Source organism: Mesorhizobium sp. CNPSo 4670, assembly GCF_057784235.1.
On the sequence record NZ_JBWJFQ010000010.1, the window covers coordinates 111495 to 166063 of the forward strand.

The 54569-nt window shown below is 63.2% G+C and carries 59 protein-coding genes and 1 pseudogene (1 of these 60 only partly in view); 31 read left to right on the forward strand and 29 right to left on the reverse strand.

Going from position 1 to position 54569, the window contains the following annotated elements; genetic code table 11:
• Positions 1–169: 169 nt before the first annotated feature.
• A complete protein-coding gene (locus AC0ZT5_RS18160) occupies positions 170–625 on the forward strand; it encodes a DUF2214 family protein (RefSeq protein ID WP_488497545.1) in 456 nt (151 codons plus the stop codon).
• Here the strand turns inward: AC0ZT5_RS18160 and nth are convergent.
• Entirely contained in the window at positions 622–1425 is an 804-nt protein-coding gene (gene nth / locus AC0ZT5_RS18165; protein WP_488497643.1) for an endonuclease III, read from the reverse strand. The two genes, AC0ZT5_RS18160 and nth, sit on opposite strands and share 4 nt — an antisense overlap.
• 22 nt (positions 1426–1447) lie before the next feature.
• On the opposite strand from nth, the gene AC0ZT5_RS18170 reads away from it, so the two are divergent.
• Complete coding sequence (locus AC0ZT5_RS18170; protein ID WP_488497546.1) at positions 1448–1942, forward strand: DUF2244 domain-containing protein; 495 nt, start codon at positions 1448–1450, stop codon at positions 1940–1942.
• Positions 1943–1944: 2 nt separating this feature from the next.
• On the opposite strand, the gene AC0ZT5_RS18175 is transcribed toward AC0ZT5_RS18170, so the two are convergent.
• On the reverse strand, positions 1945–2760 hold the full coding sequence (locus AC0ZT5_RS18175) for a class I SAM-dependent methyltransferase (protein ID WP_477285688.1): 816 nt from the start codon (positions 2758–2760) through the stop codon (positions 1945–1947).
• Positions 2761–2976: 216 nt separating this feature from the next.
• Here AC0ZT5_RS18175 and AC0ZT5_RS18180 point away from each other — a divergent pair, with 216 nt between their 5' ends.
• The 10 genes from AC0ZT5_RS18180 (at position 2977) to AC0ZT5_RS18225 (ending at position 9893) form a co-directional block, all read left to right on the forward strand.
• Entirely contained in the window at positions 2977–3855 is an 879-nt protein-coding gene (locus AC0ZT5_RS18180) for a methylated-DNA--[protein]-cysteine S-methyltransferase (RefSeq protein WP_457151911.1), read from the forward strand.
• A 219-nt stretch (positions 3856–4074) separates the two neighbouring features.
• Complete coding sequence (locus AC0ZT5_RS18185; protein ID WP_488497547.1) at positions 4075–4545, forward strand: hypothetical protein; 471 nt, start codon at positions 4075–4077, stop codon at positions 4543–4545.
• A gap of 20 nt (positions 4546–4565) precedes the next feature.
• The gene (locus AC0ZT5_RS18190) at positions 4566–4958 is read left to right on the forward strand and encodes a hypothetical protein (protein ID WP_488497548.1); all 393 of its coding nucleotides are present in this window, start codon (positions 4566–4568) and stop codon (positions 4956–4958) included.
• Positions 4925–5443 (forward strand): hypothetical protein, encoded by a 519-nt coding sequence (locus tag AC0ZT5_RS18195; protein ID WP_488497549.1) that lies wholly within the window; start codon positions 4925–4927, stop codon positions 5441–5443. The genes AC0ZT5_RS18190 and AC0ZT5_RS18195 overlap by 34 nt, the downstream gene beginning before the upstream one ends.
• Positions 5418–5900 carry a hypothetical protein gene (locus tag AC0ZT5_RS18200; RefSeq protein WP_488497550.1) on the forward strand — a complete coding sequence of 161 codons (483 nt, stop codon included), beginning with the start codon at positions 5418–5420 and terminating at the stop codon, positions 5898–5900. Before AC0ZT5_RS18195 ends, AC0ZT5_RS18200 begins: the two co-directional genes overlap by 26 nt.
• Positions 5901–6044: 144 nt before the next feature.
• Complete coding sequence (locus AC0ZT5_RS18205) at positions 6045–6950, forward strand: ribokinase (protein WP_488497551.1); 906 nt, start codon at positions 6045–6047, stop codon at positions 6948–6950.
• A gap of 1 nt (position 6951) precedes the next feature.
• Positions 6952–8400 (forward strand): amidase, encoded by a 1449-nt coding sequence (locus tag AC0ZT5_RS18210; RefSeq protein ID WP_488497552.1) that lies wholly within the window; start codon positions 6952–6954, stop codon positions 8398–8400.
• A 108-nt stretch (positions 8401–8508) separates the two neighbouring features.
• A complete protein-coding gene (locus tag AC0ZT5_RS18215) occupies positions 8509–9123 on the forward strand; it encodes a LysE family translocator (RefSeq protein WP_477285676.1) in 615 nt (204 codons plus the stop codon).
• Between the two features lie 123 nt (positions 9124–9246).
• Positions 9247–9519, forward strand: coding sequence for a hypothetical protein (locus AC0ZT5_RS18220; RefSeq protein ID WP_488497553.1), 273 nt, complete (start codon positions 9247–9249; stop codon positions 9517–9519).
• 95 nt (positions 9520–9614) lie between these two features.
• On the forward strand, positions 9615–9893 hold the full coding sequence (locus AC0ZT5_RS18225) for a hypothetical protein (protein ID WP_488497554.1): 279 nt from the start codon (positions 9615–9617) through the stop codon (positions 9891–9893).
• A gap of 68 nt (positions 9894–9961) precedes the next feature.
• Here AC0ZT5_RS18225 and AC0ZT5_RS18230 read toward each other — a convergent pair whose 3' ends face one another.
• Positions 9962–10903, reverse strand: coding sequence for a nucleoside hydrolase (locus AC0ZT5_RS18230; RefSeq protein WP_488497555.1), 942 nt, complete (start codon positions 10901–10903; stop codon positions 9962–9964).
• Positions 10904–11207: 304 nt separating this feature from the next.
• Here AC0ZT5_RS18230 and AC0ZT5_RS18235 point away from each other — a divergent pair, with 304 nt between their 5' ends.
• On the forward strand, positions 11208–11633 hold the full coding sequence (locus AC0ZT5_RS18235; protein WP_023760739.1) for an Hsp20 family protein: 426 nt from the start codon (positions 11208–11210) through the stop codon (positions 11631–11633).
• Between the two features lie 65 nt (positions 11634–11698).
• The gene (locus tag AC0ZT5_RS18240) at positions 11699–11956 is read left to right on the forward strand and encodes a BQ00720 family protein (RefSeq protein ID WP_488497556.1); all 258 of its coding nucleotides are present in this window, start codon (positions 11699–11701) and stop codon (positions 11954–11956) included.
• Positions 11957–12029: 73 nt separating this feature from the next.
• On the opposite strand, the gene ptsN is transcribed toward AC0ZT5_RS18240, so the two are convergent.
• From ptsN to lptC, 6 genes are all read right to left on the reverse strand, one after another.
• Positions 12030–12494, reverse strand: coding sequence for a PTS IIA-like nitrogen regulatory protein PtsN (ptsN, locus tag AC0ZT5_RS18245; protein WP_013529589.1), 465 nt, complete (start codon positions 12492–12494; stop codon positions 12030–12032).
• A 59-nt stretch (positions 12495–12553) separates the two neighbouring features.
• Entirely contained in the window at positions 12554–13138 is a 585-nt protein-coding gene (hpf, locus tag AC0ZT5_RS18250) for a ribosome hibernation-promoting factor, HPF/YfiA family (RefSeq protein WP_095084708.1), read from the reverse strand.
• Between the two features lie 266 nt (positions 13139–13404).
• Entirely contained in the window at positions 13405–14937 is a 1533-nt protein-coding gene (rpoN, locus tag AC0ZT5_RS18255) for an RNA polymerase factor sigma-54 (protein ID WP_488497557.1), read from the reverse strand.
• Between the two features lie 200 nt (positions 14938–15137).
• On the reverse strand, positions 15138–15956 hold the full coding sequence (lptB, locus tag AC0ZT5_RS18260; RefSeq protein WP_477227909.1) for an LPS export ABC transporter ATP-binding protein: 819 nt from the start codon (positions 15954–15956) through the stop codon (positions 15138–15140).
• Positions 15956–16537, reverse strand: coding sequence for an LptA/OstA family protein (locus tag AC0ZT5_RS18265; protein ID WP_095084711.1), 582 nt, complete (start codon positions 16535–16537; stop codon positions 15956–15958). Before AC0ZT5_RS18265 ends, lptB begins: the two co-directional genes overlap by 1 nt.
• Positions 16524–17237, reverse strand: coding sequence for an LPS export ABC transporter periplasmic protein LptC (gene lptC / locus AC0ZT5_RS18270; RefSeq protein WP_477285666.1), 714 nt, complete (start codon positions 17235–17237; stop codon positions 16524–16526). The genes AC0ZT5_RS18265 and lptC overlap by 14 nt, the downstream gene beginning before the upstream one ends.
• A gap of 415 nt (positions 17238–17652) precedes the next feature.
• Between lptC and sppA the strand changes: the two genes are divergently transcribed.
• From sppA to lhpI, 4 genes are all read left to right on the forward strand, one after another.
• On the forward strand, positions 17653–18609 hold the full coding sequence (sppA, locus tag AC0ZT5_RS18275; RefSeq protein ID WP_488497558.1) for a signal peptide peptidase SppA: 957 nt from the start codon (positions 17653–17655) through the stop codon (positions 18607–18609).
• Between the two features lie 81 nt (positions 18610–18690).
• A complete protein-coding gene (locus tag AC0ZT5_RS18280; protein WP_006200394.1) occupies positions 18691–18975 on the forward strand; it encodes an integration host factor subunit beta in 285 nt (94 codons plus the stop codon).
• A gap of 42 nt (positions 18976–19017) precedes the next feature.
• On the forward strand, positions 19018–19386 hold the full coding sequence (locus tag AC0ZT5_RS18285) for a DUF1049 domain-containing protein (protein WP_488497559.1): 369 nt from the start codon (positions 19018–19020) through the stop codon (positions 19384–19386).
• A gap of 37 nt (positions 19387–19423) precedes the next feature.
• Positions 19424–20389, forward strand: coding sequence for a bifunctional Delta(1)-pyrroline-2-carboxylate/Delta(1)-piperideine-2-carboxylate reductase (gene lhpI, locus AC0ZT5_RS18290; RefSeq protein WP_488497560.1), 966 nt, complete (start codon positions 19424–19426; stop codon positions 20387–20389).
• On the opposite strand, the gene AC0ZT5_RS18295 is transcribed toward lhpI, so the two are convergent.
• The 3 genes and pseudogenes from AC0ZT5_RS18295 to AC0ZT5_RS18305 form a co-directional block, all read right to left on the reverse strand.
• Entirely contained in the window at positions 20386–20823 is a 438-nt protein-coding gene (locus AC0ZT5_RS18295; protein WP_488497561.1) for an EVE domain-containing protein, read from the reverse strand. The two genes, lhpI and AC0ZT5_RS18295, sit on opposite strands and share 4 nt — an antisense overlap.
• Complete coding sequence (locus AC0ZT5_RS18300; RefSeq protein WP_488497562.1) at positions 20820–21215, reverse strand: VOC family protein; 396 nt, start codon at positions 21213–21215, stop codon at positions 20820–20822. Before AC0ZT5_RS18300 ends, AC0ZT5_RS18295 begins: the two co-directional genes overlap by 4 nt.
• A 74-nt stretch (positions 21216–21289) precedes the next feature.
• Positions 21290–21975, reverse strand: a pseudogene (locus AC0ZT5_RS18305) (helix-turn-helix transcriptional regulator).
• 136 nt (positions 21976–22111) lie between these two features.
• On the opposite strand from AC0ZT5_RS18305, the gene AC0ZT5_RS18310 reads away from it, so the two are divergent.
• The 6 genes from AC0ZT5_RS18310 (at position 22112) to olsB (ending at position 29127) form a co-directional block, all read left to right on the forward strand.
• Entirely contained in the window at positions 22112–23203 is a 1092-nt protein-coding gene (locus tag AC0ZT5_RS18310; RefSeq protein ID WP_488497563.1) for an RsmD family RNA methyltransferase, read from the forward strand.
• A 1-nt stretch (position 23204) separates the two neighbouring features.
• The gene (locus AC0ZT5_RS18315; protein WP_477285649.1) at positions 23205–24062 is read left to right on the forward strand and encodes a TrmH family RNA methyltransferase; all 858 of its coding nucleotides are present in this window, start codon (positions 23205–23207) and stop codon (positions 24060–24062) included.
• A 13-nt stretch (positions 24063–24075) separates the two neighbouring features.
• Entirely contained in the window at positions 24076–24573 is a 498-nt protein-coding gene (gene lspA, locus AC0ZT5_RS18320) for a signal peptidase II (RefSeq protein ID WP_488497564.1), read from the forward strand.
• A gap of 57 nt (positions 24574–24630) precedes the next feature.
• Entirely contained in the window at positions 24631–25620 is a 990-nt protein-coding gene (gene acuI / locus AC0ZT5_RS18325; RefSeq protein ID WP_488497565.1) for an acrylyl-CoA reductase (NADPH), read from the forward strand.
• A gap of 143 nt (positions 25621–25763) precedes the next feature.
• On the forward strand, positions 25764–28046 hold the full coding sequence (locus AC0ZT5_RS18330; RefSeq protein ID WP_488497566.1) for a response regulator: 2283 nt from the start codon (positions 25764–25766) through the stop codon (positions 28044–28046).
• A 205-nt stretch (positions 28047–28251) separates the two neighbouring features.
• Positions 28252–29127, forward strand: coding sequence for a l-ornithine N(alpha)-acyltransferase (olsB, locus tag AC0ZT5_RS18335; RefSeq protein WP_457151051.1), 876 nt, complete (start codon positions 28252–28254; stop codon positions 29125–29127).
• An 85-nt stretch (positions 29128–29212) separates the two neighbouring features.
• On the opposite strand, the gene AC0ZT5_RS18340 is transcribed toward olsB, so the two are convergent.
• A complete protein-coding gene (locus AC0ZT5_RS18340; RefSeq protein WP_477285641.1) occupies positions 29213–29845 on the reverse strand; it encodes a trimeric intracellular cation channel family protein in 633 nt (210 codons plus the stop codon).
• Between the two features lie 108 nt (positions 29846–29953).
• Positions 29954–30586: a nucleotide exchange factor GrpE gene (gene grpE, locus AC0ZT5_RS18345; RefSeq protein WP_184876939.1), complete on the reverse strand. Its 633-nt coding sequence runs from the start codon at positions 30584–30586 to the stop codon at positions 29954–29956.
• Positions 30587–30826: 240 nt separating this feature from the next.
• Between grpE and AC0ZT5_RS18350 the strand changes: the two genes are divergently transcribed.
• The 3 genes from AC0ZT5_RS18350 (at position 30827) to AC0ZT5_RS18360 (ending at position 32689) form a co-directional block, all read left to right on the forward strand.
• Positions 30827–31027, forward strand: coding sequence for a hypothetical protein (locus AC0ZT5_RS18350; RefSeq protein WP_477285637.1), 201 nt, complete (start codon positions 30827–30829; stop codon positions 31025–31027).
• Between the two features lie 98 nt (positions 31028–31125).
• Complete coding sequence (locus AC0ZT5_RS18355; protein WP_488497567.1) at positions 31126–31509, forward strand: hypothetical protein; 384 nt, start codon at positions 31126–31128, stop codon at positions 31507–31509.
• A 157-nt stretch (positions 31510–31666) separates the two neighbouring features.
• On the forward strand, positions 31667–32689 hold the full coding sequence (locus tag AC0ZT5_RS18360; protein WP_488497568.1) for a fatty acid desaturase: 1023 nt from the start codon (positions 31667–31669) through the stop codon (positions 32687–32689).
• A gap of 108 nt (positions 32690–32797) precedes the next feature.
• Here AC0ZT5_RS18360 and AC0ZT5_RS18365 read toward each other — a convergent pair whose 3' ends face one another.
• From AC0ZT5_RS18365 to cysG, 7 genes are all read right to left on the reverse strand, one after another.
• Positions 32798–33418, reverse strand: a complete 621-nt coding sequence (locus AC0ZT5_RS18365) for a DJ-1/PfpI family protein (protein ID WP_184876947.1) — start codon at positions 33416–33418, stop codon at positions 32798–32800.
• 192 nt (positions 33419–33610) lie between these two features.
• Positions 33611–35218 (reverse strand): GMC family oxidoreductase, encoded by a 1608-nt coding sequence (locus AC0ZT5_RS18370; protein ID WP_488497569.1) that lies wholly within the window; start codon positions 35216–35218, stop codon positions 33611–33613.
• A gap of 96 nt (positions 35219–35314) precedes the next feature.
• Entirely contained in the window at positions 35315–35848 is a 534-nt protein-coding gene (locus tag AC0ZT5_RS18375; RefSeq protein WP_488497570.1) for a DUF934 domain-containing protein, read from the reverse strand.
• 168 nt (positions 35849–36016) lie between these two features.
• On the reverse strand, positions 36017–36781 hold the full coding sequence (locus tag AC0ZT5_RS18380; RefSeq protein WP_488497571.1) for a phosphoadenylyl-sulfate reductase: 765 nt from the start codon (positions 36779–36781) through the stop codon (positions 36017–36019).
• On the reverse strand, positions 36756–38426 hold the full coding sequence (locus AC0ZT5_RS18385; protein WP_477306853.1) for a nitrite/sulfite reductase: 1671 nt from the start codon (positions 38424–38426) through the stop codon (positions 36756–36758). The genes AC0ZT5_RS18380 and AC0ZT5_RS18385 overlap by 26 nt, the downstream gene beginning before the upstream one ends.
• 42 nt (positions 38427–38468) lie before the next feature.
• Positions 38469–38762, reverse strand: a complete 294-nt coding sequence (locus tag AC0ZT5_RS18390; protein WP_488497572.1) for a DUF2849 domain-containing protein — start codon at positions 38760–38762, stop codon at positions 38469–38471.
• Positions 38759–40210 carry a siroheme synthase CysG gene (cysG, locus tag AC0ZT5_RS18395; RefSeq protein WP_488497573.1) on the reverse strand — a complete coding sequence of 484 codons (1452 nt, stop codon included), beginning with the start codon at positions 40208–40210 and terminating at the stop codon, positions 38759–38761. Before cysG ends, AC0ZT5_RS18390 begins: the two co-directional genes overlap by 4 nt.
• A 485-nt stretch (positions 40211–40695) precedes the next feature.
• Here cysG and AC0ZT5_RS18400 point away from each other — a divergent pair, with 485 nt between their 5' ends.
• A complete protein-coding gene (locus AC0ZT5_RS18400; protein WP_488497574.1) occupies positions 40696–42537 on the forward strand; it encodes a cation:proton antiporter domain-containing protein in 1842 nt (613 codons plus the stop codon).
• Between the two features lie 37 nt (positions 42538–42574).
• Here the strand turns inward: AC0ZT5_RS18400 and AC0ZT5_RS18405 are convergent, their stop codons facing one another.
• Positions 42575–43384: an AraC family transcriptional regulator gene (locus AC0ZT5_RS18405; RefSeq protein ID WP_488497575.1), complete on the reverse strand. Its 810-nt coding sequence runs from the start codon at positions 43382–43384 to the stop codon at positions 42575–42577.
• A gap of 160 nt (positions 43385–43544) precedes the next feature.
• Between AC0ZT5_RS18405 and AC0ZT5_RS18410 the strand changes: the two genes are divergently transcribed.
• Positions 43545–44465 (forward strand): zinc-binding dehydrogenase, encoded by a 921-nt coding sequence (locus AC0ZT5_RS18410; RefSeq protein WP_488497576.1) that lies wholly within the window; start codon positions 43545–43547, stop codon positions 44463–44465.
• Positions 44466–44489: 24 nt separating this feature from the next.
• Here AC0ZT5_RS18410 and AC0ZT5_RS18415 read toward each other — a convergent pair whose 3' ends face one another.
• From AC0ZT5_RS18415 to AC0ZT5_RS18445, 7 genes are all read right to left on the reverse strand, one after another.
• Positions 44490–45242: an SDR family NAD(P)-dependent oxidoreductase gene (locus AC0ZT5_RS18415; protein ID WP_095199543.1), complete on the reverse strand. Its 753-nt coding sequence runs from the start codon at positions 45240–45242 to the stop codon at positions 44490–44492.
• A gap of 63 nt (positions 45243–45305) precedes the next feature.
• Positions 45306–47573 (reverse strand): transglycosylase domain-containing protein, encoded by a 2268-nt coding sequence (locus AC0ZT5_RS18420; protein ID WP_488497577.1) that lies wholly within the window; start codon positions 47571–47573, stop codon positions 45306–45308.
• Between the two features lie 191 nt (positions 47574–47764).
• Positions 47765–47911, reverse strand: coding sequence for a hypothetical protein (locus AC0ZT5_RS18425; protein WP_013529552.1), 147 nt, complete (start codon positions 47909–47911; stop codon positions 47765–47767).
• Positions 47912–47936: 25 nt separating this feature from the next.
• Complete coding sequence (locus tag AC0ZT5_RS18430; protein ID WP_457153965.1) at positions 47937–48191, reverse strand: GlsB/YeaQ/YmgE family stress response membrane protein; 255 nt, start codon at positions 48189–48191, stop codon at positions 47937–47939.
• Between the two features lie 110 nt (positions 48192–48301).
• The gene (locus tag AC0ZT5_RS18435; RefSeq protein WP_477285609.1) at positions 48302–48505 is read right to left on the reverse strand and encodes a hypothetical protein; all 204 of its coding nucleotides are present in this window, start codon (positions 48503–48505) and stop codon (positions 48302–48304) included.
• 72 nt (positions 48506–48577) lie between these two features.
• Positions 48578–49198, reverse strand: a complete 621-nt coding sequence (locus AC0ZT5_RS18440; protein WP_095084743.1) for a ribonuclease D — start codon at positions 49196–49198, stop codon at positions 48578–48580.
• Positions 49199–49323: 125 nt separating this feature from the next.
• Positions 49324–50709, reverse strand: coding sequence for a M20/M25/M40 family metallo-hydrolase (locus AC0ZT5_RS18445; protein ID WP_478353421.1), 1386 nt, complete (start codon positions 50707–50709; stop codon positions 49324–49326).
• Between the two features lie 422 nt (positions 50710–51131).
• On the opposite strand from AC0ZT5_RS18445, the gene polA reads away from it, so the two are divergent.
• On the forward strand, positions 51132–54089 hold the full coding sequence (gene polA / locus AC0ZT5_RS18450; protein ID WP_488497578.1) for a DNA polymerase I: 2958 nt from the start codon (positions 51132–51134) through the stop codon (positions 54087–54089).
• A gap of 10 nt (positions 54090–54099) precedes the next feature.
• Positions 54100–54569 carry the 5' portion of a LysE family translocator gene (locus tag AC0ZT5_RS18455; RefSeq protein ID WP_488497644.1) on the forward strand. Its footprint extends 151 nt past the window's final position, so 470 of the gene's 621 nt are visible here — the first part of the coding sequence; the start codon lies at positions 54100–54102; its stop codon lies off the right edge, out of view.

The window sequence follows — 54569 nt, forward strand, 5'->3', positions numbered from 1 at the left end:
CGCCAAGCCGCGCCACAAATACGACGGGCACCCATGCGGGCAAACATGGTCTCAAGCTCCGCTATGGGAATTCGGCGCGACGATGCTATTTTCGCGACAGGCTGATTCAGCAACTGCAAGCGCAATCCTTTCAGGCACGGGCTTGTGCCGTCAAACCCAGGGAAAAAGCATGGACACCACCGATCTCGTGCTTGCCATCGTCCACCATCTGCTGGTGTTTTCCCTGGCAGGGATCATCGGCGCCGAATTCGTGCTGATCCGCGGCGACCTGGCCGCCGCCACGCTCAACCGGCTCGCCGGCATCGACCGTCATTATGGGATCATCGCCGCGGTGATCATCATCGTCGGCATCGGCCGCGTCTTCTATGGCCTCAAGGGTTGGGAATTCTACGTCTACAACTGGGTGTTCTGGGCCAAGATGGCGGCGTTTGGTATCGTCGGCCTGCTGTCGATCATCCCAACTGTCCGCTTCATCTCCTGGAACAGGCAGGCAAGCGCCAATCCCTCGTTCCTGGTGCCGGCAGCCGAACTTGCATCCGTCAAGACCTATATCCGCGCCGAGGCATTCATCTTCCTGCTGATCCCGGTCTTCGCCGCGGCGATGGCACGCGGCTACGGCTACTAATCGCCGGCGGCAACCGTTTCTAGTGGAGCTATCGGCACCAGCGGTGCCGGCACATCGGTCGTCTTCTCCTGCGCCTTGCAGATGTCGGCGATGACGCAGGCCGGGCAATCCGGCTTGCGCGCCTTGCAGACATAGCGGCCATGCAGGATCAGCCAATGATGCGCGTGGCGCATGTATTCGTCCGGGATGATCTTCAACAGTCCCTGCTCGACCTGTTCCGGCGTCTTGCCGGGCGCTAGCCCGAGCCGGTTGCCGATGCGGAAGATGTGGGTGTCGACCGCCATCGTGTGCTGGCCGAAGGCCATGTTGAGCACGACATTGGCGGTCTTGCGCCCGACCCCCGGCAGCTTCACCAGTTGATCCCGGTCGTCAGGCACATCGCCGCCATAGTCGCGGATCAGCGCCTGCGACAGCGCCATCACGTTCTTGGCCTTGTTGCGCCACAGCCCGATGGTTCTGATATAGTCGCCAACCTTGGCTTCACCCAGCGCCAGCATCCTTTGCGGTGTATCGGCGGCCTTGAACAGCGCCCGCGTCGCCTTGTTGACGCCGGCATCGGTCGCCTGCGCCGAGAGCACGACCGCCACCAGCAATGTGAAGGCGTTGACATGTTCGAGCTCGCCCTTCGGCTCAGGCCGCTGGACGGCAAAACGCCGGAAGATCTCGTGCACTTCGGCCGCGCTGTAGCGCGACGAACGCCGCGCCGGCCGCGGACGCGGCTTGGCGTTCGACCCGTCGCGCCGGCCGGGCAGCAGCTCATTTTTGGGCATGGATGATTCTTTGGACTTGGGGCTCGCCATTTCCTTCCTATAATATCCCGCCATGAGCGACACAAACGCCTCATTTCAGGCCGACGAGCCATTCTTTCAGGCGCTGCTGACGCCGCACCGGTCCCTGGGCAAAACCGGCTTTGCCTTGCTGATGGGCGCGCTGCTGTTCGGCTGGCTGGTGACAGGCGCGTTTTTCCTGTCGCGTGGCGCCTGGCCGGTGTTCGGCTTCCTCGGCCTCGACGTGGTCGCCGTCTACATCGCTTTCCGCGCCAACTATCGTGCCGCGCGTGCCCGCGAGGAGGTGTCGGTCTCGCGCACCAGGCTCGACATCCGCAAGACCGCGCCATCCGGAAAATCGGAAGCGCATCGCTTCAACCCGTTCTGGGCGCGGTTTTCGGTCGCCCGTCACGCCGAGATCGGCATCACCAGGATGACGGTGGAAGCACAGGGGCAGAACGTGCCGATCGGCGGGTTCCTCAATCCCGACGACCGCGAGACCTTCGCCACCGCCTTTTCGCGGGCGCTGGCGACCGCCAAGGCAAGCTGATCCTAGAACCGGTAGCGCAACAGCCTGCCGACCTTGCGCAGGGCTGGAATGTGTCTCCAAAGACGGACGAACAGCTTCGCGACCCAGCCCATGCGGGCGGCATGTTCAGGCTTGTAGGCCGAGATGTCATCGACGAAGCGCAGCTTGGGGACGGCCAGTTCCAGGTCGTGCGGATCGTCGATCGCCCAATACACCTGGGCACCCGTCGCCTTGATGGCCGGATTGAGGCGAAGCAGCTTCAGGCCAAAACGGCTGTAGGCGTCGAACATCAGTTCGCCACTGGCAAGATGCGAGACCAGCCGCGCAAACAGGCGTGGTCCCTCGTTGGCTGGGAGATAGGGCGTCAGGCCTTCCGCCACCACGATGGCCGGGCGATTGCGCGGCACCGAGGCCAGCCAATCCGGTTCGGTCACCGACGAGGCGATCAGATGGCAATGGGCCCGGGATGGGTACAGCTTGCGTCTGAGCTCGATGACTTCAGGGTAGTCGACATCAAACCAGTCCACCCCCTGTGGCGGATCGACACGAAATATGCGCGTATCGAGCCCGCATCCCAGATGCAACACGATGGAGTCGGGATTTCTCGCGAGAAAGTCCTGAACATGGACATCCAGCGTCTTTGCCCTGATCGCCAGGCCGACGCCGAGATTGGTGTCCACCTTGAGCCTGGAGAAATCGTAGTCGATCTTGCGCACCGCCTCGTCGGCGAAATGATCCCCGAGCAGCGTATCCGGCAACCTGCTCTCCAGAGCCTTGCCGTAGAGCGTCAACAGCAACGTCCCCTTTTCCCCGGTCAGATGTATCTTCTCGCCAGCCATGTGCGATTCCTAGTCAGAGCATGATCCCGAAAAGTGGAATCCGGTTTTCGAGAAAGATCATGCTCATACAAACAGACAGAGCCCCATCCCGACCTCATCGGGATGGAACAGGCTCTCGAAAGCCCGAGTCTATCTGGGTACTCGCCGCAAGAAGGCAAGTTTCGGGTGGCGATCGACGCCCCAAGGGGCGATATTCCTGCCCAAGGAGACAGTTCCATGAGCACACAGACAGCCGTTCTCAAAAAGGACATCACGCCCGAAGGCAGCGACTACGAAATCGTGCGCCGCGCCATCGAGAAGATCAGCCTCGACTATCGCGACCAGCCATCGCTGGAAGAACTGGCTGAGGAAGTCGGCGAGACGCCGACCGGCCTGCAGAAACTCTTCACCCGCTGGGCCGGCCTGTCGCCAAAAGCCTTCCTGCAGGCGGTGACACTGGACCATGCCCGCAAACTGCTGGATTCCGGCATGCCGCTGCTTGAAACATCGTTCGAACTCGGCATGTCCGGCCCCGGCCGGCTGCACGACCTCTTCGTCACCCATGAAGCGATGTCGCCGGGCGACTACAAGACGCGCGGCGCAGGCCTCACCATCCGCTACGGTTACCACCCCTCGCCGTTCGGCACTGCCCTGATCATGGCTACCGACCGTGGGCTTGCCGGCCTCGCCTTCAGCGATCCGGGCGAGGAACGCGCCGCCTTCGCCGACATGTCCAGCCGCTGGCCGAACGCCATCTATGTCGAGGACATGGCCGCGACGGGGCCCTATGCCGCGCGCATCTTCGACCCGACACTGTGGCGCCCCGATCAGCCGCTGCATGTCGTCATGATCGGCACCGACTTCCAGGTTCGAGTCTGGGAGGCGCTGCTCAACATCCCGATGGGCAAGGCCCGCACCTATTCCTCGATCGCCGCCAGCATCGGCGCGCCGAGCGCCAGCCGTGCCGTTGGTGCCGCCAACGGCGCCAACCCGCTCTCTTTCGTGGTTCCCTGCCACCGCGCCATAGGCAAGTCCGGCGACCTCACCGGCTATCACTGGGGTCTGACCCGCAAGCGAGCCATTCTGGGTTGGGAAGCAGGGCAAGTTTCGTCGTGAATGTCGATTTTCCAAGCGCCTCTCGCAGAATATATAAATGCCCGTCTTATCAAGTATAAGTGCGATTATTTCATCGGATTTTCTTGATTGCAACCAAAGGCAACCTCTGGTTTAGCGATTGTTATTTTAAGCAATTGTTCAAGTTAACTCTAAATTAACTACGATAAAGTGATGATGACCCATATTAATTCGGGCTATCCGACTTAATGGGAGGTCTCGATGATATCGTTTCGCGCCGTCTTCGGCGCAGCTTTGCTGGTCGCCTGTATTGACCAGTCCGCATTTGCCACAACGCAAAATGTCATTTTCAATGGCACGATCACCGCAACCTGCACGCTTGTGGTCGCCACCAACGGCACGATGACGGTGAGCCCCGATCTCCAGTCGCTAAGCTCGCACAACAGCGGCGGCTTGGCCGGAACGGTCACGTTGACCACCACGGGAGGCGTGTCGCTCAGCGTAGACCCGGTCACCATCACCACGGTGCCCGCTGCCGACACCACGTCGACCACCTGGACACCGACCTACTCCGCCGCCGGTACGCACTCTATCGCCGAGACCGGCTCGGCCACCAGCCTCGGCACACCCGGCGCCGACCTCGTTTCGGTCAACCTCGCCGGCACGAAGGGCGGCAGCAACCGCTTCGCCTCCGGAAACTATCAGGCAACGGTGACTGTGCGCTGCGAATAAGCTCTCGGAAGGAGGGGCCTTTGACACATGCTCGAACCTTGGCGACGGCGCTGGCCGTCGGCCTGATGCCCATTGCCGCCACGGCCCAGTCGATGTCGCCGATGCGAGGCGAGGTCAACAGCTTTACCGACGTCTTCGCGGTCCGCGTATTCCCGGCCAATCCCTACGACCAGAAGATCAGGGTCGAAATCCACGTCTACGATCAGGATTTTCAGCCGGTGGCCGCCAGGATCTCTCCGAGTGCGTTCCAACTGGCTTCCCAGGCTTCCCGTCCTGTCCTTGTGGTCGTGCCCTTCGGCGGCGCTGCCGAGCGCAAAGTGCGTATCTGTACCGAAAGCATCCCCTTTCCCAATCAACAGACGCAGATAAAGGCACAGATATGCGGCAAGTTTTTTGGGCACCGCAAATCCTGACAGTCGCGCTTGCAGCGATGTCGGCGGGGATTTCGCCGGTTCTGGCCGAGGATGTCTACAATCTCAACCAGAATGAGAGCGGCTTCAACCTGCCCGGCGTAACCTTGCCTCAGGGGCAGGACGAGGTCCACGCTTCCGACGGCACCACCTGCCGTTCCGCGGTTTCGGGTACTGGCGCCTATGTCGACCTCGGCGTCATCAGAGGCAACAACCAGTCGAACAATGACGTCGCCACCTATGGCCGCGTGGTGATCCCGATCGGCCGCTCGCCGAAGCGCATCGATTGCAGCCGCCTCTACGAGCTTGAGGTCGAGCGCCTGCAACTCGAGCTGAAACTCCTCAAAATGGGCATCGGTGCCGACGGCCAGACGGCGAGCGTGGCTGCCAGCGCTCCCGCTCCCGTGGTCGCATCACCGGGATGGGCCAACGAAGGCTGGAGCATCAGGACCGGAAATGGCGATGGCAAGAAAAAGAAGAAGAAATAACCGCGCGCTGCTCGCGACAGCGGCACTAGCCGGCCTCTGCCTTCCGGTGCAAGCGGCGATCATCGGCACCTGCACCATCATGGTCGGGGCGTCGGGAACGATGACCGCAAATCCTGCCATCAGCATACTCGGCTCCAAACAGGCAGGCGGGTCGAGTGCGACCGCCACCATCACCGCCAGCTCGCTGCTTTGCACCTTGCTCAACCTGCTCGACTGTTATTCCGTTTCCGCACCGGCGCCCGCATCATTCTCCTCTGCGCCGAGCGGCGGCGGTACCAACGTCACCTTCAGCACCGTCTACCGCCTCGACGGCACCGGCGTCGACACCTCCGGAAGCGTGCCACAGCGCGTCATCAACGGCACCCACCCCATGCAGGTCGACCTCACCGCCACCAAGTCGAGCGGTATCTTCCCCGCCGGCAACTACCAGGGCACGGTCACCGTGCGCTGTGAATAGGCACAAATCGAGCTGGACCATTTGCGTGGTCTGGCAAGCCGCGGCCTTGCAGGTTAGCTTCCCGATCGATAGGAGCGACCTGCGTTCGCCCGGACGCACAAAAGACGCTCCAATATTTGAGTTCGTGCTGGCAGGAGGCCTTGCTTGATTATCGTTATCGGCTCGATCAACCTCGACCTGATCGCCAATGTCGAACGCTTGCCGAGCCCTGGCGAAACAGTGGCCGGCTCAAGCTTTGCCACGGCGCCCGGCGGCAAAGGCGCCAACCAGGCGCTGGCTGCGGCACGCGCCGGCGCCCCGGTGCGCATGGTCGGCGCCGTCGGCAAGGACAGCTTCGCCGCCGAGGCGCTGGCATTGCTGCGCGACGGCAAGGTCGATCTGTCAGGCGTCGCCGAGACTTTTGCATCGACGGGCACAGCCCTGATCATGGTCGGCGACGACGGCGAGAACGTCATCGCCGTGGTGCCGGGCGCCAACGCGTCCGTATTGCCCGGCGACCTCTCCAAAGCCTTCTTCAAAAAGGGCGATGTCGTACTCCTGCAGCATGAGATCCCGCTGGCGACCGTCGAGGCCGCGCTCGACCAGGCAAGGGCGGCCGGCGCCATCACCGTGCTCAACACCGCGCCTTTCCAGGGCGAAGCAGCGGCCTTTCTTGCCAAGTCCGATTATGCAGTCGCCAACGAAACCGAATTCGACCTCTATGGCGAGGCGCTGTCGCTTAATGGTCGCGACCGGGCGGCGCGCATGCGAGACTATGCCGGGAAGACCGGCCGCACCATCGTCGTCACGCTCGGCGGCGACGGCGTGATGGCGGCGACGCCAAGCGATTTCCTGACCGTTCCGGCAATGAAGATCACCCCTGTCGACACGGTCGGCGCCGGCGACACGTTCTGCGGTTATTTCGCCGCTGGCCTGTTGTCCGGCCTGGCGCTCGAACAGGCGCTGGCGCGTGCCGGGGCGGCGGGCTCGTTGGCCTGCCTGAAGCCGGGTGCCCAGCCGGCGATCCCGCTGGCCAAGGATGTCGACCAGGCGTTGCAGGAAACGCGTTGAGATGCTGCGCCCTCAGACGAAACATGCCGTGGCGCCGGCCGGCGACATCTGTCGCCTGACCGCGGTCGCACTGGCCGACGCGATCCGCCAAAAGAAACTTTCCGTCCGCGAGGTGGTGACGGCATTCCTCGACCGGATCGAGGCGGTTAACCCGCTGGTCAACGCCATCGTCTCCTTGCGCGACCGCGGCGAGATCCTGCGCGAGGCCGACTCTGCCGATGCCCGACGGGCAGATGTCGAAACCGGCTCGTTGTTCGGCCTGCCGATCGCCATCAAGGACCTCGCCTCGACCACGGGCCTCAGGACCTCGCTCGGCTCGCCGATCTTCGCCGATTTCGTGCCGCAGGAGGATGATTTCTTCGTCGAGCGTATCCGAAACGCCGGCGCCATCATCATCGGCAAGACCAACGTTCCGGAATTCGGGCTTGGCTCCAACACCTACAACAATGTGTTCGGGCCAACCCTGAACGCCTTCGATCCGGCGCTGACCGCCGGCGGCTCGAGCGGCGGCGCGGCGGTGGCGCTGGCGCTCGACATGCTGCCTATCGCCGATGGCAGCGACTTCGGCGGCTCGCTGCGCAACCCGGCGGCCTGGAACAATGTTTTTGGCTTCCGCCCGTCGCAAGGGCTCGTTCCCGGCGGACCCGACGTCGAGGTCTTTCATGCGCAGTTGGGTGTCGATGGGCCGATGGGCCGCAACGTCCGCGACATGGCGCTGCTGCTCGACGTGCAGGCGGGTTATCATCCACACGCGCCATTGTCCTATGAGAAACCTGGCTCGTTCCTCGATGGGCTTGCGACAGGGACGACTGGCGGCCGCATCGCCTGGTTCGGCGACCTCGGCGGTCATCTGCCGGTCGAAGCCGGTATTCTCGATCTCTGCGAGACAGCGCTCGGCCGGTTGGCGGATGCAACCTTCCCCTGGCAGCCTCTGCAGCCGGATTTCGATTTCGAAGCGCTATGGCAGGCTTTTGTCACACTGCGCCAAGCCAGCAGCGGCTGTGCGCTCAAACCCCACTATGACGATCCCTCGAAGCGCGGCATGCTGAAGCCGGAAGCCGTCTGGGAGGTAGAGAACGCGATGCGGCTGACGGCTCCGCAGATCCGCGCGGCCTCGGTCATCCGCACATCCTGGCATCGCACGCTGCTGTCGATCTTCGACCGCTATGATCTGATCGCGCTACCGACCGCGCAGGTCTTCCCCTTCGATGTCGGCACGCCGTGGCCGCGCGAGGTCACCGGACGGGCGATGGACAGCTACCACCGCTGGATGCAGGTTTCCGCATTCGCCACCCTGGGCGGCTGCCCGGCGGTCAACGTGCCGGTCGGCTTCGACGACAAGGGCCGGCCGATGGGCATGCAGTTGATCGGCCGCCCGCGCGATGACCTCGCCGTGCTCAAGGCGGCGGCTGCCTATGAGGCGACGCTGCCCTGGCAGGCTGGCGCCTGAACCGGCGCATTGACGCAGCGCTTCGCGCACCGGCTTGCACCGGCTGCGCTGCCATGCATTGATTGTCGTCAGCCCGCGCCGCCCTGGCGGCATCCTTGAGGAAAAAACATGTCGCTGGAACTCTACGCTGCCTATGTCCTCGCTTGCATCGTCATCATCCTGGTGCCCGGCCCAACGGTCACGCTGATCATCGCCAACAGCATCCGCCATGGCTCCCGCGCCGGACTCGCAAATGTCGCCGGCACGCAGGCCGGGCTCGCCGTGATGATCGCCATCGTCGGCATCGGCCTCAACACGCTGATCTCAGGAATGGGTCATTGGTTCGAATGGGTGCGGCTGATCGGCGCCGCCTATCTGATCTGGATGGGCGTGCAGATGTTCCGTTCGCGGGGCACGCTGAACGCCGATGGAACGGCGAGGAAACCGCGCGGCGGCTTCTTCCTGCAGGGCCTGCTGGTGGCGCTCAGCAACCCCAAGACGCTGGTTTTCTTCGGCGCCTTCTTTCCGCAGTTTATCGCGCCCCAGGGCAACTACTCGCTGCAGATCGTCGTCATGGGCCTCACCGCCATGATCTTCGCCGCCATCTCGGATTCGACCTATGCACTGGCCGCCGGCCGTGCCGGGCGCCTGCTGTCGGCCAGCCGCATCAAGCTGATGTCCAGGATCAGCGGCAGCTTCCTGGTCGGCGGAGGCCTGTGGCTGGCGTTTTCACGGTCGAAGTAACCGCAGACCTACGGCTGATGAGGGCTGATTGAAAATCAGCCTTCTCGCAACCACATGAATCCGTGCCGGGGATTCATATCTATGTCTTGGACTTATGCTGATTTGAAAAGGAACGCGCCTAGCGTGATCCTGGTTGGCTCTCTGTTCGCGGTGATGGCTACCTCGGCTCTGAACAAATGGACCAATGACGCAAGCCCGATCCATTCGGTTGATGCAGTCGACGCAACGAACAAAAGCGCGCAGTGGGGCAAGGGTCGCAGCATCTACGTGCTATCCCTTGAGAGCGGTTCGTTAGTTCTCGTCGACGACGATCGCCCGCACTTGATCGGCTCACGTGTCGGCATCGAGCGCGTGACACGCGACAATGGCTTCGTTTTCTACCGGTTTGCGGATTGAACCATGGCCAAAGCGCGGTATGGCCCAGCCTTCATGACCCTTCGCGAAAATCTTCGGGGCATAGTCATCACCGGCCTAGTTGTGGGCGATGCGCTGTGGCAATCGGCGCCTTGATTGCGAGGCAAAGCAGCCCGATCGTCAACGTGGAGCGCGTAACAGGCACGGTGGTCAACGTCCTTAATGCACCTCCGAACCCTGAGGGTTATGTCGGTGGCAGACCCAGCTATCTCTACGGAATCCGCCTTGACGAAAATAATCTCCTGGTGTTCGCGTACGGCGACGCAACATCACCGCGAGCCGTCGGTTCCGAGGTTTCGGTCGAACGGCAGCATCGCCGGAATGACACCGAAACATATCGCCTGCTTCGCGAGTAATCGCCTGATGCACGCCGCCCAAAAGCGCAAGTGCTTTTGGGCGGATGATATGCATCTGGAACAGGGAGCTAAAGCCGCCCCAGCCTCTCCACCAGAAGCGCAAAGAAGCTATCATGGTCGATGTCGCGCATCACCATGGCGTTCTTCGGCCGCTTGGTAACGCCCCACCAGTCGATGACGGTCATGCCCATGGTCAGTTCCGAGGTGGTTTCAACGCTGACATTGCAGGTGCGGCCCTTGAACAGCTCCGGCTTCAACAGATAGGCGATGACGCAGGGGTCGTGCAGCGGCCCACCGTCGGTGCCGTATTTCTCCTCGTCGAAGCGCTCGAAGAATTCCAGCATGTCGGCGGTCGCAGTGCCGACCTTGGTGTCGAGTTCGCGGAAGGCCTGCGTGCGCTTGGCGGTGGTCAGCGCCTTGTGGGTGACGTCGAGCGGCATCATCACGATCGGAATGCCGGATTTGAGCACGACGTCGGCTGCTTGCGGATCGACATAGATGTTGAACTCGGCGGACGGCGTGACATTGCCGCCTTCAAAGAAGCCGCCGCCCATCAGCACGATTTCCTTGATGCGCGGTGCAATCCGCGGTTCGCGGATCAGCGCCAGCGCAATGTTGGTGAGCGGGCCGAGCGCGCAAAGCGTGATGGTGCCACTCTCTTCCTTCATCAGCGTCTCGACGATAAAATCGACGGCATACTGGTCCTGCAGTTTCATCGTCGGTTCGGGCAATTGCGGGCCGTTGAGACCGGTCTTGCCATGCACTTCCTCGGCGGTGACCAGTTCGCGCATCAACGGCCGGATGGCGCCGGCATAGACCTTGATGTCCGGCCGGCCGGCCAACTCGCAGATCTTGCGGGCATTCTTTTCGGTAAGCTTCAGCGGCACGTTGCCGGCAACGGCTGATATGCCAACGATCTCCAACTCGGAGCTGCCGAGCGCCAGCAATATGGCGACGGCATCATCCTGGCCGGGATCCGTGTCGATGATGATCTTGCGTAATTGAGGCATTTCAATTCCTTGTTTGGCGAAGCCATGGACTTGGGATGAATCCGGGATGACGCCGAAGCGGCTGCGAACTGCCAAGTCGAACCGCTCGACCGGGGAAGACAATCCCGACCTGCGCGCTTCTCCTTGCATCTGCTGGCCGTTTCAAGCGCCATGTCGATCATTCCTGTGAGTCCACGACCTGGTCTTTTTGGGCGGGTCTTTTGATGGCTTGAACTTGGTCGCGGGGCGGACCATATCAAGACCACCGGGAAAAATGCCATCTGGGTTTTTCCACTTTATGTCGCTCTACAGAGGACAGTGTAACATGAGCCGAATGACGCCCTTTTCCAGCCCGCTTCTCCTTGGTTTCGACGCCATGGAAAAGACCCTGGAACGCCTGGCGAAGTCCGGTGACAGCTACCCTCCCTACAACATCGAACGCCTCAGCGGCGCCGACGGCAAGACCGAAAGGTTGCGCATCACATTGGCGGTCGCCGGTTTCGCCGAAAGCGATCTCGATGTCACCACGGAGGAAAACCAGCTGGTCGTGCGCGGCCGTCAGACCGACGACACCGAGCGCGAGTTTCTTCATCGCGGCATCGCCGCGCGCCAGTTCCAGCGCTGTTTCGTGCTGGCCGACGGCATGCGGGTGATCGCGGCGGAACTGAAGAACGGCCTTTTGTCGATCGATCTCGATCGGCCTGAGTCGGAACGGCTGGTACGGAAAATAAACATATCGGTGAAAGACTGATCTTTACCGATGGCTCTCATGCGGGATGGCCTTGAGCGGCGTCCTCGCGCCAAGGAGGCTTTGAAATGACCAGAACTGATGAAAATGTCACCATGACCAGCGGCGAATTCGCCCATCTCGGCGAGGGCTCAGTCGCCTATCTGCGCAAGGTCTCGAGCGACGAGTTGCTCGGCCGTTTCCCGAACCTCGGTGAAATCGCGCCCGGCATGGAACTGTGGGCGCTGTTTGCCGCCAATGGCCAGCCGATCCTGCTTTCGGATGCGCGTGACCGCGCGCTGGCTGGCGCCATGGAAAACGACCTGACCACGGTCGCCATTCACTAAACCCGGCGCGCCGGGCTCAAATGGACAGGGCCGCCCATGGCGGCCCTTGACTGGCTGTTCCAATCAGAAAATGTCAGGCCGCGTGCGAGGCCTGCGTATCCGACAAAAGCGCGTGGATTGCCGCGGCGTCGCGCGTCCCTCTGATCTTGGCCACCGTGTCGGCGTCGCGCAGCACCCGCGCGATGCGCGACAAGGCCTTGAGATGGTCGGCGCCGGCCCCTTCCGGCGCCAATAGCAGAAACACCAGATCGACCGGCTGATCGTCCAGCGATTCGAAATCGACCGGCGTCTCCAGCCGGGCGAAAACCCCGGCGATGCGCTTCACGCCGGCGAGCTTGCCATGCGGAATGGCGATACCGTTGCCAACGCCCGTCGAGCCAAGCCGTTCACGCTGCAGGATGGTGTCGAACACTTCCCGCTCCGGAATGCCCGAAATCGCGGCTGCCCGTTCGGAAAGCAATTGCAACAGCTGCTTTTTGGAGTTCGCCTTCAACGCCGGCAGTATCGCCGGAACGTTGATAAGATCGCTCAGATCCATGCTTGAAAATCCCTTGTTCGCCTGCCGTCACCAGTCCTCACCCCTCGTGCGGCCGGCTCTTATCCTTGTGCGACCTTGGTCGTGGACGGGTCGATCCAGCCGATGTTTCCATCGGGCCGGCGATAGACGATGTTGAGATGGTCGTTTCCGGCGTTGCGGAAGACGAAGACCGGGCTGTCCTTGGTGTCGAGCTCGATGACTGCCGACGCCACCGACATGGTCTTCAGCGTCATGGTTGATTCGGCGACGATGGCCGGCGCGAAATTATCCGGAATATCCTCGTCGTCATCGGCCAGCGGCGCCATCACCGTGTAGGCAATGTCGGTCGGATCGCCATTGGCGGCGCCTGAATTGTGCGATTTCAGCCGGCGCTTGTAGCGCCTCAGCCGCGTTTCCAGGCGATCGGCGGCGGCCTCGAAGGCAACCGTCGGATCCTGGGCATCGCCGGTGGCCTGCAGCGAAGCGCCGGAATCCAGCCGGATCATGCAATCCGCCGAATAGCGCGAACCTGATTTGATGACTGTGACGTGTCCGGCAAAGCCGCGATCGAAATATTTGCCGATCGCTTCGCCGACACGATCGTTGATGCGTGTACGAAACGCATCGCCGATATCCATGTGTTTTCCCGATATGCGCAGATTCATCTGAAAACTGACCTTCCTTGCTCAGGCTTCAAACTCGCCCGAGTTTATACTCGTGGTCCGTGCGCACAAGCTTTGCGGCGTCACTCGCGCCGATTTTAAATCCGAACTTTCCGGTTGATCACAAGCCGCCCTTTTGATCGTCCCGAGGCCAACGTCGTGACGGACCATCCACACGCGGGCATCTAGCCCCACTCATGCGGGCGGGCTTCTAGCCACTTCGCCGCGGCTTGTCAATGAAGTGCTGGCCTGTGAAAAATCGAACCGTGTCAGCGCCCGGCGCTGGCCAGCGCTCGTTTCTCGCGCCGACGCTGCACCGAGGAGGGAATATTCATGCCCTCCCGGTACTTGGCGACAGTGCGCCGGGCGATATCGACGCCACTCTCGCGCAACATGTCGACGATCGCATCGTCGGAAAGCACGTCGACGGGTTTTTCCTCATCGATCAGCTGCTTGATGCGATCACGCACCGATTCCGAGGAATGCGCATCGCCGCCACCCGACGCGGCGATCGAAGCGGTGAAGAAGTACCGCAGCTCGAACACGCCGCGCGGCGTCAGCATGTATTTGTTCGCGGTGACCCGGCTGACGGTCGATTCGTGCATGCCGATGGCATCGGCCACCGTGCGCAGGTTGAGCGGCTTCAGCTGGCGCACGCCATGGACGAGGAAGGCGTCCTGCTGGCGAACGATTTCCGAGGCGACCTTGAGGATGGTCTTTGCCCGCTGGTCGAGGCTGCGGGTCAGCCAGTTGGCGTTTTGCAGGCATTCGGCGAGGAAGTCCTTTTCCGCCTGGTTCTTCGCCTGCGGCGAAACCTGGGCGAAATAGATATGGTCGACCAGCACGCGCGGCAGCGTTTCGGCATTGAGTTCGACCGTCCAGCTGCCGTCATTGGCGGCGCGCACCTCGACATCGGCGACGATCGCGTCACTGGCGCCGCCCGAAAACGCCATGCCGGGCCGGGGATCGAGCGCACGGATCTCGGCCAGCATGTCGAGCAGATCCTCCTCGTCGACGCCGCAGATCCGTTTCAGCGCATGGAAATCACGCCGTGCCAGCAGTTCAAGATTGGCGACCAGCGCCTTCATCGCCGGATCGAGCCGGTCCCGCACGGCAAGCTGCAGCGACAGGCATTCGGCAAGGTCGCGGGCAAACAGGCCGGCCGGCTCGAAAGTCTGGCACACCGCCAGCACCTTTCTCACCGCGGCGGCGTCCGTGCCGAGACGCGCGGCGATCTCGGCCAGGTCGGCGCGCAGATAGCCGGTCTCGTCGAGCCCGTCGGCCAGGTCGGCGGCGATCAGCCGTGCCGCCGGATCGGCGAAGGCGAGCGCCACCTGTTCGCCGACATGGTCGCGCAGCGTGATCGCCGCGGCCGCCATGTCGCCCGCATCAATGCCCTCGGATGAGGAACTCGCACCATTGCCGGAAGCCGATTTCCATTGCGCCGTCAGGTCGGGACCGAGCCGCTCGCTCGTCCCCGGATCGTCGGGAAACAGGTTTTCCAGTGACGTGTCGAGCTTGTCGGAGATCGCCTCGGCGCTCCACTGCGTCTCGTTTTCGAACCAGTCGCCATCGGCGGCAGCGGCGGCTTGTGGTTCCGCCTCGATCTTTTGAGACTGGTCGCTGGCGGCATCGTCCTGCGGCTCGGCGCGCTCCAGCAGCGGATTGCGCTCGATTTCGTCATCGATGAAATGCTCGAGCTCGGTATGGGTAAATTGCAGCAGCCGAATCGACTGCATCAGCTGCGGCGTCATCACCAGCGACTGCGATTGTCGTAGCTGTAGTTTCGCCGCCAACGCCATTGTCTGGTTTCAAACGCCTCGTCTACGCATCCGGGCTTCCGGACAGGAATTTTTGCAGCCGGTCATAGAAACTGGCCCAGCTTTTGCTTGTCAAGGCAATAGCTAGCAAAACTCACTTACCGGAGCGTTATCTGGCGGCAAAATCGGAGAAAAAGGGCGGTGAGGGGACCAAAAATCGTGTCAGGAAACAAATTTCACGCTCAGAGCGTAAATCCCTCGCCGAGATAGAGCCGGCGGACATCCGGGTTTGCCACCACTTCGTCGGCCCGGCCATGGGTCAGCACCTGGCCGGCGTGGATGATGTACGCGCGGTCGATCAGGCCAAGCGTTTCGCGCACATTATGATCGGTGATGAGGACGCCGATGCCCCGCGCCGTCAGGTGACGCACCAGTTGCTGGATATCGGCGACGGCGATCGGATCGATGCCGGCAAAAGGCTCGTCGAGCAGCATGTAGGCCGGGCGCGTTGCCAGCGCACGCGCGATTTCCAGGCGCCGCCGCTCGCCGCCGGAAAGCGACATGGATGGCGCCTTGCGCAGATGGCTGATGTGGAATTCCTCGAGCAATTCGTCGAGATTGCGTTCGCGCTCCTTGCGGCTCTTTTCGACCACTTCGAGCACGGCGCGGATGTTCTGCTCGACACTCAGGCCGCGAAAGATCGATGCCTCCTGCGGCAGATAGCCGATGCCGAGGCGCGCACGACGGTACATCGGCATCGAGGTGACGTCGAAGCCGTCGATCTCGATCGTGCCCTCGTCCACCGGAACCAGGCCGGTGACCATGTAGAAGCAGGTCGTCTTGCCGGCACCGTTGGGGCCGAGCAGCCCAACGGCCTCGCCAGCGCGCACGCCGATGGTGACGCCGCTGACGACCTTGCGGCCCTTGTAGCTCTTGGTCAGACCCTTGGCGATCAGGGTTCCCTTGAACTTTCCCGTATCGACGGTCGCCGTGGCCGGCGCCGAAAGCTTGCCAGCGGCCCGTCCCGGAAGACGCGCCGTCAGCGACGACAGGCTGGCCATCAGGGGTTCGCCGCTCCCGATTTCGGCGGCGGTGTGATCGACATCTGGACGCGTTGCCCAGCGCATGGATCAACCTGGGCCAGCCCGGTTTTCATCTGCACGACGAGCTTGCAGCCGACCAGGACATTGTCGTTTTGCGACAGGACGACCTTTTTGCCCGAAAGCACCAGAACCTGGCTCTTCATGTCGAAGCTGCCTTGATCGCCGGTGGCGATCTGCGCGTCCGACTTGATGTAAACCTTGTCGGAGATCTCCAGGTGGTCGATGTTGGCCGAGCCGGTCATCGCCGCGCCCGCGGCTTCCGTGCCCTTGGCCGCGGCATTGGGGTCCTTCACATAATAGACCGTCATCTTGCCGGCCTTCATCAGCGTCGGCCCCTGGACGACGCTGACATTGCCCGTGAAGATGGCGACATTTTCGGCTTGGCGGACTTCCAGCTTGTCGCTTTCGATCTGGATCGGCTTGTCGCCGGACAGTTTCAGACCTGATTGGCTGGTGGACTGCGCCAATGACGGCACCAGCCCGAGCAGCAGCAACGCCGAAGTTGCAGCCGCGAGCCGCGTCGAACTACTGAGCCGCATTGATTTCTCCGCTGTTTCCCTCTGCCGTCTTCAAGGCGGCGGAATCGATGTTGACGCGCACTTTGTTCTCGAAAACCAGGACCTTGCCATTGTCCTGGACCGACATCGAATCCGCCGTGATCCGTGACCCCTCACGGCTGACATCGACGGGATCTCCCGTCTTCATAGTGCCTTTGCCCATGTCGAGGAAGACCGATTTGAACTTGGCCTGCATGCCGTCCGTTGTGGTGATGGCGACGTCGCTGGTCAGGTTCATCGTATTGCCGTTGCGATCGTAGGTGCCGTGCGAGGCCTTGATCGCCGCGATATTGTCAGGTCCGACCGGGATCTTGGCGTCGATGCCTTCCAGTTCGATGATGCCTTGCGTGCTGACATCCTGGATAGCGCGCAGCGCCGTCATCGAATAGGGCTGCTTCTGCTTGGTGAACCCGTTTAGCTTGGGATTGGCCATCACCAGCTTGCCGTTGGAAAAAGCGGTGCCTTCCGCCTGGACCGCGACGGAAACCGGTGCGGCCAGATAGGAATAAACCGGGAAAGCGACGGCGATCAGTACCGCGGCCAGCGGCACGGCAAACTTGAGAACGCGCACGCGGCGCGAATGACGCTGGGCGCGGTCGAAAGCATCGCCACGCATCCGGACGTCCGCCGGGGGAGCCAACTCCGTCTCGGCGTTGGTCGATTCAATTGGTCGCGCTAACATTCAACGCTTTCTTCTAAACCCCTTGCCCACCCGCGAGCACCGCCTATAGGTGGGACGCCGCCGCCTTCAAGCAAGCACAAGCCCATGAAAACTGCAAAAATGTGACAGCCGCGTTTGTACAGATGAAAATGAGATCCGCACAACTGCCCGTTCTTCATAGCAGAAACAGACACGCGGCGTAAAATTTATCAGCTGCCGATCTTCGCCGCCAGACCTCGCGACGATTGCACAAATACGTGAAGAGACCTGTGCCTGGAGAGGGGCGGAGCCCGCCCTGACCTGCCCTATGGCGCATCCGGCATGGCCAACTCGACTGTCCGCGCGGATTGTCTTGTTGCGCCGGAAAAGAGAATTGCTTCCAGATGGGAAGATGATGGTCTAAAAGCGTCTCCTCCCGCCGACTGAAAGGCTGACCATGGCACTGAGAGCCGACGACCTGATCGACCGCCGCCGCTTGCGGCGCAAGCTGACATTCTGGCGGGTTGCCGCCATCGGCATCGTAGCACTTGGGGTGATTGCACTTTCAACCTGGTTTTATGGCGAGGATTTCACCGGCTCGGCGGTCGACCATATCGCCAAGGTCAGGATCGAGGGCACCATCACCGAGGACGAGGAGCTGATCAAGCGGCTGGAAACCATCCGCCAGTCGTCGAAGGTGAAAGGCGTGATCCTGTCGATCGATTCGCCTGGCGGCACCACGGTCGGCGGTGAATCGATCTATGAAGAGGTGCGCAAGCTGGCCGCTGACAAGCCGGTGGTCGCGGAAGTCGGCACGCTTGCCGCATCTGCGGGCTACATGATCGCCAGTGCCGCCGATCATATCGTCGCACGCAAGACCTCGATCGTCGGCTCGATCGGCGTGCTGATCCAGTATCCTGATGTCAGCGGCCTGATGGACAAGCTCGGCGTCAAGCTTGAGGAAGTGAAATCCTCGCCGCTGAAAGCTTCCCCATCTCCCTTCAAGCCGACCAATGACGACGAGCGCGCCATGGTCCGCAAACTCATCCTCGACAGCTACGACTGGTTCGTCGGCATCGTCGCCGAGCGCCGCAAGATGACCCGCGAGCAAGCGCTGGCGCTCGCCGATGGCTCGATCTTCACCGGCCGCCAGGGCGTCACCAACGGGCTGATCGACGCTGTCGGCGGCGAGACCGAAGCGGTCGACTGGCTGGCGACCAAGGGCGTCGATGCCAAACTGAAGGTCGTCGAGTGGAAGGATACGGAACGGCGCGGCGGCTTCCTGTTCTCGAAAGCGATGGCGCAAACCATCGGCAGCGCGCTCGGGCTGCCCGCCTACAGCGGCGATGTCATTCATGAACTCGGCGCCGACCGCTTGTTTCTTGACGGTCTCGTTTCCGTCTGGCACCCTTGAGATGCCGTTTGGGGCAAGTGAAAAAGCAAATAAAATCATCCTCATAATTTTGACCGTACTGCTTTCACGGGGACCCGTCTGATGATCAAGTCCGAACTTGTGCAGATTATTGCCACGCGCAATCCGCATCTTTTCCTGCGCGACGTCGAAAACATCGTCGGCGCGATCTTCGATGAGATCACCGACGCTCTCGCCGAAGGCAATCGCGTCGAGCTGCGCGGCTTCGGTGCTTTTTCGGTGAAAAACCGTCCCGCCCGCACCGGCCGCAATCCACGCACCGGCGAGTCCGTCGAGGTCGAGGAGAAATGGGTGCCGTTCTTCAAGACCGGCAAGGAGCTGCGCGAAAGGCTGAACGGCGGCAAGTAGGCGCGGCGTCAGCGCCAGCCAGCCTTTCCGACGGCAAACATCATGTTCAATCGCTTCATGCTCATCGTGGTCTTCGTGCCCCTGGCGATCATCCTGATCGCGCTCGCCGTCGCCAATCGCGAACTGGTCGCCTTCACGCTGGACCCGTTCAACCCCGGCAATCCAAAGCTGACGCTGACCTTGCCACTGTTCATCTTCCTGTTCCTGGCGCTCGCCATCGGCATGGTCGTTGGCAGCCTGGCAACCTGGGTCAAGCAGGGCCGCTACCGCAAACTGGCGCGCCAGCGTGGCGTCGAAGCCGAGAACCTGCGCCAGGCGGTCAGCCGCGCGCCGGCGGCGGCGCAAGGCCCGGCCCAAGGGTCGGCCCAAGGTTCGGCCCAAGGTTCGGCGTTGCCGAAACCGACCACTTGAACCGCCGGTCGACGGTTTTCTCTCCACGGAGTTTTCCATGCTGACCATTTCGGCCGCCGAGGTCGATCATGCGCTGACCTTTCCCGGCCTGGTCGAGACGCTGCGGGAGGCCTTTCGCGAGGGTGCCGTACAGCCGGTAAGGCATCACCATACCGTCGAACGGCCCGTCGGCGCCGCCTCGACGCTGCTTTTGATGCCGGCCTGGACCGACTTCAACGCCGCTGGCACGTCGGCCAGTGGTCACATCGGCGTCAAGATCGTTACCGTCTCGCCTGACAACAACGCTATCGGAAAGCCCGCGGTGATGGGCCTCTATCTGCTGCTCAATGGCGCCACCGGCGAACCCGAAGCCTTGATCGACGGCCAGAGATTGACGCAGTGGCGCACCGCCTGCGCCTCGGCGCTGGCTGCTTCCTATCTCGCCCGCGAGGACGCCTCGCGGCTGCTCGTGGTCGGCGCCGGCGCGCTGTCGCCCTTCCTCGCCAAGGCGCATAGCGCCGTGCGGCCGATCAAGACCATCCGCATCTGGAACCGTACCCCTGCCAATGCCGAGAAGGTCGCCGCCGATCTGCGCGCCGAAGGCTTCACGGCCAGCGCGGCAAGCGATCTCGATGCCGAACTTGGGCAGGCCGACATCGTCTCCTCGGCGACGATCACCACGACACCGCTGATCAAGGGCGCGTTGTTGCAGCCGGGAACCCATGTCGACCTGGTCGGCGGCTTTACCCCGACGATGCGCGAAAGCGACGATGACGCGATCGCGACCGCCCGCGTCTATGTCGACACCCGCGCCGGCGCCACCAAGGAGGCCGGCGACATCGTCCAGCCACTGGCCTCCGGCGTGCTGAAGCCGGACGCCATCGTCGCCGATCTGCACGAATTGGCGCGCGGCGAGAAGAAGGGTCGCGAGAGCGCCAGCGAGATCACGCTGTTCAAGTCGGTGGGCGCGGCACTCGAGGACCTTGCCGCCGGCATTGCCGTCTACAAGGCGCTCGTGGCTTAGTTCACCGCCGCAGCCATTTTGGCGCCCATCGCCTCGGCGATCAGCGAAAAGTCATGCGCACTGATTTCGAAAAGGCCGAAGCGCAGCTGGTAGCCCCAGTTGGACTTGCCGGCGGTGAAGTCCAGCCTGTCGAGCAACGGCTTGATCGATGCTTCCTCGGCCTTTGCCCAGGCGACATCGCGGCGGAACGGCGTGAAGCCGCCGCCCATATCGCCCTGATAGGGCTCGCCTTCCCGCACCGTGCCAATTGCCGTGAACGCTTGCAGGCCGTCTTTCTCGCCGAGAATTGTGGTTGGCGAATAATAGGCGATACCGTCACCAGGCTTGACGCGGCGCAGGGGTGCTGCCTTGCCGTGATTGACCTGCATGAAGCCGCCCTGGCGCCCGCGCCGGACATGTTCGGCCGACGCCACCGCGATCCAATGCGCACTCATTTCCGTCCCCCATCGGTCTGTTCCTCATCGGACAGCCAGTAGACGCGCAGGCGATGATTGTCGGGATCGAGCGCGACGAAGGTGCGGCCGAAATCCATGTCGGTCGGCGTCTGCAGGATCTTCAGCCCGCGCCCGGCCCAGTCGGCGTGGGCGGCATCGACCGCGTCCGGCGTATCCAGCGCAAAGACGATTTCGGCGCCGCCGCCTGCCGTCGCTGCGGCAGGCTCCACCGTATGGCGCGACCAGAGGCCGAGCTTGAAGCCCGCGTCGAGTACGAACAGCACGAAGGTCGGCGAACTTTCGACCGGCTCGCGACCGAGCAGCGCGCTATAGAAGGTGCCGCTCTGCTGCGGCTGGTCGACATAGAGGATGACGAAATTCGGGGCGATCATGTCTGCTCTCCAAGGTTCAGTGTTTCAACTTGGCGACCATAGAATGAGCTACTGTCAGATTCTGGCAGCAGTCGTCACGAACTGCGGGGTTTGTCGAGCGTTGCCCGCCATTCCCTCAGAAGTGCCTGGCGACGGCGCGGATAGCGCGTATCGGTGGCGTTGAGTCCGGATATTCGATCGGCGCGAAAATGCCGGAAATCCTGGCGCATCTCGCACCACGCCACCACGACCCGCACCTTGTCGAAGAACCCCAGCGCAAACGGCCAGACCACCCGTTCGGAGGCCGCGCCGCCGGCGTCGCGGTACAAAAAGCCGAGCTTGCGCTCGTTGCGGATCGCCTGCCCAGGCCGAGGTCGATGCCCTCAATGACTGCTGCGGGAGGCCCGACCAGCAGCGTGCTCGCGTCGAGATCCTCGCGCAGATCGTCCGGCAGCACGGCGGCGATCTTGGCCAGCGCGTTGGCGGCAGCGGCCGACAGACGCTGGTCCGGCTGCTTGGCGACCCAGCGCGAGCCGAGCACGATGGCTTCGATCTCCTCGTCGCTGAACATCAGCGGCGGCAGCATGAAGCCGGGCTTGAGCACATAGCCCAGTCCTGCCTCACCCTCGATCGGCGCGCCCTGGCCCTGCAGCGTGGCGATGTCGCGGTAGAGCGTGCGGATCGAAATCCCGAGCTCATCGGCCAGCGCCTGCCCGCTCACCGGCCGCCGATGCCGGCGCAGCGTCTGGATCAGGTCAAGCAGGCGTTCAGAGCGGGACATATCGAAGACTTGCCTGTTTCTTTGACATTGGTCCATCGTCGGCCGACACAAACCAGAGAGGCTTGCGCGGCGGACTTGGTTGCGAAGCAGGTTGGCCTATGCCAAAAGCGGCCACGCCGCTCGGAGTTGCTCCCGCTTGAAGTCTTTTCGCGACAAACGCCGCGACAACCGTCCGCATCAATCCGCGAAGGGTGCGGGGGACCAGTCACGTCCGCCTGCCGGCCGCGCTCCCGCCAGGCCGGAACCGCAGCCGCGCGAGCGGCTTGAGGCGAAGGCCGAAGACCGCTCCCAGCCGAAATCGACGCCGCGCATCCTCGCCCGGCGCGATGGCGTCCTGCCCACCGAGCATCTTCCGGTGATCCTCGAAGTGGCGCCGAATGCCGATTATGCGCTGCTCGACAGCGGCGCCGGGCAGAAGCTCGAGCAATACGGCCGCTACCGCATCGTGCGGCCCGAGGGCCAGGCGATCTGGCAGAAGGCCTTGCCGGCAAAGGACTGGGAGCGCGCCGACGCCGTTTTCACCGGCGATACCGACGAGGAAGGCATCGGCCGCTGGCGCTTCCCGAAGACGCCGCTCGGCGAAACCTGGCCGATGAAGCATGACGGCATCGACTATCTCGGCCGTTTCACCTCGTTTCGCCACGTCGGCGTCTTTCCCGAACAAGCCTCGCACTGGGACCACATGGCCGGGCTGATCGCGGCGGCCAAGCGGCCGGTCAAGGTGCTGAACCTGTTCGGTTATACCGGGCTTGCCTCGCTGGTTGCGGCCCGCGCCGGCGCCGAGGTCACCCATGTCGATGCCTCGAAGAAGGCGATCGGCTGGGCCCGCGAGAACCAGGAAATGGCCGGACTCGGCAGCAAGCCGATCCGCTGGATCGTCGACGACGCGGTGAAATTCGCCGAACGTGAGGAACGTCGAGGCAGCCGTTACGACATAATCCTGTTCGACCCGCCGGCCTATGGTCGCGGCCCCAAGGGCGAGGTCTGGCAGTTGTTCGAGGACCTGCCTGATTTGACCGACCTTTGCCGCGCGATCCTGACACCCAAACCACTCGCCGTGGTGCTGACCGCCTATTCTATCCGCGCCTCCTTCTTCGCCATCCATGCCTTGATGCGCGACACCTTTGCCGGCATGGGCGGCACGGTCGAATCCGGAGAGCTCATCATCCGTGAAAAGTCCGCCGGCCGAGCGCTTTCGACCTCATTGTTTTCGCGTTGGGTGGCCTGATATGAACGAGCGGCATGCAGGCGCACCCGGGCTGGTGAAGGAAGTCACCAGCCTCGCCAACCCGCTGGTCAAGGACATCAAGGCGCTCGCCCAGAAGAAATTCCGCGACCAGCAGAATGCCTTCATGGCCGAGGGGTTGAAGTTGGTCATCGACGCGCTCGATCTCGGCTGGCAGATCAGGACACTGGTTTTCGCCAAGGCCGGGCGCGGCAACGCCGCGGTGGAGAAGGTCGCTGCGCGCACCGTTGCCGCCGGTGGCACGGTGCTCGAAGTGTCCGAAAAGGTGCTCGTCGCCATCACCCGCCGCGACAATCCGCAAATGGTGGTTGGCGTCTTCTCGCAAAGATTCCTGGCCTTGAAGGATATCCGCGCCGACAATGGCGATGTCTGGGTGGCGCTCGACCGGGTGCGCGATCCCGGCAATCTCGGCACCGTCATCCGCACCATCGATGCTGTCGGCGCCAAGGGCGTCATCCTGGTCGGTGACACCACAGATCCCTTTTCCGTGGAAACGGTGCGCGCCACCATGGGTTCGATCTTTGCCGTGCCGGTGGCCAAGGCGACGACCGAGGCCTTCCTTGCCTGGCGAGGCGGATTTTCAGGCCTTGTCGCCGGCACCCACCTGAAAGGCGCCGTCGACTACCGCTCGGTCGACTTTTCGCGCGGCCCGGTATTGCTGATGATGGGCAACGAGCAGCAGGGGCTGCCCGAAAGCCTGGCGGCGAGTTGCGACAGGCTGCTTAGAATTCCGCAGGCTGGCCGCGCCGATTCGCTCAATCTTGCCGTTGCCACCGGCATAATGCTGTTCGAGATCCGGCGCGGCGCGCTGAAGCTCGAACCAATCGTGGACCAGCAATGAAGGTTGCCCGCCCGTGAGATCATGGTCCCCCTACGCGCTGCTCGTCGTCGCGGCCATAGCGTTCGACCAGTGGATAAAACATCTGGTCGAGACCGGCCTGCCGTTTCAGGAAAAACTCGATCTCGTGCCGTTCCTGGCGCTGTTTCGCACCTACAACACCGGCATCGCCTTCTCGATGTTCTCGACCTTCGGCGACACCGGGCTGATTGTCATCTCGCTGGCGGTCGTTGCCTTCGTGCTGTTCCTGGCGACGCGGATCGCGCCGTCCCAGATCCTTGCCCGCACCGGCTTTGCTCTGATCGTCGGCGGCGCCCTCGGCAATCTCATCGACCGCGCCATATACGGCCATGTCATCGATTATATCCTGTTCCATACGCCGGTCTGGTCCTTCGCCGTCTTCAACCTGGCCGATGCCTTCATCTCGGTGGGCGCGGCCCTGGTCGTCTTCGACGAACTGTTCGGCTGGCGGCGCGAGCCCAGACCTTCGAATGCCAAGTCTTCCAAAGATTGACCCCGTGCGGCCGTCGCCGCACAGTCCATGTCGCCAAACAAGATCGCGGAGAAAGAGATGCCCGAAACCTTCAAAGCCATCCTCGTTTCGCGTGACGCCGAGAAGAAGCAGTCGGTAGCCGTGACCGATCTCACCGAGGCCGACCTGATGGAAGGCGATGTCACCATCGCGGTCGAGGCGACGACGGTGAACTACAAGGACGGCCTTGCAATCACCGGCAAGGCGCCGGTGATCCGCCGCTGGCCGCTGGTGCCGGGCATCGATTTCGCCGGCACCGTCATCTCGTCTTCCCATCCTGACTGGCGCGCCGGCGACAAGGTCATCCTGAACGGCTGGGGCGTCGGCGAAACCCACTTCGGCGCCTATGCCGGCCGCGCCCGCGTCAAGGGCGACTGGCTGGTTCCGCTGCCGCAAGGGATGAGCCCGCATGACGCGATGGCGGTAGGAACCGCCGGCTATACCGCCATGCTCTGCGTCATGGCGCTGGAACGGCACGGCATCCTGCCCGATCGCGGCCCGGTGGTGGTGACGGGGGCGGCCGGCGGCGTCGGCTCGGTCGCGGTCTCGATCCTGTCCAGCCTCGGCTACCATGTCGTTGCGTCCACCGGCCGCAACGCCGAAAGTCCCTATTTGATCAACCTTGGCGCCGCCGAAGTGATATCGCGTGACGAGCTTGCCCAACCGGCCAAGCCGCTGGCCAAGGAGCGTTGGGCCGGCGGTGTCGACGCGGTCGGCAGCCACACGCTGGCCAACGTGCTGTCGATGACCTCGTATGGCGGTGCGGTCGCCGCCTGCGGCCTGGCCGGCGGCATGGACCTGCCGACGAGCGTCGCCCCCTTCATCCTGCGCGGCGTCTCGCTGCTCGGCATCGATTCGGTGATGGCGCCGAAGGCGGTCCGTCTCGAAGCATGGCGGCGCATCGGCACCGACCTCGATCTGCAGAAGCTCGCCAGCCTGTCGACGACCATCGGTTTCGACGGCATCATCGACGCCGCGCATGACATCGTCGACGGCAAGATCCGCGGTCGTGTCGTCGTGGATATGTGAACCGCTCGACTACCCTGAGATGGCGGACGGAATTGCCAACTCGGATGGCAAATCCGCAACCGTCGCGGCGAAAAGCGCTCATCCGCTAAAATTCGAACGATCCGCCGCAATTTTCCATAATCTCTATCTGGCAAGGGTTTCGCATGATCGCGGAATCCGGCAGCCAACAGGTGGACACGGGCGAAGACGTCGATGCGGCGCCGACGTCGACGCGGCGCTTTGTTGCCGCGCCGCCGCTGGTGCCCGAGCCGGAACCCGCCAGGCGCGAGGGCCTTGCGTTGCTGGCCTTCGCCGCCATCGTCGTGCTGGCAGGCCTGGCGCATCTGACCGGAGCACCGATCTTTATCAGCGTCGCATTGCTGGCAGTCGGCCTTGCCGGCCTTGCCCTGCATCTGCGCGCCAGGCGGAGCGAACACCGCACCGCGGTCCTGCTCGACGAGACCACCGCCCGCAGCCGCGCCGAGATCGAGACGCTGGCCGACCGCATGTGGGAGATGCAGGAGAGCGAGGAGCGGTTTCGCGGGCTGATCGACGCACTTGGCGACCTCGTCATTCATCGCGACCGCGATGGCTACATCGTCTATGCCAACAAGATCTTCGCCGACCTCGTCGAAAGCGATCAACGCGACCTCGCCGGCAAGACCCTGGCGGAACTCGGCATCGATGTCGGCATCGTTCCCGATGCTGCCTTTTCCGATCATGAATGCCTGAGTTCCACCGATGTCTCCATCCGCACGCCGAGCGGTCCGCGCTGGTTTTCGTGGATCGAACTGTCGGTGCGCGACAAGGACAGCGGCGCCGTTTCGCATCGCGCCATCGCGCGCGACATCACCGCCCGCAAACGCGCCGAATCCTCGCTGATCACCGCTCGCGAGCGGGCCGAATACGCCAGCCAGGCCAAATCGCGCTTCCTCGCCACGGTCAGCCATGAAATTCGCACGCCGATGAACGGCATCATGGGCATGGCCAGGTTGCTGGCCGACACCAGCCTGTCGCCGGAACAGCAGACCTATGTCGGCGCCGTCTCGACGTCGGCCAGCGCATTGCTTGCCCTGATCGAGGATCTGCTCGATTACTCCAAGATCGAGGCGGGGCGCTTCGACCCGGAGCCGCAGCCGATGTCGGTGCGCGAAATCGCCGACAACATCGTCGAATTGCTCGCTGCCCGCGCCTTCGCCAAGGATATCGGGCTGGGCTGCCATGTCGAACCCGACGTGCCCCAATTGATCACCGCCGATCCGGGCAAGGTCAGGCAGGTGCTGCTCAACCTCATCGGCAATGCCATCAAGTTCACCGACAGCGGCGGTGTATTGGTGAGCATCGCACGCGCGCGCACCGAAACCACCGACCGCATCTGCTTCACGATCGCCGACACCGGTCCGGGTCTGCATGAAGACGACCTGGAACGCATTTTCGAGGAGTTCGAGCAGGCCGACGGCACGTCGACGCGCACGCATGGCGGGGCCGGCCTCGGCCTTGCCATCTCCAAACGCCTGGTGGCCGCCATGAGCGGCACGATTTCAGTATCGAGCCGGTTCGGTCAGGGATCCGAGTTCGTCTTCGAAATCCCGGCAATATCGGCCACGGAAGCGCCGCAGAGCCGACAGAACGCGCTTTCGGGCAAGCGCGCGGTGATCCTGTCGAAAAACGCCGTCGAGGCCGATGCCATCGCCCGCACCATCCGCGCCAATGGCGGCGCGGTCGATGTCGCCACCACCGTCGCGCAGGCCGCGCCCTTTGCCAACGGCTGCGATGTGCTCCTGGTCGACGCGGCGATGGAAGAGAGCGACGGAAGGCTGCTCAAGCGCCTGCGCCAGAGCGGTTTCGCCGACTGCGAGGCCATCACCCTGATCGCGCCGACCGACCGCGGCATGCTTGGCGAGTTCCGCGCCAGCGGCTACGCAACCTTCCTTGCCAGGCCGGTGCGTGGCGGAACGCTTCTGCGTGTGCTGTTGAGCAGCAATGCTTCCGCCCTCGCCCAGCCCCAGCCGGAAAACCGTCACGCACCCGCGCTTCGTGCCGTAGGCAGCCGCCAACGGGGCCTGTCGGTGCTGATCGCCGAGGACAACGACATCAACGCCATGCTTGCCCGCGCCACGCTGCTGAAGGCCGGACATCGCGTCAAGGTGGTTGGCAACGGCAAGGCCGCCGTCGAGGCTGTCACCGGCGCCGGGCACAGCCATCGCTTCGACGTGGTCCTGATGGACCTTCACATGCCGGTCATGGACGGGCTGGACGCGATTGCTGCCATCCGCCGCTACGAGGAGGAAACCGCCGTGCCGCCGGTGCCGATCATGGTGCTGTCGGCGGATAGCCAGGAAAAGACCCGCCATGCGGTGCTTGCCCATGGCGCCAGCGGCTTCGTTACCAAGCCACTCGACCCCGACGCGCTGGTCAATGCCGTCGAGGGACAGGTCGCGGCCTAGGGCATGATCCCGAACCGAAGGTCAGGAACTTCGACCGCCCATCCAACCCGCCCGCTGGCGTAACGTAGCCGGTTGACCGTATTCGCCAGCCGACGAAGTATTGCCCACGAGGTCGTATCACGGTACTGTCACAATCCTGTTGCACCTACACCGTATCCCCGTGCCAAGAGGGATGGCTCGAAGGAGAATCCTCGTGCATACAGTTATGCCGGAATGTGACACTCGGCCGAACGCCAGCAGCGCCTTGCTTGCCGGGCGTAACGTCGATTCCGTCATAAAGGGCGCAGCACTCGGCCGTATCGGTAATCTCGAAGTGCGGCTCGCCCGCAACGAGGCCGAGATCGCGGCCGCGCAGGAAGTCCGCTACCGGGTATTCTACGATGAACTCGGCGCCAGGAAGGATTTGTTCCAGGCGCCGGATCGCCGTGACGCCGACCGGTTCGATCCGCTCTGCGACCATCTGCTCGTCTTCGATACTTCGCTTTCCGGCCCCGAACATCGCCGTATCGTCGGCACCTATCGCCTGCTGCGGCAAGAAATCGCGGCCGCCGCTGGAGGATTTTATTCCGAAGGTGAATTCGAGCTGACCAAGCTCATCGCCCGTCACCCCGGCCAGCGTTTTCTCGAGCTCGGCCGCTCCTGCGTGTTGCCTGAATATCGGTCGAAGCGCACCATTGAGGCGCTGTGGCAAGGTATCTGGGCCTATATCAACCATTACGAAATCGGTGTGATGACCGGCTGCGCGTCCTTCCACGGCACCGTGCCGGCGGCGCATGCCGAGGCGCTTACCTATCTCGCCCATCACTGCCGGACGAATTCGGCCTGGGACGTGCGCGCGGTGTCCGGGCGCTACTGTTCGATGGATCTGATGCCGATAGAGGCGGTCAACGCCAAGGCGGCGATTGCGGCGATGCCGCCGCTGGTCAAGGGTTATCTGCGAGTCGGCGCCCGCATCGGCGATGGCTGCGTTATCGACCGCGAATTCTCGACGGTCGACGTGTTCGTCGTGATGCCCGTAAAGGAAATCGGCGCCCGCTACGTCAACTATTATGGCGGGGAAGCCCAGCGCTTCGCTGCGTGAATAGCCGAATAGCGAATAGGACGTCGTGGCCGGAGTTGCGCGGCAACAACCACTATTCGCTACTCCCTATTCGCTATTCCCTCTTTCACGGAATATCTTCCGGTCGCCGGCCGGGCCGGCTCTTGTAAGGGGGAAATGCCCAACCGAAGCGGAGCGCCCCACCGCGCACGGCGAACGCCGCGGCGAAGCCGGCCAATCCTGAGACAATCTGCGGCAAGCCAGCAACATCGCCTGCTGTAAAGATGGCAGCGCCGACGAGCGCGGCCGTGACATAGATTTCGGGCCTCAGCAGCACGGAAGGCTCCCCCGCCAGAAGATCACGCAGGATACCGCCGAATGTAGCGGTCAGCATGCCGGTGATCACCGACACCGCCGGCGAGCCGGTGATGGCAAGTCCCTTGGCCGCGCCCATCACGGAAAACGCGGCAAGGCCGATGGCGTCGAGCCAAAGCAGCAGCTTGTAACGGGATTCGACACGGTGCGCGGTGAAGAACACCACCACCGCCACCACCGCGCAGATCAGCACATAGTCCCGGTTTCCCACCCAGAACACCGGTACGTTGAGGATCAGGTCGCGAAACGTGCCACCACCGATGCCGGTGACGCTGGCCAGGAACAGGAAACCGATAATGTCGAGCTGCTTGCGTGAAGCAGCAAGCGCCCCGGTCGCGGCAAAGACGGCGACGCCGGCATAGTCGAGAAGCGCGATGGGGTTCATGAGTGAGCGAATAGCAAGAAGGGAGTAGCGAATAGGGAATAGCACGAAGCCACTTGGCCGCTATCAACTATTTCCTACTCGCTACTCCCTATTCGCTACTCACTCTCATCAGGCGTCTTTCTCAGCCTGCTCATTGACAGGCCCAGGCTCGACTGCCGCTTCGGCCGCAACCTTCGGGCCGCCCTTGGCGACGCCGACCATGGCCGGGCGCAGCACCCGCTCGCCGATCGAATAGCCCGGCTGCACGACCTGGACCACGGTGTTTGCCGGGACATCCGGATTGGGCACTTCAAACATAGCCTGGTGGAAATTGGGATCGAACTTCTCGCCTTCAGGCGTGAGTTTCTTGACCCCATGCCGTTCCAGCGCCGACAGCATGGCGCGCTCGGTGAGGTCGACGCCTTCGATCAGCGCCTTGAAGCCGGCGTCCCCGGATGCCTTGGCTTCAGCCGGGATGGCGTCGAGCGCGCGGCGCAGATTGTCCGACACCGACAGCATGTCGCGCGCGAAATTCGCCACCGCGTAAGTGCGCGCGTCGTGCACGTCGCGCGCGGTGCGGCGGCGGAGGTTTTCCATCTCGGCCGCGACACGCAGCGCGCGGTCCTTCAGGTCCTCATTTTCCTTCAGCAGCCGCACAAGGGCTTCATAGTCGCCATCGATGCTGCCTTCCGTGCGCTCGGCATTGGCCTCGGTCGCCTCGACTTCATCGGGCGCGCGCTCGTCTTTTGCCTGGTCGCTCATCGCCGTTTCCCGTCAATCTCGAATGATATGGATTTTGAGCCCGATATCGAGGTTTGGCAGCCAAAAATCAAGGGGTAAGCGACAGTCGAGGCTCATTGCCAGGGCAGGACACCGAACGGCACGGTCTTTCGATATTAATTCAAGCTTTACCTTAAATGACGGCGTTACTTGCCACGAAGGCGTAACGCGGGAACCATTTCCCTGCTGGAGGAGTTTCGAAGCTGACACAGGATTTTTGAGATGATGACCCGCAACAAAGGCGAAAAGGGAGAACGGCTGGCCACCGAGGTCAGGCGCCAGTTCGGTGCCGAGGCGATGACGCGCTTTCTGCGTACCTTGCCGGCCTTCCGCACCGAGGCCGACATTCCCGACCGCCTCAGGGAGCTGCTCGACCGCCTCGACGGGGCGGAAGACAGCGACATCGGCTGGCGCCGGCAGTAAACGCAACGATCAATCTGGCAACAACCCTCCATCGGCAATAGCCTGAGAGAGCCGAACCATCTAGTGAGGGACGCGTTATGATTCGCATGGAGGACGTAGTGCGCAAGGTTTCGATCACCTCATTGCTGTCGGCGCTTGTCGGTCTTGGCGCCGTTGCATTGGTGGCCTTTCCGTCACAGGCAGAGAGTCTGCAGCTGGAATTGGGCAAACATGGCCCGCGGCTGAAGCTCCTGCCAGATTGCGATCCCAACTACGACGATTGCGACGTCACCCGCCGCGACGACTGGCGCGACCGTCGTCACTCACGAGGCTGCACGGAAGACCGGGCTCTCGACAAGGCGGAACGGATGGGCATCCGCCGGGCAAGAATAGAGTCCGTCGGCCGCCGCGAGATCACCGTCCGCGGCAGACAGGACGGCTACCGCGTGCGCGTGACTTTTGGAACCGAGCGCGGCTGCCCCATCCTCGATCGCGAGTCGTGATCGCCCCGAAGCCGAAAAAACCGGCGCTCCAGTGTGAATCGTCAACTGGTCAAGTTGGGACTGACCGGGTCGACCGCCGAGCCACGCGACAATTACGCACAGTAATTTTGCGTGATCCCTGTCTTGCGGCGGCGGGACACCCCGCCTATGCTTCCTGATGAACATGATTTCCCCTGAGGCGGCCGCCAACAGCAAGCGCGCCTGGCTTAAGATTCTGGCGCGCTACAAGAAGCCTGACAGGCGCCGCAGCGCGCTCGAACTCGCCATCACCCTTATTCCCTTCGTCACGCTCTGGGCGCTCTCTTCAGCCGCCTATTCCTACGGTCATTGGTGGGGTCTGGTCCTCGTTCTTCCAGCGGCCGGGTTCCTGGTGCGTATCTTCATGATCCAGCACGACTGCGGCCATGGTTCCTTCTTCGCCAATCGTTATGCCGACGACTGGATCGGCCGCGCGCTCGGCATCCTGACGCTGACGCCCTACGACTGCTGGCGGCGTGCCCACGCGACCCATCATGCCAGCGCCGGCAATCTTGACGAGCGCGGCATGGGCGACATCAGGACGCTGACCGTTGCCGAATACCGGCAATTGTCATGGCGAGGCCGCCTTGCCTATCGCCTCTATCGCCACCCGCTGGTGATGTTCGGACTGGGACCGATCTGGCTGTTCATTTTCGAGCAAAGGCTGCCCGTGGGCATGATGCGCGGCGGCCTGACCCCTTGGGTGTCGTCAATGACCACCAATCTTGGCATCGCGGTTGCGGCGGCTATCCTCATCTGGTTCGTCGGTCCCGGCGCGTTCCTGGTTGTCCATCTGCCGATCGTCATCCTTGCCGGTTCGGCCGGCATCTGGCTTTTCTACGTCCAGCACCAGTTCGAGGAGACGGAATGGGCAAAGGATGCGGACTGGGAATTCCAGCACGCCGCCCTGCACGGATCGTCCTACTACGACCTGCCTCCGGTGCTGAACTGGTTCACCGGCAATATCGGCGTGCACCACGTCCACCACCTCTCCGCCAAGGTGCCGGGCTACCGGCTGCAGGAAGTGCTGCGGGATTATCCGGAGTTGCGCGGCATCGGTCGCGTCACGCTGCTTGACAGCCTGCGCTGCGTCAAACTGGCGTTGTGGGACGAAAATCGCCGCAAGCTGGTGTCGTTCCGCGAGGCGCTGGCGGCGGCGTAAAGAAACCGCCGCACCTTACGGCGCGGCGGCATCTGGCGAAGTCCTCAATTTGTTTTGACGCAATTCCGGACGGAATCCGTTTCCCGCTTTTCCTGAAATTGCTCGCGATCAGGCCGCCTGGCGTTCTTCGCGCATCAGGATCTCGCCATGGCGGATCTCGGTGCCCAGCACCTTCAGGCACTCGCGGATGAAATTGGACAGGCCCGGCCAGCCCTTGGCTGAAACGAGATTGCCGTCGACATGGGCGCCGGTCGGCGCGACATCGATGTAGATGCCGCCGGCCAGCGTCACCTCCGGCTCGCAATAGTGAAGCGCTGCGACTTCCCGGCCCCGCACCACGCCGTCGACGGCGATCAGGATCTGCACGCCGTGGCAGATGGTGAAGATCGGCTTGCCGGCCTCATGGAAATGCCGCACCAGCGCCTGCACCCGCTTGTCGATGCGGATGTATTCCGGTCCACGCCCGCCCGCCGCATAGACGGCATCATAGTCGTCCGGCTTCACCTCGGCGAAGGTCTTGTTGAGGATGTAGTCGTGGCCAAGCTTTTCCGTATAGGTCTGGTGGCCTTCGAAATCGTGCAACGACGTCTTCAGGATATCGCCGGCCTTCTTGTCGGGGCAGACGACATGCACCGTATGGCCAACGGCATGCATGGCTTGTTCAAAGACGAAAATCTCGTATTCCTCGCTGAACTCGCCAACGAGCATCAGTATCTTCTTGCCAGCCATTCTCGGTTCCTCCCTTGTGGCCACATTTATTTCGGATGGTGAAATAATGGAGCTATCCTAAGGGCAGCGCGGCGAAAGGGAAAGCACAAATCCCCCATTGGTAAGACCAGTTCCCGTTGACCGGGAGTGGCATCGCTATAAATCGCTTCAAAACGGGGGAAGATAGAGCCACTGGTTGGACCAGAACTCCTTTCAGGCCACCGCCTTGATCATGTCTGCCGCCTTCTCGGCGATCATGATGGTCGGCGCATTGGTGTTGCCCCCGATCAGCGTCGGCATCACCGAGGCGTCGACCACCCGCAAGGCCCGTATGCCGCGCACGCGGAGCTGCGGATCGACCACCGCCATGTCATCGATGCCCATCTTGCAGGTGCCCGCCGGGTGATAGATCGTATCGGCGCGGGCTCGGATATGGGTCATCAGTTCCGCATCGCTAGATACGCCGGCGGTGTAGATTTCCCTGGCGCGGTATTTGGCCAGCGCCGGCGCCTCCAGTATGCCGCGCATCATTCTGACACCCCTGAGCAACAGCTCGGCGTCGCGTTTGTCGGACAGAAAACGCGGATCGATGCGCGGTGGCGCCAGCGGGTCCCGCGCCGACAGCCCGACCTCGCCGCGCGAATGCGGCCGCAGCACGCAGACGTGGCAGGAAAAACCATAACCCATATGCAGCTTGCGACCATGATCATCGACGATGGCGATGCAGAAATGCAGTTGCAGATCGGGACGGTGGATGGCCGGGTCGGATTTGAGGAAGGCCCCGCCCTCCGCGTAGGGGGTGGCGATCATACCGCCGCCATCCCTGCGCCAGCGCCGCAGATGCCGCAGCAGGCCAGGGAGACCGCGCAGGCCGATTCCCATCATGTCGGTATTCTTCGATGTCCAGCCCATGATGAAATCAAGATGGTCCTGCAGGTTCTTGCCGACGCCGGGCAGTTCATGGACGATCGGAATTCCGTGCGCTGCAAGCTCGACAGCCGGGCCGATCCCGGACAGCATCAAGAGCTGTGGCGAGCCGAAGGCACCAGCGCAGACGATGACCTCGCGCCTGGCTTTCGCAACGGCTTCATTCTTGCCGGCGCGATAACGCACGCCGGCGGCCCGCTTGCCTTCAAGGACGATACCCGTGGCGTGCGCTCCGGTGACAACAGTGAGGTTTGGCCGGCTCATCGCCGGGTGTAGATAGGCGGCGGCTGCCGAACAGCGCTCGCCATTGCGGCGTTCGCCCCAGAATTGCGTGACCTGATAAAGTCCGGCCCCTTCCTGTTCGACGCCGTTGAAATCATCGTTGCGCCGGATCTGGTTTTCGCCACAGGCCTCGACAAAGGCATTGGAGAGCGCACGCGGCTCCTGCTGCTCGGCGACCCGCAATGGTCCTTCGCCACCGTGCAAGGCATCCGCACCACGCTGATTGCCTTCGGCACGCCGGAAATAGGGCAGCACCTCGTCCCATGACCAGCCGTCGCAGCCGAGATCGGCCCATTCGTCATAGTCGCCGCGGTGCCCGCGTGTGTAGAGCATGGCATTGATAGCGCTCGAGCCACCCAGCGCCTTGCCGCGCGGCTGGTACCCCTTACGGCCGCCAAGCTCTGGCTGCGGCACGGTCTCGAAGGCCCAGTTGTTGATCTTCGGCCGGCCCGGCAACAGCGCGATGACACCTGCCGGCGCGCGAACGACCAGGTTTCTGCCCTCGCCGCCGGCTTCGATCAGGCAAACCCTTTTCGATGGATCTTCCGAGAGCCGCGCGGCAAGCGTGCAGCCGGCGGACCCGCCACCGGCAATGACGTAGTCGAAATCCATGATCTCCTCCCGGACACCCGGCGGATGTTTCCGTCCGGATGACCAAGAGAAGGCCCGATCACAGCCGATGTAAAGACGCGTCGAATTACCGCTGCGTCAGCTGACGCGAACGCGCCGCCAGGAATATTTTGGTCCCTTGCGCTCCGGCACGGCGGCTGGCTGGTAATAGAGCCCCAACCCACCGGTGCGGCCCTCTTCCAGCCGCTTCAACAGCACCGGGTTAGATATCTCGAATTCGTCGAAGCCGAGCCGCAGCATATGCGGCAGCTGGTCGACCAGCACCTGGCCGGTGGCGCGCACTGCACCCTCGAAATGATAGCGGCTGCGCAACAATTCGCCCTTGGAGAAGGAACGGCCGTCGCTGAAGGCCGGGAAGGCCAGTGCCACCAGTGACAGCTGGTCGAGCAGATGAGCGATCTTCTCGAGCTGGTCGCCGGGCTGCAGCGCGACGCCGAGCCGCTCCGTAGCGGACCGGCGTACCTCCGGATCGAGATCGAGAAACGCCTGCAGCGGCAGGATGAAGCGGCCATTGCCGGACAGCGCGTCCGCGCTTTCGGCATGAGCCCACTCGTCCTCGCGAAAACCCGTTGGGGTCCAGAGGCGGGTCTCCGGTGTCATCGGCTCAGTCATCAAAAATTCCTAAGTCCAAAAGAATTCCAGGGTGCGTGAAATTCAGGTCAGGCCGAGACAAAAATGGGTGGGTTCCGAGAACCGGAGCGGAGCGTACTTAAGTACGTGAGCACCGGAAGCGCAGGAAACCGCCATTTGCAGGCCGGCATCACCTGAATACTACATACCCTAGAGCGATGCGTCGGTCAGCGACTTTTCCAGTCCCGACAGGTGAATGCCGCACTCGGTCTTGGCATGACCGGCCCAGCGGCCGCTGCGCGCATCCTCGCCGGGCTGCACCGGCTGCGTGCACGGGAAGCACCCAATCGACAGATAGCCATAGGCGACCAGCGGATTTTCGCGCAGCGCATGCGCGCGCATGTAATCCGCCTGGTCCGATGTCGTCCAGTGCGCCAGCGGATTGATTCGGATGCGCGGGCCGACCGCCTCGAACACCGGAAGCGCTGCCCGGGTCGAGGCCTGGAAGCGCTTGCGGCCGGTGAACCAGGCGCGGAAAGGGGCAACGCCACGCGCCAGTGGCTCGACCTTGCGCACGTCGCAGCAGGCGTCGGTATTGCTCTGGTGCAGATTGCCCGTCGGGTCGATCCGTTCGAGCGCTGCTTCTTCGGGCTTGATCACCCGTATGTTGGTCAGCCCGAAATCGGCGGCAAGCGCGTCGCGATAGCTGAGCGTCTCCTCGAAATGCTTGCCGGTGTCGAGGAAGATGACCGGCAGCGTCCGGTCGATCTTGGAGATCATGTGCAGCAGCACGGCCGAATCCGCGCCGAACGACGACACCGCGGCGATCTCGTCGTGGAACAGTTCGCGGGCCGAGCGTTCGATGATCTCGAGCGGGGTCAGATGACCATAAAGCGCATCGAGCCCCGCCGCTTTCGCGGCGATGCCGTCATCGACGTCGACGATACGGTCAAGCGGCCTTGGCTTCGCCAGCATAGAGCGCCTCCTTGAACGGCGCGGGACCGACTCGGCGGTAGGCGTCGATGAATTTTTCTTGTGGGTTGAGCCGAAGGCCGAGATAGGTCTCGACGATCTGCTCGATGGCGTCGGTGATTTCTTCCGAGCTGAAGCCGCGGCCGATGATCTCACCGACCGACGTGTTCTCGTCGGCCGAGCCGCCCAGCGTCACCTGATAGAGCTCGGAGCCCTTCTTCTCGACGCCGAGGATGCCGATATGGCCGACATGGTGGTGGCCGCAGGCATTGATGCAGCCGGAAATCTTCAGCTTCAGTTCGCCGATCTCGCGCTGCCGCTCCAGCGAGGCGAAGCGGCGCGAGATTTCCTGCGCGATCGGGATCGAGCGCGCTGTCGCCAGCGCGCAATAGTCGAGGCCCGGGCAGGCGATGATGTCCGATATCAGGTTGGAATTGGCCGTCGCCAGGCCGATGTCGACCAGTGCGTCATGGACCGCCTTGAGATCGGCACGCGCCACATGCGGCAGGATCAGGTTCTGCTCATGGCTGACGCGAAGCTCGTCGAAGGCGTATTTCTCGGCGATATCGGCGACCGCTTCCATCTGGCTGTCGGAGGCATCGCCCGGCACCTCGCCGATACCCTTCAGCGAAATGGTCACCGCCGCATAGTCGGGATGGCGGTGCGTCACCACGTTCTGGTCGAGCCAATCGGAAAAGCTCTTCGAATCGAGGCGCGCCAGCTTAACCGCTGCGTCGCCGTCCGGCCGGTCGGTAAGCGCCGGAGGCGCAAAATAGGCCTGGATGGCGCGGATATCGGCGTCCGGCAGCTTCAGTTCGGCGTCCTTCAGTTCCTGCCACTCGGCCTCGACCTGGCGAGTGATTTCCTCGACGCCGGTCTCGTGGACGAGTATCTTGATGCGCGCCTTGTACTTGTTGTCGCGGCGCCCATAGAGGTTGTAAACGCGCAGGATCGCCGTGCAGTAAGACAGAAGGTCGGCCTCCGGCAGGAAGTCGCGGATCTTCCTGGCCACCATCGGCGTGCGGCCCTGGCCGCCGCCGATATAGACGGCGAAGCCGAGTTCGCCGGCGGCGTTCTTCTTCAGGTGCAGGCCGATGTCGTGGGTCTGGATGGCGGCGCGGTCACGCTCGGCACCTGTCACCGCGATCTTGAATTTGCGCGGCAGGAACGAGAATTCCGGATGCACCGACGACCACTGGCGCAGGATTTCCGCATAGGGGCGCGGATCGGCGACCTCGTCGGCGGCGGCGCCTGCGAAATGATCGGCGGTGACATTGCGGATGCAGTTGCCGCTGGTCTGGATGGCATGCATCTCGACGCTTGCCAGATCCGCCAGGATCGCCGGAATGTCCGACAGCGCCGGCCAGTTGAACTGGATGTTCTGGCGCGTGGTGAAATGGCCGTAGCCCTTGTCGTATTTGCGGGCGATGTGGCCGAGCATGCGCAACTGCTTGCCGTTCAGCGTGCCATAGGGCACCGCGATGCGCAGCATGTAGGCGTGCAGCTGAAGATAGACACCGTTCATCAGCCTCAGCGGCCGAAACTGGTCCTCGGTGATTTCGCCGGCAAGGCGGCGCTGGACCTGGTCGCTGAACTCGGCGACGCGGGCCTGGACAAAATCGTGGTCGAACTCATCGTAACGGTACATGCTTCGTCTTTCAGGGCGCGTCCGCCCATGCCTGTTGTCTTGTTAAGCTGCCCGGGCAGCCTGCTTGCCGAGATCGTTGCGGATGGTCGGGCCGGCGGCGCGGATCTTCTCGCGCAACCGCACCGGCTCGACGATGCCGTTGACGACATCGGCGTCGATCAAATTGACGTCGACCACTTCGTTGTCGGCATAGGCCTTGACGCCGATCGCCTCCAGGCGATCCTCGGCCGCCTTGTCGTGCGCGAGGTCGGCATGGTCCACCGTCTCGGCCCAGCCGCCATCGGCATACCAGACGGCAATGCCGTCACTGAGGCGGTTGGCGGTCAGTATCTTCATTGTTGAACTCCCTCAGTGGCAGCTGCGGACACGCCCGCATGCCTGTGTGCCGCGAGCGGCTCGGACCGTTCAAAGTTGGCGCCGGCAACCGCATCGCCGATGATGGTCATGACCGGGCCGGAAAGATCGGCACGCGCTTCCAGCGACGGCAGGTCGGCAAGCGTGCCGTGGAAGCGGCGGCGATTGGCGAGGCTGGCATTTTCGACCACGGCCACCGCCGTGTCGGGCGACAGACCGGCCTCGATCAGCCGCCCGGCAACCTCGGCCGCCACCGAGCGGCCCATATAGACGGCGACGGTCGCGCCCGAAATGGCAAGCTTGGCCCAGTCGGGCAGCGAATTGCCCTTGAGGTCGTGGCCGGTCGTGAACACCATCGATGAGGAAACGCCACGCAAGGTCAGCGGCAATTCGAAATCGGCGGCGGCGGCGAAAGCCGCGGTAACGCCGGGAACCACCTCATAGGCGATGCCGGCATCACGCAGTGCTGCCATCTCCTCGCCGGCCCGGCCGAACACCAGTGGATCGCCCGACTTCAGCCGCACGACACGCTTGCCTTGGCGCCCAAGTTCGACCAGCAGCGCATTGATCTCGGCCTGGCTCTTGGTGTGGCAGCCCTTGCGTTTGCCGACCGGCAGGCGCTCGGCATCGCGGCGTCCCATGGCAACGACCGCTTCCGGCACCAGCGCGTCATGGACGATGACGTCGGCCTCCATCAGCAGGCGGTGGGCGCGCAGGGTCAAAAGATCCTCGGCGCCCGGACCGGCACCGACCAGCGCGATATGGCCCGAAGCCGGCGTGTTCGAAAGCAGAAGATCGACGGCGGCGTGATGTGCCTGCGACAGCTGGCCGGCGTCCACTGCATGGGCGGGCGCGCCGCCGAAAAAGTCGCTCCAGAAGCGGCGGCGGGCATTGCCTTTCGGCAGCAGCTTCTCGGCGGCACCACGAAACGACGCGGCAAGCGTTGCCAGCGGCCCGAGCGACGGCGACAGCAGCTGGTCGATGCGGCTGCGCAGCATCTGGGCAAGCACCGGGCCTGCCCCTTCCGTGCCGATGGCGATGGCGACCGGCGCGCGATTGACCAGCGCCGGGGTGAAGAAATCGCAGAGCTCCGGCCGGTCGACCGCATTGACCGGGATCCCCAGCCGGCGCGCGTCCGCGGACACGCGGCGGTCGAGTTCCTCGTCACCGCTGGCGGCAAATACCATGACCGCGCCTTCGAGCTGCGACGCGTCGTACGTGGCGGCCACATGGTTCGCGCCAGCCTGAACGATGAAGGCCAACAGGTCGGGCTCGGCGTGTTCGGAAATGATGCGCAGGACCGCGCTCGACTGCCCGATCAGCCGCGCCTTGGCCAGCGCCTCGTCGCCGCCGCCGACGATGGCCACGGTTTGCCCCTCGACCCGCAGGAAGACGGGGAAGGCATTGAGCTTGGGAACAGTGTGCGGCATGGACGCGAGCGTAATCCTGAACAGGCCTGCAGTTCTACGCGCGGGCGCGAAAAACCAGAAGGAACGCACTCGCGCATCGCTTGTCGGGATGCAATCGCTTTTCTGAAAGCCTGTCGGCCAAGAGAAAAATATTCCTCGTTGGCACATGGAGCGGATTCAAGCTGCTGCCGCAGGCCTTGATTTGCGCCTCTTTTAGCGCCCGACGGAAAATATCGCAAAACAGTTTTTTCTAAATTCTACCAATTTAGTAGATTAAAGCCGCCTACACCAAAACCCAAGCAAAGTAGCAACATCTCTGCCCTTTTTCGATCAGGCGGTGACATGATCTGCGTAATTCTGACGGCATTCGTTTTCTGCGCCCTCGCCGTCGATTTCGGGCGCTTACGGGTTGCATCGTCGACACGCCTTCCACCATATTGCAAACAGGCGGCGGCTTCGGGCGGCGCACATCCGACATCTCTGGTTTGAAAGGCGCTCCATAGACAATGCCGCATGACACGCCCCTTATCGCCACCATCGTCGCCGGTCTGGGGCTGGCTTTCGTCTTCGGGGCTCTCGCCAACCGCTTCCGCATTCCGCCGCTGGTCGGCTATCTCGTAGCCGGCGTGCTGGTCGGGCCGAACACGCCCGGCTTCGTCGCCGATGCCGGCCTTGCCAATGAGCTCGCCGAAATCGGCGTCATCCTGCTGATGTTCGGCGTCGGCCTGCACTTCTCGCTGAAGGATCTTCTGTCGGTCCGCGCCATCGCCGTCCCCGGCGCCATCGTCCAGATCGGCTTTGCCACCGCACTCGGTGCCGGGCTGTCCTGGATGCTCGGCTGGTCGATGGGCGCGGGGCTGGTTTTCGGCCTGGCGCTGTCTGTCGCCTCGACCGTGGTTCTGCTGCGCGCCTTGCAGGAGCGGCGCCTGATCGAGACGGAACGCGGCCGCATCGCCGTCGGCTGGCTGATCGTCGAGGACCTAGCCATGGTGCTGGCGCTGGTGCTGCTGCCGGCCCTTGCTGGCGTGCTCGGCGGCCAGGAGCCGGCGGACGCTCACGCGAGCGGCCTGCTGTCGCTGCCGGCCAGCTACGGCATCTGGGGCGTCGTCGGCATCACGCTGGCCAAGGTGGTCGCCTTTGTCGTCGTCATGCTGGTCGTCGGCCGCCGGGTCATCCCCTGGATCCTCCACTATGTCGCCCACACCGGCTCGCGCGAACTGTTCCGGCTCGCCGTGCTGGCCATTGCGCTTGGCGTCGCCTTTGGCGCGGCCAAGCTGTTCGGGGTTTCGCTGGCTTTGGGCGCCTTCTTTGCCGGCATGATCATGAGCGAGTCCGAGCTCAGCCATCGCGCCGCCGAGGAATCGCTGCCGCTGCGCGATGCCTTTTCCGTACTGTTCTTCGTCTCGGTCGGCATGCTGTTTGATCCGTTCAGCCTGATCAGCAATGGCTGGCCGATTCTGGCGACGCTCGCCATCATCGTCATCGGCAAATCGCTGGCGGCATTCGTCATCGTCATTGCCTTCGGTTATCCGCTGGCCACGGCGCTGATGATTTCGGCGAGCCTGGCCCAGATCGGCGAATTTTCGTTCATCCTGGCCGAACTCGGTGTCGGGCTGAAACTATTGCCCGAACAGGGCCGCGACCTGATCCTGGCCGGCGCCATCCTGTCGATCGTCCTCAACCCGCTGATGTTCCTGGCCATCGACTGGATGAAACCGTGGCTTGAAGCCCGCGCCGCCAGGACAGCGTCACCCGTCGAGGCAAAGCCGGTCGGCCCGGCGACGGAACCCGGCCAGGTGGCCTCTGTTGCGGCGGCGACGAACAGGGAAGACGGGCCGCCGCCCAGGTCACCCCTCGCCAACCACGCCATCCTGATCGGCTATGGCCGCGTCGGCAGCCTCGTCGGCGTGGCGCTGAAAGAAGCTGCCCTGCCCTTCCTCGTCATCGAGGATGCCGACAAGACGCTGGCCAAGCTGAAGGCCGACGGCATCGAGACCGTGTCCGGCAATGCGGCGAATGCCGAAGTGTTCGCCGCCGCCAATCCCGAAGGCGCCAGGCGGCTGATCCTGGCCATCCCTAATGCCTTTGAGGCCGGCCAGATCGTGCTGCGGGCGCGGGCTGCTAACCCCGGCATCAACGTCATCGCCCGCGCCCATTCCGACGCCGAGGTCGAGCATCTCAAGGGGCTCGGCGCCGACACGGTGATCATGGGCGAGCGCGAGATTGCACGAGGGATTGTCGAAGAGGTGTTGGGGCAGAAGCCACCAGAGGCCTCTGAACCGTCCGCTGCCTTAGCCGATCCTGAACAACCATTGCTCGCCGCTGGCCGATGGCCGGTGACAGATTGAATAGCCGATCTCAACAGTCCGCCGTCGATCAGATTGATCACGCAACGAATGCTGAGCCGCCATTCTGCGCGACGCTGCTGAGATACTGTGCTGGAGGCTTGCCCAGCGCCTTCTTGAACATTGTGATGAAGGCCGTGACGGACTCATAGCCGAGAGCTGCCGAAACCTGCTGCACGCTCGCCCCAGAGGCCAGTTCCCGTATCGCGACGATCAGATGCAGTTGCTGGCGCCAGCGTCCGAAGCTCAGGCCTGTCTCTTTCACCACCAGCCGTGCCAAGCTGCTTTCGCTGAGAGCAACACGCCGAGCCCATTCTGCCAGATTGCTGCGGTCGGCGGGATTCTCGGCCAAGGCATCGACGATCCGGCTCAAGCGCGGCTCTGACGATATCGGCATATGCAGCTGCTGGACAGGCATGCGCGGCAGTTCGTTGAGCAGAACCGTGATCAGCATGGCCTTCCGAGGATCGTCGTCCTGCCCGTGATCGGCCAGCTCGACGATCAGTTCGCGCAGCAGCGGCGAGATCGACAGCGTGCAGCACCGGTCCGGCAGATCGGCGGCTCCCGGCTCGATGTACACGAAGAAAATCCGGGCGTTGGCGGTGGCGATATTGCTGTGCTCCATACTGCCGGGAATCCACACCCCGCAATGCGGCGGCACCATCCACAGGCCGCTGGGGACGCGGCAGGTGACGCCGCCACCGAGCGCGAAGACAAGTTGGCCTTTGCGGTGCCAATGGGAAGGGACCTCAGCCCTGGTCTCGGTGACTTCAACGCGCACGGCAATCGCCGGCTCGGAAAGCGCATCCACATCGAAATCGAGCCAGGGGTAGCGGAGAGGCTGTCTCATGATTGACGGTTTTTAGCGATCGATTGCGATGATATCTAAATTATTCAAGAGGGAAAGTCGATAGGTTCCGCCTCGTGAATGAGCACGTCTGGAGCGCGGTGCAGGGCATATCCGCCGCCCGAAGGCTATGCATCCACCACGCAGCAATGAGGTATGAACTATGCTCGCCCTGGTCATCTCTCCCGACAGCGCAACCGGGTTGAAGCTCGCGGAGCTCGACGAGCCTCAACCGGCCTCTAACGAGGCGCTTATCTCGGTCCATGCAACCTCGTTGAACCGTGGTGAATTGCGCCTGCTCGCCATGCGTCCAGACGGCTGGATACCCGGCCAGGATATCGTCGGGGTTGTCGACAGGGCAGCAGCCGATGGCTCCGGGCCAGCCGTGGGCGCCCGGGTTGCGGCTTTGGTCGACCACGCCGGCTGGGCCGAGCGTGTCGCCGTTTCAACCGACCGTCTCGCCGTCCTGCCGGATGACGTCAGCCTCGTCTCCGCCGCCACGCTTCCTGTCGCGGGCACGACGGCGCTCAGGACCTTGCGCCATGGCGGTGACCTGGCCGGCCAGCAGGTCCTGATCACCGGTGCAAGCGGTGCGGTCGGTCGTTTCCAGATTCAGATCGCCCACCAGCAGGGCGCTTCGGTGACCGCGGTCTCAGCCGCAAGGCATGCCGAGGATCTCCGCGGCCTGGGAGCCGGGCAGGTTGTCGACTCGATTGAGCTGGCAGAGGGGCCGTTTTCGCTGATCGCCGAATCAGTCGGCGGCGAAAGCCTCGCAAATGCGATCGAACGCGTTGCACCTGGCGGGACCATCGTCATGTTCGGCTCGAGCAGCGGCGAACTCACGCCCATCGGATTCCGCCAGTTCGTGCCGGGTCACGAAGGAGCGAGGCTTCAGACTTTCGCCTACTACACGTCTGGTTCGGGCATTGGCGCGGATATCGCCTCGCTGCTGGCTATGGTCACGGCTGGCCGGCTCGAAACGCGCGTGGTCTTGACCGTGCCGTGGACAGACATCGCCCAAGCCCTCGACGCACTGCGACAGCGCAGCATCAGCGGCAAGGCTGTTCTCACCATAACCGGATGAGCAGTCCTAGCCTGAGTCGGCCGCTCACACGTGCTGGCCGCCATTGATGTGGATTTCCGAGCCGGTCACGTAGGACGCCTGCTGCGAGCACAGGAAGAAGATGATGTCGGCGACCTCCGCCGTGGTGCCGAGCCTTCTCAGCGGTATCGTCTCGACGATCTTGTCCGTGCCCGGCGACAGGATAGCGGTGTCGATCTCGCCCGGCGCAATGGCGTTGACGCGAATGCCGTGCGGGCCGAAATCATGCGCCATCTCGCGCGTCAGTGAGCCGAGAGCCGCCTTCGATGTCGCATAGGCGGTGCCGGCAAAGGGATGCACGCGGGTGCCGGCGATCGAGGTGACGTTGACGATCGAGCCCTTGGCGGCCGCCAATTCCTTGAACAGCCCGCGCGCCAGCATGATCGGCGCAAAGAAATTGACCTGGAACACATCGCGCCAGACATGCATCGGCGTGTCGATCGAGTCCATCCGGCTGTTGCCGTCCTTGAGCTTGGGCGAAATGCCAGCATTGTTGACCAGCGCGTGCAGCTGGCCACCATGCGCTTCCAGCCGGTGGCGGATTTCCGACACGGCGATGCCGACATCCTCCTGGTCGGCGAGATCGACCTTGATGTGGTCTTCCGGCCCGGCCGGCCAGGGGCAATCCTCGGCAAAGGCCTGCCGCGAACAGGTGATGACGCGCCAGCCCTCGCGCGAAAAACGCTTGACCGTGGCGTGGCCGATGCCGCGGCTGGCGCCGGTCAGCACGATGGTTTTTCGGGTGTCGAGTTCAGCCATGTCAGGTCTCCGGACCGGAGATGTAGCCGAACCCTGTCGTGGAGGCGAGAGGCGAGTTGCCGCTCAGCCGCCACCAAGGATATCGAGGATCGAGGTCTGTCGCTTCTTCAGCGGACCGCCGACATTGCCTGGTGGCACCGGATGCTTGATCGACGCGGTGGCGCTGTCATCCTCCGGCATGGCAAGGCCATCGGCATCGACGGTCTGTGCGGGACGCACCGCGCGAACCGGCGCCACCGGCGCAGCCGCCTGCGCGGCCGGCGCCTGCTGGCCAACGGACGCAGGCGGAACCGGCGCCGGCTGGCTGTTACTTGCCGAAGGGATCTCGTCGGGCACGATGGTGTCAGCGGGGGTCGACTTCCAGGTGCCGGGCAGCGGCCGCACCTGCACGCCCTCATGCGCGGCGACCATGAATTCGTGCCAGGCCTGCGCCGGCAGCGCGCCGCCGGTGACCTTCTTCATCGGGCTGCCATCGTCGTTGCCGAACCAGACGCCGGTGGTGAGATTGGCGGTGTAGCCGACGAACCAGGCGTCGCGCGAATTCTGGCTGGTGCCGGTCTTGCCGGCGGACGGCCAGGCGAAGGCCGCTTTCCTGGCGGTGCCGGTCTCGACCGTCCCCGTCATCATCGAGTTCATCATGCCGACGATCTCGGGCTTAACGACGCGTGGCGCGCTGCCGCCGCCGCTGTCGTAAAGCACCTTGCCGTCGACGGTCGTCACGCGGCGGATGAAATGAATGTCGGGCTTGTAGCCGCCATTGGCGAACGGCACGTAGGCCGATGTCAGTTCCAGTGGCGTCACCTCCGAGGTGCCGAGCGCGATCGAGGTGTTGGACTGCAGCTCGGACTGGATCCCCATGCGGTGTGCTGCCTCTACGACGGCGTTCGGCCCGACCTCCATGGTCAGCTGGGCAGCGACCGAATTCAGCGATTTCGCCAGCGCGGTGGCCAGCGTCACCTTGCCGAAATACTTGCCGCCGTAATTGTCGGGCGTCCAGTTGCCGATCTTGATCGGCGCATCGTTGCGCACGCTGTCGGGCGTGCGGCCGGCCTCGAGGGCGGCCATGTAGACAAACGGCTTGAACGCCGAACCCGGCTGGCGGCGTGCTTCCGAGGCGCGATCGAACTGGCTGGTCGAATAGTCGTAGCCGCCGACCATGGCGCGCACGGCGCCGGAATCGTCGATCGACACCAGGGCGCCCTGGGTGACGTTGAGCTTCTTGCCGCTGTCGTCGATCAGCTTGCGGATCGACTGTTCGGCGAGTTTCTGCAGCGTCAGGTCGACGGTGCTGTCGACGATGATGTCACCGCGCACGTCGCCGATCAGGTCAGGCAGCTCTTCCATGATGGTGTCGGCGACGTAATTTTCCGAGCCGGTCCAGTATGACGGCGCGCGCGTCGCTGGCGCACTCATAGCGGAAGTCAGCTCCTTGGCGCTGATCTTGCCCTCGTCGCGCATGGCGGCAAGCACGAGCTGCGAGCGTTCTTCGGCGGCCTTCGGATCGCGCGCCGGCGACAGCCGCGACGGCGCCTTCAACAGGCCGGCAAGCAATGCGGCTTCCGACAGGGTGACGTCGCGCGCGCTCTTGCCGAAATAGCGGCGCGAAGCCGCTTCGACGCCATAGGCGCCGGAACCGAAATAGACCCGGTTGAGGTACATTTCGAGGATCTGGTCCTTGGTGTGCTTGTGCTCCAGCCACAGCGCCAGCAGCACCTCCTGCACCTTGCGCTCCAGCGTGCGGTCGGGCGTCAGGAACAGGTTCTTGGCCAGTTGCTGGGTCAGTGTCGAACCGCCCTGCGAGAAATGCCCGCCAAGCAAATTGGTCACCATCGCGCGCGACAGGCCGATCGGGTCGATGCCGAAATGCGAGTAGAAGCGGCGGTCCTCGATGGCGATGACAGCCTCGGGGATATAGGGCGACATTTCGTGCAGGCCGACGGCCTCGCCGCCGCTCATGCCGCGATTGGCGAGCAGTTGGTCATCGGCAGAAACGATCTTGATGTTGGGGGCGCGGTCGGGGATCGACCAGGTCGTCGCCGCCGGCATCTTGGCGCCGTAATAGACGACGATGCCGGCCACCGCGATGCCGCCCCAGATGGCGAGCACGAAGCACCAGTAGAACAGCCGGCCGAACACGCCGAACACGCCGCGCCGGCTTCTGCCGCGCCCGCCGCGCGACGATTTCCCCTTGGCCGGCTTGCGTTTTGCGGAGGCTTTGCGGTTGCTCGGCACGACGCGATCCTCCTCGTTCACCGAAAGACCCGCCGGGGATTTCGCCTGTGGCGGTCCCTCGAAACTGGGTTCGATGCGACTGTCTCTGCGGTTCGCCATGCGCTGTGCTTGATATCCCCGATGCCTATGGCGTTCGGGTTGAAGAGTAGATGCGGCGATTTAAGGGCGGGTTAAGTCGGGAAAAATCGAAGCAATGTGGATTCAATTGCTTGCGGATCGGTTCCAACGGCATATCAGCGCCGCCCGTTTGCGCAACAAGACGACGGGTCGGCGGCACCGGTCCGATGCCATCAATTCTGCTGGATCGAAATGCCTTTGTCGTCGATCTTGAGCTCGACGCCCTTCGGTTTGGTCTGCTCTCGATAGACATAGATGCCGAGCGCGATGACCACGACGACGAGCGCGCCAATGACGAGATAGAGCGTATTCTGTTTCATGGCGCGCTCTTTCGGTTGTCGAGCGTCAAGCTCGTTTCAGGACCTTGACCAGCACCAAAAGGATGATGGCGCCGATCGTTGCGTGAATGATTGCAGCGAGAACGCCGCCGCCGATGGAAAAGCCGATCCGCGGGAACAACCAGCCGGCGATGAACGCGCCGACGATGCCGACGATGATGTTGCCGATCAGGCCGAAGCCGAAGCCGGACACGATGAGGCCGGCGAGCCAGCCGGCGATGGCACCAATGATGATGAAGACGAGCAGGCTTTCGACACCCATGACGATTTCCTCCGAGCAAGAGGGCGAGCGCGGAGCGGAAAACTCCGAATCGGCCTCGATATCAACGACTTCAGGCTATTCGAAAGCAGCCAGCCTCGCCAGCGGCGCGCTCATTGGTCGTCATCGTCGCTTGCGGCAGGCCGCCAACTGGTCGGCTCGACCTTCTTTTGCGTATGACTGTCGGTGTAGACCCACCAGCCGGCGTCGCGATATTGCGCGATGGATTCGTTGATGACGCCGTCGCTGTCCTTCCAGGTGACGGAGACCTTTGAGCCGTCGGTCGGCGCGGTCGCTATCGGCTTTCTGTCCGCCATGTCATCCCCTTTTGCACCGACCAGACTGAGCCGACAGAACGCGGCGGCCTGCATCCGGTTCCAAGCAGGTCATCAGCTGTGGGCGAAGATATCCTCTTCGTCCCAGCCCATGAGGTCGAGTTTGGCACGCGTCGGCAGGAAGCGGAAGCAGGCATCGGCCTCCTTCGTCCGCCCGTCTCGCGCCAGGCGACCGGCCAGCACATCGCGCAAACGGTGCAAATAGAGCACATCGGAAGCGGCGTATTCGAGCTGTTCGGGCGACAAGGTCTCGGCCGCCCAGTCCGACGACTGCTGCGCCTTGGACAGGCCGACGCCGAGAAGCTCGAAGCAGATGTCCTTCAGCCCGTGCCGGTCAGTGTAGGTGCGCGTCAGCCGCGAGGCGATCTTGGTGCAGAACACCGGCTCGGGCATCACCCCGAACGCATTGTAAAGCACGGCAAGGTCGAAGCGGCCGTAGTGGAACAGCTTGGTCACGCCGCGATTTCTCAGCAGGCTGACGAGGTTCGGCGCTTTCTTCTGGCCCGGCGCGATCTGGATCACGTCGGCCGTGCCGTCGCCCGGCGAGATCTGCACCACGCACAGCCGGTCGCGATGCGGGTTGAGCCCGAGCGTCTCGGTGTCGATGGCCACCGCCCCGACATTGTAGTGCGAAAGGTCGGGCAGGTCATTTTTGTGGAAACGGATGTCGGCCATTGTCTTCTCCGGTCGAGCCTGCGGCATCCCTTGAAGCGCAAGGGGTGCCGCAGCGCTTTTATCTCGTGGCCCGTCCTCGCCGCGATCCGCTGAAAAATCAACAGGAAAACTGGAGTTTCGCCGCCTCAGCGCGTCAACGCCTCCAGAATCCGCGCCCACGAGCGCTGACCCTTGTGGAAGGAGCTGAGCTCGTATTTCTCGTTGGGCGAGTGGATGCGGTCATCGTCGAGGCCGAAGCCGACCAGCAGCGATTCCATGCCGAGATAGGTCTGGAAATCGCCAACGACGGGGATCGAGCCGCCGCCACCGGTCGTCACCGCCGGCTTCGGCCATTCGTCGGACAGCGCGTTCTTGGCCTTGGCCAGGAACGGCGAGTCGTAGGAAAGCTGGATTGCCGGCGAGCCGCCATGCGGGTGGAATTCAACCGAACAGTCGGCCGGAATGCGCTCCCTGACGAATTTCTGGAACGCGGCGCGGATCTTGGCCGGGTCCTGCTTGTGGACGAGCCGGAACGAGACCTTTGCCGAGGCTTCCGCCGCGATCACCGTCTTGAAGCCCTTGCCGGTGTAGCCGCCGATGATGCCGTTGAACTCGGCCGTCGGCCGCGCCCACGTCAGTTCCAGCACCGAGCGGCCCTTCTCACCCGACGGGATCGACAGGCCGACAGGTCCGAGGAACATCTCGGCCGTCTCGCCAAGCGTCTCCCATGATTTCAGGATCTGCGACGGCGTTTCCTCGACGCCATCATAGAAGCCTGGAATGGTGATGTGGCCGTCCTTGTCGTGGATATCAGCCAAAACCTTGGCCAGGATGCGGATCGGGTTGGCGGCGGCACCGCCATAGAGGCCGGAATGCAGGTCGCGATCGGCGGCCTTCACCGTGATCTCTTCACCGACCATTCCGCGCAGCCCGACGCAGATCGACGGCGTGTCGCGGTCCCACATGCTGGTATCGCAGACCAGCGCGAAATCGGCCTTCAGCTCGTCGGCATTGGCTTCGAGGAACGGTTTCAGCGACGGTGAGCCGGATTCCTCCTCGCCCTCGAACAGGATGGTGATGCGGCACGGCAAATTGCCATGCACCTGCTTCCAGGCCCGGCAAGCCTCGACGAAGGTCATCAACTGGCCCTTGTCGTCGGCCGAACCACGCCCGGTGATCACCTTTCGGCCGGGCTCGATTTCCTTGACCGCGGGCGAAAACGGATCGCTTTCCCACAATTCGATCGGATCGACCGGCTGCACGTCGTAGTGGCCGTAGAACAGCACATGCGGCGAGCCGGCTGGTCCATCATGATGCGCAACGACCATCGGGTATCCGGGCGTGTCGCGCACGCTGGCGTCGAAACCGATCAGCTTGAGCTCTGCCACCAGCCATTCCGCCGCCTTGCGGCAGTCGGCGCCATAGGCCGGATCGGTGGAGATTGACTTGATCCTGAGCAGGCCGAACAGGCGCTCAAGGCTCTGGTCGAGATTCTTGTCGAGGCGATCGAGAACGGGGGAAACTGCGGACATTTGTGAAGCCTTTCGATTCAGTGCCGGGACCGTAAAGGCAGACTGGGCGAACGAAAAGCCCGGGACGATTGGACCAAGGCGCGCAAATGCCTCGCGAACGACAAAAAAAGACCGCCGTGGTGGAGGGGGAACCACGGCGGCCTTCTACTCGAAACGATGCGGCAGCCCGGAGAGGGGGGATAGGCTGCCGCAGGTGTCCGGGATAGGCGGGGGACGGGCCTTGCTCCGGACTTCGGCGAAAACTGCCGATGACGTTTATTTGGGTCTTTGAACGTGGCGATTCAAGGGCATGAAAATTACACTTTTGTAACATGGGCGTGAGCAGGCCGGCCGCTGCCATTCTGTCAGGGTGTTGCCGGAACCGGTGGGTGCCGGCGCCTTTGGCATGGACCGCAGCATCGAGCCGCGCTATCCCTGCCGACATGAAAAAAGGCGATCATCTCTTCCTTATCGACGGCTCCGGTTACATCTTCCGTGCCTATCATGCACTGCCACCGCTGACCCGCAAATCCGACGGCCTGCCGGTCGGCGCCGTTTCCGGCTTCTGCAACATGCTGTGGAAGCTGATGCTGGATGCCCGCAACACGGATGTAGGCATTGTGCCCACGCATTTCGCCGTTATTTTCGATTATTCCTCGAAAACCTTCCGCAACGATCTCTACCCCGAATACAAGGCCAACCGCTCGGCGCCGCCGGAAGACCTGATCCCGCAATTCGGCCTGATCCGCCAGGCGACCAGGGCGTTCAACCTGCCTTGCATCGAGATCGAAGGCTACGAGGCCGACGACCTGATCGCCACTTATGCCAGGCTGGCTTGCGAAGCAGGCGGCGACACCACCATCATCTCCTCCGACAAGGACCTGATGCAGTTGGTCGGCGCCACGGTCGGCATGTACGACCCGATGAAGGACCGCCATATCGGCATTCCGGAAGTCATCGAGAAATGGGGTGTGCCGCCGGAAAAGATGGTCGACCTGCAGGCGCTGACGGGTGATTCCGTCGACAATGTGCCCGGCGTGCCCGGCATCGGGCCGAAGACGGCGGCGCAACTGCTGGAGCAGTTTGGCGACCTCGACGGGCTGCTGGCCCGCGCCGGCGAGATCAAGCAGGACAAAAGGCGCGAATCGATCATCGCCAACGCAGACAAGGCGCGCATTTCACGCCAGTTGGTGACGCTGAAGGCCGACGTTCCGGTGGCAGAGGGTCTGGACGACTTCATCCTGCACGCGCCGGACGGACCGAAGCTGATCGGCTTCCTCAAGACCATGGAATTCACCTCGCTGACCCGCCGCGTGGCGGAAGCAACCGGCACCGAGGCCGGCGACGTCCAGGCCGTCGCGGTGACCGTCGAGCGTGCCGACGCCGCGCATGGCCCCGATGTCGGCGCGGGAACTTCCAGCGTTGTCCGACCTGCCAGGGCCGGCGAAGACGGCGCGGCGGACCAGGCCCCGGGCGCCGACAAACCCATCAGCGGCGACACCCCTTCCCTGCTCGCCGCACTGCGGTTGGAGAGCGCCGCCACCCGCAAGATCGAAACGTCAGCCTATCATTGCATCCGCGATGTCGCGACCTTGAAAGCCTGGGTCGCCGAGGCAACCGAGACCGGACTTGCTGCTTTCGACGTGAGGGCGACGTCGGCTGATCCGATGCAGGCCGAGTTGATCGGCATGTCCATCGCCACGGCGCCCGGCCGCGCCGCCTACATTCCTTTTGCCCACAAGAGCGGCAACGGTGATCTGCTCGGGGGCGGCGCGGTCGAAAACCAGATCCAGCTTCGCGTGGCGCTGGCCGTGCTGAAACCGCTGCTGGAGGACAAGTCGGTTCTCAAGATCGCACAGAACCTGAAATACGATCTGGTCATCATGAGCCGCTACGGCATCGATGTCGCGCCTTTTGACGACACCATGCTGATCTCCTATGTGCTCGATGCCGGCACCCCTCATGGTCACGGCATGGACTCGCTTGCCGAGAAATGGCTTGGCCACACCCCTCTCCAGCTCAAGGACGTTACCGGTTCCGGCAAAAGCTCCGTCGGTTTCGATCAGGTCGACATCGACAGGGCGACCGCTCATGCCGCCGAAGACGCCGATATGACGATGCGGCTCTGGCTGGTGCTGAAGCCGCGGCTTGCCGCCAAAGGCCTGGTGTCGGTTTATGAACGGCTGGAGCGGCCGCTGGTGCCTGTGCTGGCGCGTATGGAACAGCGCGGCATCTCCGTCGACCGGCAGATCCTGTCGCGGCTCTCGGGCGAACTGGCGCAGGGCGCCGCTCGCCTCGAAGAGGAAATCTATCAGCTCATCGGCGAACGCATCAACATCGGCTCGCCAAAACAGCTTGGCGACATCCTGTTCGGCCGCATGGGTCTGCCCGGGGGTTCGAAAACCAAGACCGGGCAATGGTCGACCTCAGCGCAGCTTCTCGAAGACCTCGCCGCCGAAGGCCATGAACTGCCGCGCAAGATCGTCGACTGGCGCCAGCTGACCAAGCTGAAATCGACCTACACCGATGCGCTGCCGGGCTTCATCCATCCGGACACCAAGCGCGTCCACACTTCCTACGCACTGGCGGCGACGACGACGGGCCGGCTGTCGTCATCCGATCCGAACCTGCAGAACATTCCGGTGCGCACCGCCGAAGGCCGCAAGATCAGGACCGCTTTCATCGCCGACAAGGGCAACCGGCTGGTCTCGGCCGACTATAGCCAGATCGAGCTGCGGGTGCTCGCCCACGTCGCCGAAATCCCGCAACTGCGACAGGCCTTCGCCGATGGCGCCGACATTCACGCCATCACCGCATCGGAAATGTTCAACGTGCCCGTGGAGGGCATGCCTTCGGAAGTTCGCCGTCGCGCCAAGGCGATCAATTTCGGCATCATCTATGGCATTTCCGCCTTCGGCCTCGCCAACCAGCTGTCGATCCCGCGCGAGGAAGCGAGCAACTACATCAAGAAGTATTTCGAGCGCTTCCCCGGCATCCGCGACTACATCGAGGAGACCAAGGCCTATGCCCGCGAGCACGGCTTCGTCGAAACGATCTTCGGCCGCCGCATCCACTATCCTGACATCCGATCCTCCAATCCCTCGGTCCGCGCGTTCAACGAGCGCGCCTCGATCAACGCCCGCTTGCAAGGCACCGCCGCCGACATCATCCGCCGTGCCATGGTGCGCATGGACGAGGCGTTGGAGAAGGCCAAGCTGTCGGCCCGCATGCTGCTGCAGGTGCATGACGAGCTGATCTTCGAGACGGTCGAGGCGGAAGTCGAGGCGACGATCCCCGTCGTGCGTCACATCATGGAAAACGCGGCGATGCCGGCGGTGTCGATGTCGGTGCCGCTGCATGTCGACGCCCGCGCCGCCAACAACTGGGACGAGGCCCATTGAAGTGAGCGAAATGCTGCCGTTTTCAACGGCCACATTCCTCTCTTTCGCGCTGGCGTCGATGCTGATCGAACTGACGCCAGGCCCCAACATGACTTATCTGGCGCTGGTTTCGGCGAGCCACGGCCGCAGCGCGGGCTTCGCCACCGTGGCGGGCATCGCGTCGGGTCTGGCGGCCATTGGCGGCATCGCCGCCTTGGGCGTCGCCGAAGTGATTCAGGCGTCGCCCTTGCTCTACGAGGGTCTCCGCTGGGCAGGCATTCTGTTCCTGCTTTATCTCGCTTGGGAAGGTTGGACCGCTGGAACCGATGTGGTTTCGAACAATGGCAATCCGGGTGGGAAGTATTTCTGGCGCGGATTTGTCACCAATCTCCTCAATCCGAAGGCGGCGATTTTCTATGTCGCCGTGCTGCCCACCTTCGTCGAGGCCGGACGGCCGATACTTGCGCAGACTGTCCTGCTTATCCTGACCTATGTAGCCAT

Bases quoted from the DNA above. Each gene is read 5' to 3' on its own strand.
- AC0ZT5_RS18160 (WP_488497545.1), top strand. From the start codon at position 170: ATGGACACCACCGATCTCGTGCTTGCCATCGTCCACCATCTGCTGGTG.
- nth (WP_488497643.1), bottom strand. From the start codon at position 1,425: ATGGCGAGCCCCAAGTCCAAAGAATCATCCATGCCCAAAAATGAGCTG.
- AC0ZT5_RS18170 (WP_488497546.1), top strand. From the start codon at position 1,448: ATGAGCGACACAAACGCCTCATTTCAGGCCGACGAGCCATTCTTTCAG.
- AC0ZT5_RS18175 (WP_477285688.1), bottom strand. From the start codon at position 2,760: ATGGCTGGCGAGAAGATACATCTGACCGGGGAAAAGGGGACGTTGCTG.
- AC0ZT5_RS18180 (WP_457151911.1), top strand. From the start codon at position 2,977: ATGAGCACACAGACAGCCGTTCTCAAAAAGGACATCACGCCCGAAGGC.
- AC0ZT5_RS18185 (WP_488497547.1), top strand. From the start codon at position 4,075: ATGATATCGTTTCGCGCCGTCTTCGGCGCAGCTTTGCTGGTCGCCTGT.
- AC0ZT5_RS18195 (WP_488497549.1), top strand. From the start codon at position 4,925: ATGCGGCAAGTTTTTTGGGCACCGCAAATCCTGACAGTCGCGCTTGCA.
- AC0ZT5_RS18200 (WP_488497550.1), top strand. From the start codon at position 5,418: ATGGCAAGAAAAAGAAGAAGAAATAACCGCGCGCTGCTCGCGACAGCG.
- AC0ZT5_RS18210 (WP_488497552.1), top strand. From the start codon at position 6,952: ATGCTGCGCCCTCAGACGAAACATGCCGTGGCGCCGGCCGGCGACATC.
- AC0ZT5_RS18215 (WP_477285676.1), top strand. From the start codon at position 8,509: ATGTCGCTGGAACTCTACGCTGCCTATGTCCTCGCTTGCATCGTCATC.
- AC0ZT5_RS18230 (WP_488497555.1), bottom strand. From the start codon at position 10,903: ATGCCTCAATTACGCAAGATCATCATCGACACGGATCCCGGCCAGGAT.
- AC0ZT5_RS18235 (WP_023760739.1), top strand. From the start codon at position 11,208: ATGAGCCGAATGACGCCCTTTTCCAGCCCGCTTCTCCTTGGTTTCGAC.
- AC0ZT5_RS18240 (WP_488497556.1), top strand. From the start codon at position 11,699: ATGACCAGAACTGATGAAAATGTCACCATGACCAGCGGCGAATTCGCC.
- ptsN (WP_013529589.1), bottom strand. From the start codon at position 12,494: ATGGATCTGAGCGATCTTATCAACGTTCCGGCGATACTGCCGGCGTTG.
- hpf (WP_095084708.1), bottom strand. From the start codon at position 13,138: ATGAATCTGCGCATATCGGGAAAACACATGGATATCGGCGATGCGTTT.
- rpoN (WP_488497557.1), bottom strand. From the start codon at position 14,937: ATGGCGTTGGCGGCGAAACTACAGCTACGACAATCGCAGTCGCTGGTG.
- lptB (WP_477227909.1), bottom strand. From the start codon at position 15,956: ATGGCCAGCCTGTCGTCGCTGACGGCGCGTCTTCCGGGACGGGCCGCT.
- AC0ZT5_RS18265 (WP_095084711.1), bottom strand. From the start codon at position 16,537: ATGCGGCTCAGTAGTTCGACGCGGCTCGCGGCTGCAACTTCGGCGTTG.
- lptC (WP_477285666.1), bottom strand. From the start codon at position 17,237: ATGTTAGCGCGACCAATTGAATCGACCAACGCCGAGACGGAGTTGGCT.
- sppA (WP_488497558.1), top strand. From the start codon at position 17,653: ATGGCACTGAGAGCCGACGACCTGATCGACCGCCGCCGCTTGCGGCGC.
- AC0ZT5_RS18280 (WP_006200394.1), top strand. From the start codon at position 18,691: ATGATCAAGTCCGAACTTGTGCAGATTATTGCCACGCGCAATCCGCAT.
- AC0ZT5_RS18285 (WP_488497559.1), top strand. From the start codon at position 19,018: ATGTTCAATCGCTTCATGCTCATCGTGGTCTTCGTGCCCCTGGCGATC.
- lhpI (WP_488497560.1), top strand. From the start codon at position 19,424: ATGCTGACCATTTCGGCCGCCGAGGTCGATCATGCGCTGACCTTTCCC.
- AC0ZT5_RS18295 (WP_488497561.1), bottom strand. From the start codon at position 20,823: ATGAGTGCGCATTGGATCGCGGTGGCGTCGGCCGAACATGTCCGGCGC.
- AC0ZT5_RS18300 (WP_488497562.1), bottom strand. From the start codon at position 21,215: ATGATCGCCCCGAATTTCGTCATCCTCTATGTCGACCAGCCGCAGCAG.
- AC0ZT5_RS18315 (WP_477285649.1), top strand. From the start codon at position 23,205: ATGAACGAGCGGCATGCAGGCGCACCCGGGCTGGTGAAGGAAGTCACC.
- acuI (WP_488497565.1), top strand. From the start codon at position 24,631: ATGCCCGAAACCTTCAAAGCCATCCTCGTTTCGCGTGACGCCGAGAAG.
- AC0ZT5_RS18330 (WP_488497566.1), top strand. From the start codon at position 25,764: ATGATCGCGGAATCCGGCAGCCAACAGGTGGACACGGGCGAAGACGTC.
- olsB (WP_457151051.1), top strand. From the start codon at position 28,252: ATGCCGGAATGTGACACTCGGCCGAACGCCAGCAGCGCCTTGCTTGCC.
- AC0ZT5_RS18340 (WP_477285641.1), bottom strand. From the start codon at position 29,845: ATGAACCCCATCGCGCTTCTCGACTATGCCGGCGTCGCCGTCTTTGCC.
- grpE (WP_184876939.1), bottom strand. From the start codon at position 30,586: ATGAGCGACCAGGCAAAAGACGAGCGCGCGCCCGATGAAGTCGAGGCG.
- AC0ZT5_RS18350 (WP_477285637.1), top strand. From the start codon at position 30,827: ATGATGACCCGCAACAAAGGCGAAAAGGGAGAACGGCTGGCCACCGAG.
- AC0ZT5_RS18360 (WP_488497568.1), top strand. From the start codon at position 31,667: ATGAACATGATTTCCCCTGAGGCGGCCGCCAACAGCAAGCGCGCCTGG.
- AC0ZT5_RS18365 (WP_184876947.1), bottom strand. From the start codon at position 33,418: ATGGCTGGCAAGAAGATACTGATGCTCGTTGGCGAGTTCAGCGAGGAA.
- AC0ZT5_RS18370 (WP_488497569.1), bottom strand. From the start codon at position 35,218: ATGGATTTCGACTACGTCATTGCCGGTGGCGGGTCCGCCGGCTGCACG.
- AC0ZT5_RS18375 (WP_488497570.1), bottom strand. From the start codon at position 35,848: ATGACTGAGCCGATGACACCGGAGACCCGCCTCTGGACCCCAACGGGT.
- AC0ZT5_RS18380 (WP_488497571.1), bottom strand. From the start codon at position 36,781: ATGCTGGCGAAGCCAAGGCCGCTTGACCGTATCGTCGACGTCGATGAC.
- AC0ZT5_RS18385 (WP_477306853.1), bottom strand. From the start codon at position 38,426: ATGTACCGTTACGATGAGTTCGACCACGATTTTGTCCAGGCCCGCGTC.
- AC0ZT5_RS18390 (WP_488497572.1), bottom strand. From the start codon at position 38,762: ATGAAGATACTGACCGCCAACCGCCTCAGTGACGGCATTGCCGTCTGG.
- cysG (WP_488497573.1), bottom strand. From the start codon at position 40,210: ATGCCGCACACTGTTCCCAAGCTCAATGCCTTCCCCGTCTTCCTGCGG.
- AC0ZT5_RS18400 (WP_488497574.1), top strand. From the start codon at position 40,696: ATGCCGCATGACACGCCCCTTATCGCCACCATCGTCGCCGGTCTGGGG.
- AC0ZT5_RS18405 (WP_488497575.1), bottom strand. From the start codon at position 43,384: ATGAGACAGCCTCTCCGCTACCCCTGGCTCGATTTCGATGTGGATGCG.
- AC0ZT5_RS18410 (WP_488497576.1), top strand. From the start codon at position 43,545: ATGCTCGCCCTGGTCATCTCTCCCGACAGCGCAACCGGGTTGAAGCTC.
- AC0ZT5_RS18415 (WP_095199543.1), bottom strand. From the start codon at position 45,242: ATGGCTGAACTCGACACCCGAAAAACCATCGTGCTGACCGGCGCCAGC.
- AC0ZT5_RS18420 (WP_488497577.1), bottom strand. From the start codon at position 47,573: ATGGCGAACCGCAGAGACAGTCGCATCGAACCCAGTTTCGAGGGACCG.
- AC0ZT5_RS18425 (WP_013529552.1), bottom strand. From the start codon at position 47,911: ATGAAACAGAATACGCTCTATCTCGTCATTGGCGCGCTCGTCGTCGTG.
- AC0ZT5_RS18430 (WP_457153965.1), bottom strand. From the start codon at position 48,191: ATGGGTGTCGAAAGCCTGCTCGTCTTCATCATCATTGGTGCCATCGCC.
- AC0ZT5_RS18435 (WP_477285609.1), bottom strand. From the start codon at position 48,505: ATGGCGGACAGAAAGCCGATAGCGACCGCGCCGACCGACGGCTCAAAG.
- AC0ZT5_RS18440 (WP_095084743.1), bottom strand. From the start codon at position 49,198: ATGGCCGACATCCGTTTCCACAAAAATGACCTGCCCGACCTTTCGCAC.
- AC0ZT5_RS18445 (WP_478353421.1), bottom strand. From the start codon at position 50,709: ATGTCCGCAGTTTCCCCCGTTCTCGATCGCCTCGACAAGAATCTCGAC.
- polA (WP_488497578.1), top strand. From the start codon at position 51,132: ATGAAAAAAGGCGATCATCTCTTCCTTATCGACGGCTCCGGTTACATC.